Source organism: Pseudomonas sp. GW821-FHT07F05 (assembly GCF_059418765.1).
In genome coordinates, this window is sequence record NZ_JBWKQL010000006.1 from 90,707 (window position 1) to 148,377 (window position 57,671).

Consider the following 57,671-nt stretch of genomic DNA (forward strand, 5'->3'; position numbering starts at 1 on the left):
ATCGTGGGTCGCCTCGGGATTTCAGCCGTTTCGTAGGACTTGTGGGAGTGACCGGGGTGGCGCTCCACCTTGCTCACGGAGAGGCCGGGACAGCCAGCCATTTTCTCTGGGGAATGACAGTCAGCCTTCGCGAGCAAGCTCGCTCCCACAGGATCGTGGGTCGCCTCGGGATTTCAGCCGTTTCGTAGGACTTGTGGGAGTGACCGGGGTGGCGCTCCACCTTGCTCACGAAGAGGCCGGGACAGCCAGCCATTTTCTCTGGTGATTGACAGTCAGCCTTCGCGAGCAAGCTCGCTCCCACAGGATCGTGGGTCGCCTCGGGATTTCTGCCAGTTCGCTGGACTAGCTCACACATGAAAACGCCCCGAACCAGTCGGGGCGTTTTTTTACTTCGCAGTTCAGCTTGCAGCTTGCAGCTTGAGGCTTGCCGCTTACCGCTTACCGCTTGCCGCTGCTTTCAACCTACTTCGGGAAGGCTGGCGGGTTGACCCCGGTCATTTCTTCCATGACGCGGACCACCTGGCAGCTGTAGCCGAATTCGTTGTCGTACCAGACGTACAGCACAACGCGGTTATCCATGGCGATGGTCGCCTCAGCGTCAACGACGCCGGCGTAACGCGAGCCGACGAAGTCGGTGGACACCACTTCCAGGGAGTTCACGAAGTCGATCTGTTTGTGCAGATCGGAATACAGCGCGGTGTGGCGCAGGTATTCGTTCATCTCTTCGCGAGTGGTCGCCGTCCCCAGGTTCAGGTTGAGGATGGCCATCGAGACGTTTGGCGTTGGAACGCGGATCGCGTTACCGGTCAGCTTGCCGGCCAGCTCGGGCAGTGCCTTCGCCGCAGCGGTGGCGGCGCCGGTTTCGGTGATGACCATGTTCAGCGCGGCGCTGCGGCCACGGCGATCGCCCTTGTGGAAGTTGTCGATCAGGTTCTGGTCGTTGGTGTACGAGTGAACGGTTTCAACGTGACCGTTGACGATGCCGAACTTGTCGTTGACCGCCTTGAGCACCGGCACGATGGCGTTGGTGGTGCAGGATGCCGCGGAGATGATCTTGTCATCGGCGGTAATCTGCTGGTGGTTGATGCCGTGCACGATGTTCTTCAGCTTGCCCTTGCCCGGCGCGGTCAGGACCACGCGGTCGATGCCCGGGCACTGCAGGTGCTGGCCCAGACCGTCGGCATCACGCCATACACCGGTGTTGTCGACCAGCAATGCGTCCTTGATACCGTACTGGGTGTAGTCCACCTCGGCCGGGTTCTTGGCGTAGATCACCTGAATCAGGTTGCCGTTGGCGCAGATGGTGTTGTTGGCTTCATCGATGGTGATGGTGCCGTCGAAAGGACCGTGGACCGAATCACGGCGCAGCAGGCTTGCGCGCTTGACCAGATCGTTTTCAGCACCCTTGCGGACCACGATGGCGCGCAGACGCAGGCCGTCGCCGCCACCGGTTTTTTCGATCAGGATGCGTGCCAGCAGACGACCGATGCGACCGAAGCCGTACAGAACGACGTCAGTGCCCTTGCGCTCCCCGGAGTTCTGCTGGCCAATGACTTCGGCCATTTCTTCGCGGATGAATTCTTCAGGAGTGCGGCCATTGGCTTCGGCCTTGTACTTCACCGCCAGCTTGCCCAGGTCCACCGAAGCGGCGCCCAGCTTGAGCTCGCTCATGGCTTTCACGAGGGGGAACGTCTCGTGTACGGACAACTCGCTGGCGTCGGCCTGGCGGTGACGCGCAAAGCGGTGTGCTTTGAGAATCGCGATGACTGAACGGTTGATCAGGCTGCGGCCATAGATCGAACTCACCACATTATTATTGCGGTAGAGCTGACCGATAAGCGGGATCATCGCCTCGGCGAGGGCTTCACGATCGATCCATTCACCAAGACACTGGTCGGGCTTCTGAGTCACGGGAACCTTCCACATGTAGGGGCTGAAAAAAGGGACTACATTATGCACAGGCCTTTGTTTATGAGCAATCCAGACTTTTCACGAGCTGGAGCACTACATAATTCCCGGCGCACAAAACTGACAGCGTCTCTGCGGATTAGTTACACTCCCCGGCTTTGCCGCAACGCCTGGAGCTTTAACTTCCGTGCCCGTTCTGCGCCTTCCGATTCTGCCTGCTGCAGCAGGCAAACAACATTGGGGTAACCTCCCCGGTGCCGCCCTGAGTCTCGCCATCGCCGAGGCTGCCAGCGCCGCGAAACGCTTCACCCTGCTGCTTACCGCAGACAGCCAGAGCGCCGAGCGACTGGAGCAGGAACTGAAGTTTTTTGCCCCTGATCTCCCGGTCCTGCATTTCCCCGATTGGGAAACCCTGCCCTACGATCTGTTCTCGCCCCATCAGGACATCATCTCTCAGCGCATCGCCAGCCTGTACCGGCTGCCGGAGCTGGTGCACGGCGTACTGGTGGTGCCGATCACCACCGCCCTGCACCGTCTGGCGCCGACCAGTTTTCTGCTGGGCAGCAGCCTGGTCCTCGACGTCGGCCAGAAGCTCGACGTCGACGCCATGCGCACCCGCCTTGAAGCCAGCGGCTATCGCTATGTCGACACGGTGTACGAGCACGGCGAATTCACCGTGCGTGGCGCGCTGATCGACCTGTTTCCGATGGGCAGCAAACTGCCTTACCGCATCGACCTGTTCGATGACGAAATCGAAACCCTGCGCACCTTCGAGCCGGAAACCCAGCGCTCCATCGACAAGGTCGATTCGGTGCGTCTGTTGCCGGCGAAAGAATTCCCGCTGCAGAAGGAAGCCGTGACGCGCTTCAAGGCCCGCTTCCGCGAGCGCTTCGACGTCGATTTCCGCCGCAGCCCGATCTTTCAGGACTTGAACAGCGGCATCACGCCGGCCGGTATCGAGTACTACATTCCGTTGTTCTTCGAAGAAACCTCCACGCTGTTCGACTACCTGCCCCAGGACACCCAGGTGTTCTCGATGCCGGGGATCGAAGCGGCGGCCGAGACGTTCTGGAAGGACGTGCGCAACCGTTACGAAGAACGCCGTGTCGATCCTGAACGTCCGTTGCTGCCGCCGGCCGAGCTGTTCCTGCCGGTGGACGACTGCTTCGCGCGCCTGAAGAACTGGCCGCGGGTGGTCGCCAGCCAGGACGACGTCGAAAGCGGCGTTGGCCGCGAGCGTTTTCCGGCGCAGGTGCTGCCTGATCTGGCCATCGAAGCCAAGGCCAGCCAACCGCTGGCAGCGCTGTCGAAATTCCTCGGCGAATTTCCCGGCCGCGTGCTGTTTACCGCCGAATCCGCCGGTCGCCGCGAGGTGCTGCTGGAACTGCTCGAACGCCTGAAGCTGCGCCCGAAAACCCTGGACAGCTGGCAGGAGTTCGTCGACAGCAAAGAGCGTCTGGCAATCACCATCGCGCCACTGGACGAAGGCCTGGTGCTGGAGCAGCCGGCGTTGGCGCTGGTGGCGGAAAGCCCGCTCTTCGGTCAGCGGGTCATGCAGCGTCGCCGCCGCGACAAGCGCGCCGACAGCCACGCCAGCGATGCGGTGATCAAGAACCTGGCCGAGCTGCGTGAAGGCGCCCCGGTGGTGCACATCGATCACGGGGTCGGCCGTTATCTGGGGCTGGCAACGCTGGAAGTCGAAAATCAGGTCGCTGAGTTCGTCATGCTGGCCTACGCCGAGGACGCCAAACTGTATGTGCCGGTGACCAACCTGCACCTGATCGCCCGTTACACCGGCAGCGATGACGAGCTCGCACCCTTGCACCGCCTGGGTTCCGAGACCTGGCAGAAAGCCAAGCGCAAGGCCGCCGAACAGGTCCGCGACGTGGCCGCCGAGCTGCTCGACATCTATGCCCGCCGCGCGGCTCGCGAGGGGTATGCCTTCGCCGATCCGAAGCTGGACTACGACACCTTCAGCGCCGGCTTCCCGTTCGAAGAAACCCCGGACCAGCAGACCACCATCGAAGCCGTGCGCGCCGACATGCTCGCGCCCAAGCCCATGGACCGTCTGGTCTGCGGCGACGTCGGTTTCGGCAAGACCGAAGTGGCCATGCGTGCAGCGTTCATCGCCGTGCATGGCGGCCGGCAAGTGGCGATTCTGGTGCCGACCACCCTCCTCGCCCAGCAGCACTACAACAGTTTCCGCGACCGTTTCGCTGACTGGCCGGTGACGGTTGAAGTGATGAGTCGCTTCAAATCGGCGAAAGAGATCAACGCCGCCGTGGCCGACCTGGCCGAGGGCAAGATCGACATCGTCATCGGCACGCACAAGTTGCTGCAGGACGACGTCAAGATCAAAAACCTGGGGCTGGTGATCATCGACGAAGAGCACCGCTTCGGTGTGCGTCAGAAGGAACAGCTCAAGGCCCTGCGCAGCGAGGTCGACATCCTGACCCTCACCGCGACGCCGATCCCGCGCACCCTGAACATGGCCGTGGCCGGCATGCGCGATCTGTCGATCATTGCCACCCCGCCGGCGCGTCGCCTGTCGGTGCGCACTTTCGTCATGGAGCAGAACAAGCCGACGGTCAAAGAAGCGTTGCTGCGTGAGTTGCTGCGCGGCGGTCAGGTGTACTACCTGCACAACGATGTGAAGACCATCGAAAAATGCGCCGCGGACCTGGCCGAACTGGTGCCGGAAGCACGCATCGGCATCGGCCACGGGCAGATGCACGAACGTGATCTCGAACAGGTGATGAGCGACTTCTACCACAAGCGCTTCAACGTGCTGATCGCCTCGACCATCATCGAGACCGGCATCGACGTGCCGAGCGCCAACACCATCATCATCGAGCACGCCGACAAATTCGGTCTGGCCCAGCTGCACCAGTTGCGCGGCCGGGTCGGGCGCAGTCACCACCAGGCCTACGCCTACCTGCTGACGCCGCCACGCAAGCAGATCACCCCGGATGCGGAGAAGCGTCTGGAAGCGATCGCCAACACCCAGGACCTCGGCGCGGGCTTCGTGCTCGCCACCAACGACCTGGAAATCCGTGGCGCCGGCGAACTGCTGGGCGATGGCCAGAGCGGGCAGATCCAGGCGGTGGGCTTCACCCTGTACATGGAAATGCTCGAACGTGCGGTCAAATCGATCCGCAAGGGCGAGCAGCCCAATCTCGACCAGCCGCTGGGTGGCGGTCCCGAGGTCAATCTGCGGGTGCCGGGGCTGATTCCGGAAGCCTATCTGCCAGACGTGCACACGCGCCTGATTCTGTACAAGCGAATCGCCAACGCCGCCGACGAAGAGGGCCTCAAGGACCTGCAGGTCGAGATGATCGACCGCTTCGGGCTGCTGCCGGAACCGACCAAGAATCTGGTGCGCCTGACCTCGCTCAAGCTGAAGGCCGAGCAACTGGGCATCAAGAAAGTCGACGCCGGTCCCCAGGGCGGACGCATCGAATTCGCGGCGGAGACCCCGGTCGACCCGCTGACGCTGATCAAGCTGATCCAGAGCCAGCCCAAACGCTACAAGTTCGAAGGCGCCACGCTGTTCAAATTCATGGTGCCGATGGAGCGTCCCGAGGAACGCTTCGCCACACTGGAGGCGCTGTTCGAACGCTTGACCCCACCGCCTTCCAAAAAATCGGCTTAAGGATTCACCATGGGTTTGATCCGCTCCTTCACCCTGCTGCTGGTGCTGTTTGCCCCGGCGGCCTTCGCCGATGGCACCTATCAGGTGGAACTGATCCTGTTCCGTCAGAACGGCGAGCCGGCGGCGACCAATCAACCCGCGCCGGAAGACTGGGCCGCCGGGGCGCAACGGCCGGGCGCGGACAGCCAGACGCCCACGGCGCTGGACGGTCTGGTGAACAAGCTCGAATCGAGCGACGGCTATAAAGTGCTGCTGCACACAGCCTGGCAACAGGACCTCAGTGCCACGCCGAGCAAGGTGGCGATCAGTGACGGCCAGGAGCAGTTCGGCCATTTCCCCATCGAGGGCACGGTGAGCCTGGGTCTGGCACGCTTTACCGACATCGACGCGAACTTCTGGGTCAACCAGCTGGACAGCCACGGCGTGCTGGTGACCAGCGAGCGCATGCGTCAGGCCACTCGCGTCAGAAACGGAGAACTTACTTATATGGACAACGGAAGCCTCGCCATGCTGATCAAGGTTTCCCCCGTCCAGCCACCGCGTTGACGCAGGCCTAGACGTGGCGTCCCTACTGGAAAAAGCCCTCGCCCTGCCGTGGGAACCGCTGTTCAAAACCCAGGCGGTCGAGCGGGGTCTGGAGTACGCGCGGCAGCAGCGCGTGATGCTCGAACACTTGAGCGGCGATGTGGTGCGCACGGTGTGCCGGGGTTCAAGCCTGGAGAACTACACCCAGACGCTGTTGTTCAAGGACCCCGAGCGCACGCGCAATTTCATTGTCGGCAAATGCACCTGCCCGGTCAGAAACAACTGCAAGCACTGTGCGGCGGCGCTGTTCTTCTTGCAGGACCCGGCAAACAGCCCCGGCATTCTTGCAGCGGTGGACGGCGAGCCAGCTGCGCGCAGACCGAAAGTCGTCGAGCAAAAACCCAAGTTGCCCGAGCGCCTGGAAAAGAACATCGAGCCCGAGCCTCGGCTGATTCTCGCCAGCTTCGAGTACAGCGCCTACGAACCGCGCAACGGCAAGATGCAGCGGCACATCCAGCACCGCGCGGCCCTGGCGTTTCGCTACCGCGAATCCTATGTGTCTGGCGTGCCCGCCCCCGGCCGTGGCGGCGACATCCTCTGGCATCTGCCGGACGAAATTCTGCGCACGCGCCGCCATCCTGAGCGTGAAGGCGAGTACCGCAAGCAGCTTCAGGAACTGGGCTTTCGCATCGCTACCCGGCAGAGCAAGGCGCTGCCGGACAGCGCCGGCGAGATGTTCGAACTGCCCACCGACAAGGCCTGGCTGAGCTTCATTCTCGATGACCTGCCCCGGCTGCGCGTCGAAGGTTGGCAGATCGAGATGAGCGAAGACTTCGGCTTTGACGTCACGCCGGTGGACGATTGGTACGCAGTGGTCGACGACGAGCCGGAGCGCGACTGGTTCGATCTGGAGCTGGGGATCATCGTCAATGGCGAGCGGCTGAGCCTGCTGCCGATTCTGATCAATCTGCTGCGCACGCACCCGGAATTGATGACCGCCAGCGGCATCGCCAAGCGCCGCGACGACGAGCAGCTGCTGGTTCAGCTCAACCATTTCACCCAGCGCGGCGGCGTACCGATTCAGGTGGCGCTGCCTTATGGTCGGCTGAAACCGGTGCTGGCGACCCTGGGCGATTTCTATTGGCGCGAGGATGGCAACAACGCCATTCGCCTGAACACCGCCGACGCCGCGCGGCTGCGGCAGCTCGATGACCTGCCGCTGGTGTGGCAGGGCGGCGACCGGCTGCGGCAGTTTTCCGAGCGACTGGTGAACATCAAGGACGTGCGCGGTGAGGTGCCGGAGGGCCTGAATGCGACGTTGCGGCCTTATCAGCTGGAGGGCCTCAGCTGGATGCAGGCGCTGCGCGAGCTGGAAGTCGGCGGCGTGCTCGCTGATGACATGGGCCTGGGCAAGACCCTGCAAACCCTGGCGCACCTGCTGCTGGAAAAACAGGCCGGACGTCTCGACCGGCCGGCGCTGGTGGTGATGCCCACCAGCCTGATCCCCAACTGGATGGACGAGGCGAGGCACTTCACGCCGCAACTCAAGGTGCTGGCGCTGTTCGGCACCCAGCGGCATCAGGATTTCAAGCGGCTGCAGGATTACGACCTGATCCTGACCACTTACGCGCTGCTGCCCCGTGACGTCGAAGTGCTCAGCCAGCAACTGCTGCATGTGCTGGTGCTCGATGAAGCGCAATACATCAAGAACCCCACCAGCAAAGCGGCCCAGGCGGCGCGTCAGTTGAATGCTCGGCAGCGTCTGTGTCTGAGCGGTACGCCGCTGGAAAACCACCTGGGCGAGCTGTGGTCGCTGTTCCATTTCCTGATGCCCGGCTGGCTGGGGGATGCCAAGCAGTTCAACAGCAATTACCGCACGCCGATCGAGAAGTTGGGCAACGAGCAGCGTCTGGAGCACCTCAACGCACGGATCAAGCCGTTCCTGCTGCGCCGGACCAAGGAGCAGGTGGCGACCGAGCTGCCGCCGAAAACCGAGATCGTGCATTGGGTCGAGCTCAACGACACCCAACGCGATGTATACGAAACCATGCGCCTGGCGATGGACAAGAAGGTCCGCGACGAGATCACCCGTAAGGGCGTGGGGCGCAGTCAGATCATCATTCTTGAAGCGCTGCTCAAGCTGCGTCAGGTCTGCTGCGACCTGCGGCTGGTCAACAGTGCGCCGGTCAATCCGCGGCAGTCGAGTTCCGGCAAGCTGGACAGTCTGATGGAGATGCTGGAGGAGTTGTTTGCGGAGAATCGCAAGATTCTGTTGTTTTCGCAGTTTACGTCGATGCTGGAGTTGATCGAGGCGGAGTTGAAGCAGCGCGGGATCGCGTATTCGCTGCTGACCGGGAAGACCAGGGATCGGCGGGTGCCGGTACAGGATTTCCAGAGCGGCAAGCATCCGATCTTCTTGATCAGTCTGAAGGCGGGTGGCACGGGGTTGAACCTGACGGCGGCCGATACGGTGATTCACTACGATCCGTGGTGGAACCCTGCGGCGGAGAATCAGGCGACGGATCGGGCGTATCGGATTGGTCAGGATAAGCCGGTGTTCGTGTACAAGATGATTGCGCGGGGGACGGTGGAGGAGAAGATTCAGCATTTGCAGCAGGAGAAGGCGGCGCTGGCAGCCGGTGTGCTGGATGGGCGCAAGGCCGGGGACTGGAAGTTGCAGGATGAGGATATTGCGGCGTTGTTTGCGCCGTTGCCGGTGGTGGCCAAGAAGATCAAGCGCTAAGGCGGGGTGTTTTTAGGATCAAGATCAAGATCAAGACCCTTAAGATCACAAGCGTCTCCCTGGGGGCAGACTGTTTCGCCTTCGGCGAGTTACTTGGAAAAGCACCCCAAGTAACCAAAGGTGCTTGCTCTCGGTTTGGCCCCTCGTTCCTCGGGGTTCCTTCACTCCGGTCTCGCTCCGTGGGCCCGCGCCGAACGGACATCCATGTCCTGACGGCGCTCTCGCCGCATCCATGCGGCTCGGCCCACTGCGCGTCGTCTGCGTTCGGCCTGCACCAAAGTCGCGATTGGCGGCGTCTGGGCTTTTTGCGTATGAAGATCAAAAGCGCGCTTACGCTTAGTAGGACCGGCTTTAGCCGGGAAGCCTTTGATCTTGATCGTTCCCACGCTCTGCGTGGGAATGCATCCCCTGACGCTCCGCGTCACCGGTCTCACCGATGCAACGCGCGCTGTTCTGATCGTGCCCACGCTCCGCGTGGGTATGCATCCCGGGACGCTCCGCGTCCATTCCGGCTGACGCCTGCCCCCCGGGGTATACGCGGAGCTTTTAGTGGGACCGGCTTTAGCCGGGAAGAGGCCAGTTGGGGCGCTAAAAATGTTGCGGATGTACGGGGTCGGGGAAACCGGTGTCACCCAGTTGCCATCAGGTCTTCTTCCGCCCATTTCACGTAGCACACCACAACCGGCATTTCATGTTCGGCGCAGAAGTCGATCCAGCGCAGTTGGTTGTCTTGCAGGCGGTCGCCGGGGCCTTTGACTTCGATCATTCGGTAGCGGCGTTGCGCGGGGTAGAACTGGATGAGGTCGGGCATGCCGGTGCGGTTGGCTTTGATGTCTTGCAGCAGGCGTCGGAACCAGCGTTTGAGGTGTTGCGCGGGCAGGCAGTGCAGCGCTTGATTCAGCAGCTCCGGGGTCAGGGTGCCCCAGAACACGAAGGGCGATTGCAGCCCGAACTTGCTGGCGTAGGTGTCGCGGATCACTGCTTCGTAGCGCTGGTCGTCGAGCTGCGCCAGGCATTCGTCGAACAGGGCCGCGCGGCGCTGGTAGAAGTCCGGGCTGTAGAGGTCACTCGGTGCGCTGTGGAACGGGTGGAAAAACGCGCCGGGCAGCGGCGCAAAGATCGCCCGCCAACAGAGCAGACCGAACAGCGAATTGACCAGCGCGTTCTCCACGTAGTGCACCTCGCTGCCCTCTTCCGCCAGGTGCTGCTGGATCAGCCGTTCGACGCTGTGATCGGGAAGCGGCAGCACGCTCAAATCAAGCCGAGTGACGGTGCGTTTCATCCTCTTTTGCACGCTGCCCTCGCCCAACTTGCGCTTCAGACGCGGCTGTATGCGCAGCAGGTGTTGGGTTTCTTCGTCGTTTTCCGGCGCCGATTGCGCTTCCAGCAGCAGCGTCATCGCGTCGAGGAATTGCTCGCTGCGCTCAAGCACGCGGATCCTCCGCACACGGGCGCCGGGGTAGCTGGACTGCGCGTAAACGCTCAATGCCAGCGGCCAGTCCTGTTCACGCTCGGCCTGCTGACCGATCTTGAACAAGAGCTTGGCGCGACGCATGGCCAGCCAGTGATTGTCGGTCTCGACGGCCAGCGCTTGAGGCGCCAGGTCGGCCAGTGCCATGCCGTCGTCCAGCGCCTGCCGGCAGGTGTGCAGGTGCAGGCAGATGTCGATGTCGGCGCGTTGGTTGATGCCACGGGACTCGACGGAAAATTCGACTTTTTCGTAGCGATAGATGCCCAGGTCCGCCAGCACGAACTCCGACCACTCCTGGTAGAGATTGCCGAAGTACAGCAAGCGAAGCCGGTCGCACAGTGGCATGACCTGCAGCGCGAAGATCACTTCTTCGAACCCGGCAAACCAGTGCTCCAGGCGCTGGGGCGATTCGTAGATCGGCAACAGGCGCTGCAGGAGGTCGGATTTTTTCTCGGCGCTTTTGACGCCGTGGGCCTTGAAGCACTGGCCCAGTTCGTCTTTGCGCAGCAAAGCAAACAGGGCGTGGAGATCGAGATGGGGTTGGCCGTCCACCCAACCGGACTCCAGCAAGGGCGCGGCGGCCAGTCGGACGTCGCCGATCTCGGCGTAATCCAGCTTGCTGGCGCGGAACAGCGTGCCTTTGCGCATGACCATGCGCACCAGCAAGGCCTGCGCAGGTTGCGGCAGCTGGGCAAAATCGTCGATGAAACGCCGCTCGTCTTCATCGAGCAGGTCGTCGTAGCGCTGGGCGATCCAGTTCAGCACCTGGCGGAAGTTTTCCAGGTAGTAAAACGGATTGTCGAGGGGGGAAAGGCTCACGGCGAGGTCACGTAAAGGATGACGGGAGAGCGTCAGGATACTGGTTATCCGTACAGATTCCAGCCCTGCCTGCTGTAGGATGGCGCCGGCCCGATCAACGGCGCGGACCAAAGAGCACTGCTCACCCGTTAGACTCGCTCCACGCATTTTCCAGGAGATCGCCATGCCTTCCACCAGCCAACCCCTTGTCTATCTCGCGGGCTTCGACGTATTTCGCGCCGACGCCATCGAGCACGGCCGCTATCTGAAAGCCCTGTGCGACCAGCACGGTCTTGAGGGTTTGTACCCTTTTGACAACGAAGTGCCGCAGGGGATGACGCCTGAAGAAGCCGCCGCCGTCATTTGCAACGCCAACATTGCGATGATCAAACGCTGCGACGCGGTGCTGGCCAACCTGAACCCCTTTCGCGGCGCCGAACCGGATTCAGGCACGGCCTTCGAAGTGGGCATGGCGGTTGCCCTGGGCAAACCGGTGTGGGCGTATTTCGCAGCGAATGGCGCGTTGCGCGAGCAGATCGCCCATGATGCGGCAGGCTTTGATGGGCAAGGGTTTCAGGTGGAGGATTTTGGGCTGCCGCGCAATTTGATGCTGGCGTGTACCTGGGCCGGCAGTAGCGAAACGGCCGAAGAAGCGATTGAGGCATTGGCTGCGCATCTGGCTGGCTGAACCCAAACCCTGTAGGAGTGAGCTTGCTCGCGATGGCGTCGTATTTACCACTGAATATCCAGCGGATGTACTGGCCTCTTCGCGAGCAAGCTCGCTCCCACAAGGTTTGCATCTGCTGCTAGACCGCGGAGCGGTTCACGACTGGAGATATCCGACAATCGAGCGCCAGCGCCCCGCCTATTCCAGATTCGACGAACTGATGTCCAGCTTGTCAGCGTCGGCAAACTCGTCCAGATCCAGTTCGCTCAAATCCAGCTCGCCCTCCGGATCGCGGTCTTCGTCGGAATCGGCGTCGTTGAGGGGCGACTGGTCGCCGCCGAAATGCTCGCCGTCGTGTGCCCAATAAGCAATTGCGTGGATGTCCGGCTGGTTTGTCTGTAGCTGCATCGTTGACGCTCCGTAGGTGAATGTCGTTAAGCAGGCTAACCCACCCGGCGGGGTAAAAGCACAGGTCACGACCAATTGAGGAAGGATCCGCCGTCATCGCGCAGCATCTGCACCATGGCGTGGGCGGCAGGCGACAGATAGCCTTCGCGGCGCAGCATGACGCAAATGGTGCGCGTCATGGTGGTCTGCTCCAGCGGCACCTCGCGCAGGTCCTGCATGTTCTTGCCGAACTCCAGGGTCTCCCGGGCGATGAAGCTCAGCAGGCTGGTCTGGGCAATCAACCGGGGCAGCAGGGAAATCGAATTGGACTCGATCTGCACTTCCGGCAGCGGCAGGTCGTGGCGGGCGAAGGCGTCGTCGACCCAGATGCGCGACGACACGCCGGAAGGCGGCAGCACCCAGCGGTAACGGCACAGGTCGCGCATCTCGAACGGCGCCTGGAAGATCGGATGGTTGCGGCTGGCGATCACCACGGCTTCGTCGGTCAGGATCGGGTAGAACGAGAATTCCTCCTCGGCACTGCGCTGGGCGCAGATGATCATGTCCAGGTGCCCGGAGCGCAGTTGCTCGCGCAGCATGTCGTCCTGACCGATCACCAGCTTGAGCGTGACCTGCGGCGAGCGTTTGAGCAGCGCGCTGGTCAGTTCCGGCAGCAGGTACTCGGCCATAGTCGCCGCACAGCCCAGCCGGATATCCCCTACCGCGCCACTGGCGAAATCCCGCACCTCGCGCTGGGTCTGGGCAATGCTTTGCTGCAGCACCTTGCCCCGCGCCTGGAGCAGTTCGCCGACCGGCGTGAGCTTGATTCGGCGGCCGTCGCGCTGGAACAGCTTGGTGCCGAAGGATTCCTCCAGCCGCTGAATGCTTTTGGTCAACGCGGGCTGGCTGCGGTTGAGCTTTTCAGCCGCGCGCCCGAGGTGACCGAGTTCGGCGATGGTTTCGAAATAGGTCAGGTCACGCAGGTCCATATATCAACCAAAGTTATCGATTCATGATTATTAGAAAATAGACTTGATCGATTGCGCTGTCGATACTGGGCGTCATTGGAAATGCACTCGGCAGGGAAGCACTCAGGTCACTCCTTATCAGGAAATGCCAATGCTCTGGAGATCCGCGTTGCCACGCCCCGCCTCGTTTGCCCTCGCCCACCAGCACCCGCTGACCCAATGGCTGCTGCTCATCCTCATGGCCGGTAGCGCCGGCCAGCTGTTCAAATACTTCCACGTCCCCGCGGCACTGTTTCTCGGGCCCATGCTGGTGGCGATCGGCTTCGGCGTCGCCGGGGCCAGCGTTCGTCTGAACAAGCAGGTGTTCCGCCTCGGCCAGGGCACGGTTGGCGTGCTGGTCGCCCACTCCATGACCGTCGGCGTGCTGCTCGCGGCGATGCAGTCCTGGCATGTCATGGTGTTCGCCACCTTGCTCACCGTCGCGTTGAGTGCCGTGGTCGGCATCGCCATGGCGCGCTGGGGCGGCATTCAGAGCAGTACCGCAGCGTGGGGCACTTCGCCGGGCGCGGCGTCGGCGATGGTCGCGATGGCCGAGGATGACGGCGCCGACTCTCGAGTGGTCGCCACCATGCAATACGTGCGAGTGGTCTGCGTGGTGATGGTCGGCGCGCTGGTCAGTTGGCTGATTGGTGCCGATGCCGGTGGGTCGGACGTCCACAGCACGGACGCGCTGTTGCACGGGATGAACCTGCTCAATCTGGGCCTGAGCCTGCTGGTGATCGGGGTCGGCGTGCTGCTCGGCAGTCGCTTGCCGGCCGGTGCCTTGCTGGTGCCCTTGCTGCTCGGCGGCGCGCTGCAGTTGAGCGGCCTGCTGCAGATCACCCTGCCTGCCTGGGTGCTGGCGATCGCCTACGGCGCGATCGGCAGTTACATCGGCCTGCGCTTTGATCGTGTGACCATCAGCTACGTCTGGCGGCGGCTGCCCGCGATGATCGCGGGGGCGCTGGTGCTGATCCTGCTGTGCGCCCTGTCGGCCTGGGGCATCGCGGAAATCATGGGCAAGGACTTCCTCTCGGTGTACCTGGCCACCAGCCCGGGCGGTCTTGATGCCATGGCGATCATTGCCATCGACACCCATTCCGACGTCGGCTTCGTGCTGGCGATGCAGACCCTGCGACTCTTTGCTGTGATCGTGACGGGGACCTATATCGCCCGGCAGGTGATTCGTGTGTCGCAACGCTTTGCCTGACGGAGCGAAGCCGGCTGATTGACGAGAAAGGCAGCGTCGCGCACACCGATGGAATCTTCGGCCAGCAGGCGACCTCCAACGCTGCACACTCATTGGAGGCGAACGCCATGGCCACGCTGAAAATCGCCACGTTCAACATCAACGGCATCCGCGCGCGTTTGCCCATTCTGTTGCAGTGGCTGGAAAAGGAAGCGCCCGACATCGTCTGCCTGCAGGAACTGAAAGCGGCCGACACGGCCTTCCCCGCCGACGATATCCGCAATGCCGGCTACGGCGTGATCTGGCAGGGCGAGCCGTCGTGGAACGGCGTGGCGATCCTGTCCCGGGACAGTGAGCCGCTGGAAATTCGTCGGGGTTTGCCGGGCAATGAAAAGGACAAGCACAGCCGCTATCTGGAGGCGGCCGTTCAGGGCGTGATCGTCGGCTGCCTGTACCTGCCCAACGGCAACCCGCGGCCGGGGCCGAAGTTCGACTACAAGCTGGACTGGTTCGAGCACTTCATCACGCACGCCGACTCACTGTTCAAGAGCGAGCATCCGGTGGTGCTGGCCGGGGACTACAACGTCATCCCTACCGACAATGACATCTACAACACCCGCTCATGGCTGAAGGATGCCTTGCTGCAACCGGAAAGCCGCGCGTGCTTTGAGCGGTTGCTGGACCAGGGCTGGACCGACGCCCTGCGCGCGAAATTCCCGGACGAGCGGATTTACACGTTCTGGGATTATTTCCGCAACCACTGGAAAACCAACTCCGGCCTGCGCATTGACCACCTGCTGTTGAGCAAGGATCTGAAGCCCAAGCTGAAAAACGCGGGGGTGGACCGCTGGGTGAGGGACCTGCCCCACGCCAGTGACCATGCACCGACGTGGATTGAGTTGAAGGTGTGAGGTTGATGCGCGGCTCGCCAATCCACTGCCCTTAATCAACATGACCACACTGCCGATGTACCTGCTGAAAACGGGACTGTGGGAGTGAGCTTGCTCACGAAGGCGGCAGTTCAGGCGCTAAAGCTATAGCGGATGTACTGGCCTCTTCGCGAGCAAGGTGGAGCGCCACCCCGGTCGCTCCTACACAGATCGCGCTGGCCTCGAGACCGCGCAGGATCCCCCGGACTAGGCCCGGCTCGCCAACGCGGTTGCCAGACTTTGTTCCAGCGGCAACACCGGCAGCAGCGTCGCCTGATAGGCGTGGTACAGGTCCGGCTTGCCGGCCCAGATATCGGCGCTGGGTTTGTTTTCAGGGTTGAGTTCGTGGCGCCAGCTGCCGTTTTCGTAGTCGATGAACAGCGTCTCGCTGAATTCCCAAAACGTCCGGTACCAGTCTTCGTATTGCTGCTCGTGGGTGCGTTGCAACAACGCCGCGGAGGCGGCCGCGGCTTCGGCGTGGGTCCAGTGCAGGCGATGGCGGACCACCGGGCGGTTTTCCCAGTCGAGGGTGTAGACGATCCCGGGCGCGCCATCGACGTCCCAGCCATAGCGGCAGGCGTTTTCGAATAAACCGCGAGCGTCTTCCAGCAACCAGGCCGGCGTTTCCAGCCCGGCCTTGCGCCGCGCCGCTTCCAGGTGCAGCACCAGCCGTGCCCACTCGAAGGCGTGGCCGGGCGTGGTGCCGTAGGGGCGGAAACCGTCGTCGGGCTTGTCGACGTTGTAGTCGAGGATCGGCTGCCACTGCAGGGTGAAATGCTCGATCACTTGGTGGTTGTTGCCAGCGGCGTGCTGATGAATGACCCGCTCGACGATGCTCAACGCCCGATCCAGCCAGCGCGCATCGCCGGTGACGTCGGCCAGGGCGAGAAACGCCTCGGTGCTGTGCATGTTGCTGTTGGCGCCGCGATAGCTTTCCTCGTTGCTCCAGTCGCGGTCGAAGGATTCACGCATGGCGCCTTCCTCCTCGCTCCAGAAATGCCCGGTGATTACCTGAATCGCTTGTTCCAGCAACGCCTGGGCGCCGGGGCGACGGGCGACGACTGCCGAGCTGGCGGCGAGGGCGACGAAGGCGTGCAGGTAAGCGTTCTTGCCGGTGTCAGTGCTGTGTTCCAGGGGTGTGGCGAACCAGCCGCCGTGTTCGGCGTCACGCAACGGCCCGGCCAGCGCCGCAATGCCGTGATCGACCAGCGCGGCGCAACCGGGAATGCCGTTGATGTGGGCCATGGCGAAACTGTGGGTCATGCGTGCGGTGTTCATGGTTTCGGCCACGGCATCGGCGGGGAGCCGACCGAGATCATCCAGATTGCCGAAGCCCTGGGGCAGCTTCGAGGCCTTGGCAAACGCCAGCAGCCGATTGCCCTCCTGCATCAGCCAGGCCGCGTGGCCCGGGGAGCGCAGCCAACTGCTGAAATCGCGATTCACGTCATCCATTGCCCTTCACCTATCTCGTCGGCAGGTTCGGCCCGCCAGGAATTATTAGTCGGGGCGAATCATGCAAGCCGAGGGCAGCGACAGGCAAGTGAATGAGGTGAAAGGCTGCCGTTCTTGGCCTGTTCCCGGCTAAAGCCGGTCCTACCAGGAAGGCGTCATTTGTCACACCGCAAAACCGAGGGTGCTCAAACCGGCCTCTTCCCGGCTAAAGCCGGTCCCACTCATACCGCATTACCCTGTGGGACCGGCTTTAGCCGGGAAGCCTTTGAGACGTTGAGAAGAACCATCAAACCCGAAAGCGCGTGACCACCTGATTCAACTCCGCCGCCAGCCGGGACAGTTCGTTGCTCGACGCGCTGATCTGGTTGGCGCCGGACGACGATTGCATCGACAGATCGCGGATGTTGACGATGTTGCGGTCCACTTCCCGCGCAACTTGCGCCTGCTCTTCGGCGGCGCTGGCGATGACCAGATTGCGTTCGGAAATCTCGTTGATCGACGTAGTGATGCGGCTCAGCGACTCGCCGGCACCCTGGGCCAGCCCCAGTGTTTCGGTCGCCCGTGAGCGGCTGATCGACATCGACTCCACTGCTTCGGTGGAACCGCTGCGCATGGTCGTGACCATCTTATCGATTTCCAGGGTCGACTGCTGGGTGCGGTGGGCGAGTGCGCGCACTTCATCAGCGACCACGGCGAACCCGCGTCCGGACTCACCGGCCCGTGCGGCTTCGATGGCAGCGTTCAGCGCCAGCAGGTTGGTCTGCTCGGCGATGGAGCGAATCACGTCCAGCACCTTGCCGATGTCCTTGGACTGATCGGCCAGGTTCTGCACCAGGTCCGAGGTGTGCTGTACGTTGCCGGACAGGGTCTGGATCGAATTGACCGTGTCGATGACCCGGCTCTGGCCGTCGCGGGCCGCCGTGTTCGATTCGCTCGACGCCTGGGACGTCGACACCGCGTTGCGCGCGACTTCCTCGACCGCCGAGGTCATCTCGTTCACCGCCGTGGCGGCCTGTTCGATTTCGGCGTTCTGCTGGTGCAGGCCGCGATGACTGTCTTCGGTCACCGAGTTCAGCTCGGTGGCGGCCGACGCCAGCTGGCTCGCCGAATTGCCGATCAGGCTCAGGGTCGAGCGCAAGTTGGTTTGCATCTGCTGCAACGCGCTCTGCAAGCGCGTCACTTCGTCATTGCCCTCGACGCGAATGTCATGGGTCAAATCGCCCTTGGCCACGTATTCGGCGGCATCAACCGCTTCCTGCAGCGGGCGAACGATGCTGCGGGTCAGCCACACCGCGAGCACCACGGTGGCCAGTGCTGCGATCAGCACGAACACCAGCACCACGTTTCGGGAGTTGCCGTATTGCGCTTCGGCGGCAGCGCCTTCGAGCTCGACCTGATGGGAGTAGAAATCACCCAGATCGCCCAATTGCGCGCCGGAGTTGTCGACGGCGGTTTTCATGTCCACCAGCAGCAGTTTGTTCAGCGCCTTGAAGTCACCGCCCTCGGCGAGCACAAAAGACTGGGTCAAACCGCGCTGATAATCGACCAGGGTCGCGCGGAATTTGCCGTACAGCGCCTTCTCTTCCGGGGTGTCGATAAAGGTGTCGAGGCTGGCGAGTTTCTCGTCGAGGATCTTCGCGCGCGCGTCCATCTGACCTTTGTAGACGCTGAGATTTTTCGGATCGGTGTCAAGGGCAACCCGCAGCGAGATCGTGCGAATGCGCAGCATGGCTTCGCGGATGTCGTTGACCAGACGCATGCTCGGCATCCAGTTGCTTTCAACCGCCACCTCGCTCTGTCGGATCGTCGACATCTGGCTCAGGGCGAACCAGCCGAGCAGCGCGACCAACAGGGAAATCAGGGTAAACCCAAGGCCGGCGCGGCGGGCGATGGTCAGGTTGCGTAGGCTCATAAAGGGTGGCTCATTCTTGGAGGGGCGGGACGCAAAGTGGTCATATGACTACCGCTTATCGACATTGCCGCAGGCTTCTTTAGCCAACGGTCCGTGAATAATCCGAACGCCCGTTCGAGAAAACATCGAACCCCGCCCGCTTGAGCGGTCTAGACCCTTAAGCCCGACATCACATTCAAGCGGAGGTGAATATGCATCTGGAAGGCTCCTGCCATTGCGGCGCCGTCGAATTCAGCCTGACAAGCGCCCATCCCTACCCTTATCAACGCTGCTACTGCTCGATCTGCCGCAAGACCCAGGGCGGTGGCGGCTACGCGATCAACCTGGGCGGCGATGCGAAAAGTCTCGACGTCAAAGGCAAGGACAACATCGCCATCTACCACGCGAAGATGCGCGACGATGAGGGTCACCAAACCCGCATCAGCAGCGCTGAACGGCATTTCTGCAAACGGTGCGGCAGCGGGCTGTGGCTGTTCAGCCCCGAGTGGCCGGAGCTGATCCACCCGTTTGCGTCAGCCATCGACACGCCGTTGCCGACCCCGCCGGAGCACACGCACTTGCTGCTGCACTCCAAGGCGCCCTGGGTGGAAGTGGCCGCAGGACCGAATGACCAGCAGTTCGAGGAGTTTCCCGAAGAGTCGATTGCCGACTGGCATGAGCGGCTGAAGTTGACGCAATAGCCAGACGCAGTGAAATGACCTCGGATTTTGGGCGTTCTTCCGGCAGTTGAAGCGAACGGAGCGCCCGCCCAACCGACTACCCGATAATTCCCTGAACCTCTCCCCCGACGGCCGACTCCCAACTAAAAGCCCCCAAGTCCAATAAAAAACCCACAAGGAAGCGCACATGCCTCTGCATCGAGTCGCCCCTCTGACCGATATTCAGCAAGACCGCGGTCTCCAGGTCCAGTTTGGCGAAACCAAGGCGCTGCTGGTTCTGCACGGCGAAGAAGTCCGCGCGTTTCAAGCCTTCTGCCCCCATGCCGGCGCGCCACTGGCCGACGGCGCCATCTGCAACGGTCATCTGATCTGTCCCTGGCACAAGGCCGAATTTTCCATCGACGACGGCCATCTCTGCGAACCGCCTGCGCTGGATGCCCTGACCCAATACCCCGTCCACGTCATCGATGGCCATGTGCATGTCGATGACCAGCCCATCACCGCCGACACGCCGACGCTGGCCGAGGACAGCCGCTGCTTCGTCATCATTGGCGCCGGTGCGGCGGGCACGGCGGCTGCCTGCGCGCTGAGGGAAAAAGGCTTCAACGGTCAATTACGGCTCATCGACAGAGACGCCGCGGCCGGGTACGACCGCACAGCGCTGAGCAAATTTGTCTTGTCCGCCGAAATGGATACCGATGAGATCCCGGCTCTGCGCGACGACGGGTTCTACCTGAGCAATCGCATCGAACGGGTGCACGGCGAAGTGATGAAACTGGACGTCGTCAACAAGCGCGTCACCCTGGCGGACGGGCGCCGCTTTGACTACGACGCGGCGCTGGTCACCACCGGTGGCGAGCCCCGCGCGTTGACTCTAGAGGGCGCGGACCTGCCGCAAGTGCTGACCCTGCGCAGCCGCGACGACGCCAGCCGAATTCTTGCGTCGATCCACCCAGGCAGCCACGCATTGATCGTTGGCGACAGTTTTATCGGGCTGGAAGCGGCGTCGGCGTTGCGCACACAAGGTGTGAACGTGACGATTCTGGCCCGTCATGAAGTGCCGTTTGCCGGTCAGCTGGGTGAGCGCATCGGCAAAGCCCTGCGGGCGCTGCATGAGCAGAACGGCGTGCTGTTCCGCACCCACGTGAACGTCAGTCGGTTCGAGGGTGATGAACGGGATGGGCAGCAGCTGCTGCAGACGGCGGTGCTCAGCAATGGCGAACGACTGCAGGTGGATCTGGCGTTGGTCGGCGTCGGCGTGAGCCCGGTGACGCATTTCATCGACGGCGTTCAACTGGAGGACGACGGTTCACTGGCGGTCGACGACGGCATGCGCGCGGGCAAGGATCTGTGGGCGGCCGGCGACATTGCCACCTTTCCGCTCAACCATCAGCCCCGGCGCATCGAGCACTGGCGCCTGGCCCAACAACAGGCCCGCATTGCGGCGGGCAACATGCTCGGTGAGGACCTGCGATACACCGATGTGCCGTACTTCTGGACCTACCATTTTGAGAAGCGTCTGGATTACCTCGGCCACGCCGAAGACTGGGACGACATCGTCTACATGGGCGAGCCGGAACGCTTCGATTTCCTGGCGCTCATCTGCAAACAGGGCGTTGTCGCGGCGGTGGTCAGCTGTGAGCGGGAACGGCCCATGGCGATGCTCGCCGAACGCATGAAACGACCGCTGTTCAAAGACGAAGCGCTGATGCTGATCAACCAGATCGACCAGATCGACCATTGAGCACGTGCTTCAAATCAACCATCAACCTCGTACACCGGAGGGCGCCATGCCTGATAAAGAGTCCAATCGCGAAGACCTCGACCACAAGCCTGAAAACGCAGGCAAGGTCGGCGAGGAACACAAACAAGCCAATCAGAGCGGTGAACAACAGCGACCACCGGAAACGGAGCATCCGGCAGATTCCACTGACGCCAAACCCTGAAACAGCCGGCTTAGCCGCGACTGGTGACCTGCCGGCGATCGTCCCGCCGTTTCGAGCAGCGGTCGGTCGCAGGCTCGGCAGCCTTGTCCACTTTCAGCCACCACGCCTCGCCTCGGCTGGGGTACTGAACGTAAAACGGCTGGCCCATTTCCGGCGTGGTGATGGAAATGCTGCGGTCCCACGCCAGCGCGAGAATCCGGTCGAACGGCTCGTGCCAGGCGTGCATCGCCAGGTCGAAGGTGCCGTTGTGGATCGGCAGCAGCCACTTGCCGCGCAGGTCGATGTGCGCCTGCAGCGTCTCTTCAGGCTGCATGTGCACGTCCGGCCAGTCTTCGTTGTACGCGCCGGTCTCCATCAGGGTCAGGTCGAACGGGCCGTACTGCTCGCCGATCAGCTTGAAACCGGCGTGATAGCCGGTGTCACCGCTGAAAAAGATGCGCTGCTCGCCATCAAGCATCACCCACGATGCCCACAGGGTCTGATTGCCGTCACGCAGCGTACGGCCCGAGAAGTGCTGCGCCGGGGTCGCCACAAAGCGAATGCCATGAATCTCCGTCGACTGCCACCAGTTCAACTGTTGGACCTTGGCGGCCGGTACGCCCCACTCGATCAGCGTGTCCCCTACCCCCAGCGGCGTAATGAAATGCTCTGACTTGTCCTTGAGCACCTGAATGGTCATGTGATCGAGGTGGTCGTAGTGGTTGTGGGAGAGGATCACGGCCTTGAGCGGCGGCAGGTCTTCGAGGCGGATCGGCGGCTGATGGAACCGCTGCGGACCGGCCCATTGCACCGGCGAAGCACGCTCGGCGAATACGGGGTCGGTCAGGAAGTATTCACCGCGCAGTTTCAGCAGCACCGTGGAGTGGCCCAGCCGGTAGACCGTGTTATCGGGCGCCGCGAACAGTTGCTGGCGCGACAGCGGCTGAACCGGGATCTCCCCGGCCGGGCGGGTGTGGTGGGGTTTATTGAACAGCGCATTCCAGAATATGCGCAGGGTTTTGCCCACGCTCGAGCGCGCCATCGGCTTGTGATTGAAATAGCGACCTTCACGCCGAGTCAGGACGGGCAGCGCAGGATTTGAATCAAGGTTTTTTTCGATCGAGGCCATGAGGGTGCTGACTCCATGAAACGGGTGAAGGTGGCGTTGCGGGAGCTGCAAGCTGCAAGAGCATGCCATACGCCGTAAGCTTGCGACTTGAAGCTTACAGCTTGATGCTCTTGGCTGCTTCTACACTACACAGTGTAGTTTCAAGCTTGCACGATGGGCAAAGAGAAGTAAACTGCCCGGTGTAATTTTCTTGTCGGGCGGTTGAGTCGTCCGCGCCACCTCACAGAAGCGAATCCATGACTGCCCCACTGCGACTGACCGACCGTAAACGCGAAGCCATTGTTCAGGCGGCGATAGCCGAGTTCCGCGATAACGGTTTCGAGGTCACGAGCATGGACCGGATTGCCGCCCGGGCCGAGGTCTCCAAGCGCACGGTCTACAACCACTTCCCCAGCAAGGAAGAACTGTTCTCCGAAATGCTCCATCGCCTGTGGTCCTCCGCCGCGACGCAGACCGATGCAGTGTACAAACCCGGCGTGCCCCTGCGCGATCAACTGCGCGAATTACTCGACGCGAAGATGAAAACCCTCGGTGACAGCAACTTCATCGACCTGGCCCGTGTGGCCATCGGCGCGACCATTCACTCTCCCGATCGTGCGCAGATCTGGGTTAGCCGACTCAATCAACGGGAAGAAACCTTCACCGTCTGGGTGCGCGGCGCCCAGCAGGACGGCCGCCTCAAGGCCGTCGAGCCGGTGTTCGCCGCGTCGCAGATCCATGCATTGCTCAAGGCCTTCGCCTTCTGGCCGCAAGTCACCCTCAACGAGCCCCTGCTCGCGCCGGACAAGCAGCGCGAAGTGGTCGAGTCGGCGCTGGACCTGTTCCTCTGCTGGTATGAAATCCCGCTCAATAAATCTCCGATCTAATCCCGCCGTTAATCCATGGCCGCCGTGACGCGCTCGACAATCTGCCGACGCGCCAGCAAACCCTGCATGGCGCGATCGGTGGCGACGGCAAGGATGTTCGCCGGTGCGGTGTCCGGTCGGCCGGAATCGTAGGGCGGTGCCGGCGCGTACTCCAATTGCAGCTGAATGGTCCGGGCGGTATCGGCATCGAACACTTCACTGATCAGCGTCAGCGCAGAATCGATGCCCGCCGTTACGCCGCCACCGGTCATCAGGTTGCCGTCGCGCACCACGCGCTCGTGCACCGGAATCGCACCGAACTGCTCCAGCAATGAATGGGACGCCCAGTGGGTGGTCGCGCGGCGGCCTTTCAACAGCCCTGCTGCGCCGAGCACCAGCGCGCCGGTGCAGACGGAAGTCACGTACTGCGCCGTGGCCGCCTGATGCTGGATGAAGGCCAGGGTTTCGGGGTCTTCCATCAATGCATCAACCCCTACCCCGCCCGGCACGCAGATCACGTCCAGGTCTATGCAGTCGGCGAAGGTCGCGGTCGGCACCAGGGTCAGGCCGGTGCTGGACTGCAGCGGCTCAAGGTTTTTCCAGACCAGATGCACGACCACGCCGGGCATGGTGGCGAAAACATCGTAGGGACCGGTGAGGTCCAGTTGCTGGACTTTGGGGAATACCAGCAGGCCGATATGCAGGGTCATGGTGTGTTTCCTTGTACTGAAAGTGATTCATCTGACGGTATGAAGTGACGCGGCCGATGGGGCTCGGCCAGCGACTGGACGAAACCACTGTAGCGAGCTAGCCTCTGGCGGATACGCCATAAAGCCGACAATTCACGCCAATCTTCACAGTGAGAGCGCCATGCCCCATCAGCCCAGGCCGGTTCACGTTCTGGCCTTTCCCAACGTTCAGTTACTCGACGTCACCGGACCGCTGCAGGTGTTTGCCTCGGCCAACGTCATGGCCCAGGAAGCCGGCCTGAACAAAATCCCATACCGGCCCGAGGTCATCGCTCGCGAACCCGGCAGCGTGGTCTCCTCCGCCGGGCTCGGGCTGCTTACCCACCCGCTGCCGTCCACGGCTTCGGATACCCTGATCATCGCCGGGGGCGGCGGCGTGCATACGGCGCTGCTGGATCCGGTTCTGGTGGACTGGGTGCGAACGCAATCCGCCAGTGCCCGGCGAGTGGCGTCGGTGTGTACCGGCGCATTTTTACTGGCGGCGGCGGGCGTGCTGGACGGCCATCGGGTGGTCACCCACTGGGACAGTTGCGACGAACTGGCGCGGCGTTTTCCGCAACTGCGCGTCGACCCGGACCCGATCTTCATCAACGAGAACACACTGTGGACGTCCGCCGGGGTGACCGCGGGTATTGATCTGGCCCTGGCGATGGTCGAGGCGGATCTGGGCCGGGACATCGCCCTGGCCGTGGCGCGGGATCTGGTGGTGTTTCTCAAGCGCCCGGGTGGGCAGTCGCAGTTCAGCACGGCGCTGTCGATGCAGCACCAGACCCGTGATCAAGGCAGCCGGTTTGGCGACCTTCACGCCTGGATTCTCGACAATCTGGCCAGTGACCTGTCGGTTGCCACACTGGCGGCGCAGGTGGGCATGAGCGAGCGCAGTTTCGTCCGCCACTACCGCGCCCACACCGGGAACACGCCGGCGCGGGCCATCGAGCAATTGCGCGTCGAAGCGGCGCGGCGCCTGCTGGGGGACAGCGCGCTGCCAATCAAGCGCATCGCCGACCGCTGCGGTTTTGGTACGGAAGAAACGTTGCGGCGCAGCTTCATGCGTGCGGTATCGGTGACACCCCAGGCGTATCGGGAGCGGTTCACTGCGGCATGAAGCGGCCGCGAAGGCTGACTGTCCTTCCCCAGAGAAAGTGCCTGGCTGTCCTGGCCTCTTCGCGAGCAAGCTCGCTCCCACGAGTCTCGGCATGGTTCGAAATCCCAAGTCACCCACGATCCTGTGGGAGCGAGCTTGCTCGCGAAGGCTGACTGTCCTTCCCCAGAGAAAGTGCCTGGCTGTCCTGGCCCCTTCGCGAGCAAGCTCACTCCCACAAGTCTCGGCATGGTTCGAAATCTCAAGTCACCCACGATCCTGTAGGAGTGAGCTTGCTCGCGAAGAGGGCCGTTCAGCCAATGAATTTTCTTCGCTGGATAAACCGCATTCGCGAGCAAAGTGGAACGCCACCCCGGTCACTCCCACAAGTCCAACCAACCGGCCGAAATCCTGAGCCAATCCCCGCTCCCACAAATGGATGGGGCGCAAGGCAAAACATCTGAGCGAAATTAATTTTCATGAATTGATCTTTTTATCCTGCTTCGTGTAATTTACTTTCCATCACGAAATCAGAGATAACAATAATGACTGCCTGTGATCGTCCCGCCCCTGCTCTTCTTTCGCCGTTCATGGCGCTTGCAACACCCACTGCCGAGATCGTTTTCACCGCCTGGCTGCGCACCGGTTAACGCCATTGCGCGGGTGAGTCCTGCTCTGTTGTGGCTCGACAGACTCAGCCCCGCCGCCGCCCAAGCCCTGACCTCCTCATTCTCAGCAAGGAATCCGTTGCATGCCTCCGTCAACCGGCCTGTCTCTGTTGGTCTATGCCGCCGTCGCGATCATCGCCCTGATCGTGCTCATCGCGCGCTTTCGCCTCAATCCGTTCATCGTCATCACCCTGGTGTCCGTCGGCCTCGCGCTGGTCGCCGGCATGCCGGCCAATGCCGTCGTCGCGTCCTATGAGGGCGGCGTCGGCAAGACGCTGGGGCACATCGCGCTGGTCGTGGCGCTGGGCACCATGCTCGGCAAAATGATGGCCGAGTCCGGCGGTGCCGAGCAGGTGGCGCGCACCTTGATCGACCGCTTCGGCGAGCGCAACGCGCACTGGGCGATGGTCTGCATCGCGTTTCTGGTGGGACTGCCGCTGTTCTTCGAAGTGGGTTTCGTGCTGCTGGTGCCGATCGCGTTCACTGTCGCACGTCGGGTCGGCGTGTCGATTCTGATGGTCGGCCTGCCGATGGTCGCCGGCCTCTCGGTGGTCCACGCTTTGGTGCCGCCGCACCCTGCCGCGATGCTGGCGGTGCAGGCCTATCAGGCGTCGGTGGGCCAGACCCTGTTTTACGCCATCCTCATCGGCATCCCTACCGCGATCATTGCCGGCCCGATCTACGCGCGCTTCATCGTGCCGCACATTCACTTGCCCGATGAAAACCCGCTCGCCAAACAATTTCTCGACCGTGAACCCCGCGCCCAGCTGCCGAGCTTCGGCATCACCATGGCGACCATTCTGTTGCCGGTGGTGCTCATGCTGCTGGGTGGCTGGGCCAACCTGATTTCCACGCCGGGCAGCGGTTTCAACAGCTTTCTGCTGTTCATCGGCAACTCGGTGATCGCGCTGCTGCTGGCCACGTTGCTAAGCTTCTGGACGTTGGGCATTGCCCAAGGGTTCTCCCGGGATTCGATCCTGAAATTCACCCAGGAATGCCTGGCGCCAACGGCCAGTATTACGCTGCTGGTGGGCGCGGGTGGCGGTCTGAACCGGATTCTCGTCGACAGCGGCGTGACCAACGAGATCGTCGGCCTGGCGCAGGACTGGCATCTGTCGCCGCTGCTGATGGGCTGGCTGTTCGCCGCGTTGATGCGCGTCGCCACCGGGTCGGCCACCGTGGCAATGACCACTGCTTCCGGCATCGTGGCACCCGTAGCGCTGGGCCTGGGCTATCCCCATCCAGAGCTGCTGGTGCTTGCGACCGGCGCCGGCTCGGTGATTTTTTCCCACGTCAACGACGGCGGGTTCTGGCTGATCAAGGAGTATTTCAACATGACCGTGGCACAGACCTTCAAAACCTGGACGGTGCTGGAGACGCTGATTTCGGTGATCGCTTTCGTCCTGACCCTCGGGCTGGCGCAGGTGATCTGAGTGGACATTCTTTACCAGATCCGCGCCCGTCAGGAGTCGTTCAGCGCCGGCGAAGGCCGCATCGCCAGACTGGTGCTCAGCGACGTGGCGTTTGCCGCCAGCGCCAGCCTTGACGACCTCGCCGCCCGCGCCGAGGTCAGCAGCGCCACGCTGTCGCGCTTCGCCCGCACGGTGGGCTGCAAGGACCTGCGCGACCTGCGCCTGCAACTGGCCCAGGCCAGCGCCGTGGGCAACCGCTTCCTCACCCCGGAGCAGGCGCCGGAGCAGTCGGCGTTTTTCACTCAGATCGTCGGCGACATCGAGTCCACCCTGCGCCAGCACCTGGCTGGATTTGACGAGTCGCGCTTTCAGGCGGCGGTGGCCCTGCTGGCGCCGGCCCGGATGATTCACAGCTTCGGCATGGGCGGCGCGTCCAGCCTGTGCAGCGAAGAACTGCAGACCCGGCTGGTGCGCCTCGGCTACCCGATTGCCGCCAGCCGCGACCCGGTGATGATGCGCCTGATCGCCGCGACCCTGGGTCCCGAGCACAGCGTGATCGTCTGCTCGCTGAGCGGGCGCACCCCTGAACTGCTCGACGCAGTGGATCTCGCTCGCAGCTATGGCGCGAAAATTCTCGCCATTACCCTGCCCGACTCCCCGCTGGCGGAGCGGGCGGATGTCCTGCTGCCGCTGCAGATCGCCGAAACCAATTTCATCTACAAACCCACGGCCGCGCGCTACGGCATGCTGCTGACCATCGACGTGCTGGCCACCGAACTGGCGCTGACCGCGCCCGACGCCAACCGCGAAAGGCTGCGACGGATCAAGCTCGCGCTGGATGACTACCGCGGCGGCGACGACGGCCTGCCCCTTGGAGACTGACCCCATGCTTTACGACCTGATCATTCGCGACGCGCTGGTGATCGACGGTAGCGATACGCCCGGCTACCGCGCCGACGTGGCCCTCCGGGACGGCCGCATCCAGCGCATCGGCGACCTCCACGACGTCTCCGCCCGCGAGGAGATCAACGCCGCCGGCCGCGTGCTGGCGCCGGGTTTCATCGACGTGCACACCCACGACGACACCGTGGTGATTCGTCAGCCAGCGATGCTGCCAAAGATTACCCAGGGCGTGACCACGGTGATTGTCGGCAACTGCGGCATCAGCGCCTCGCCCGTTTCCCTGGCGGGCGATCCGCCGGATCCGATGAACCTGCTGGGCCCCGCCGCTGCATTCGTTTATCCGCGCTTTGTCGATTACCGCAGCGCGGTGGACGCGGCGCGTCCGGCGGTCAATGTGGCGGCGCTGATCGGCCACACCGCGCTGCGCAGCAATCACATGGACGATCTTTTTCGAACGGCGCGCGCTGATGAAATCAGCGCCATGCGCGGGCAATTGCGCGACAGCCTGGCGGACGGCGCGCTGGGCCTGTCCACCGGTCTGGCCTATGCCTCGGCTTTCTCGGCCGAAACCGACGAAGTGAAACAGCTGGCCGAGGAGCTGACGGCGTTCGGCGCGGTGTACACGACGCACCTGCGCAGCGAGTTCGAGCCGGTGCTGGAGGCCATGGACGAGGCGTTCGAGATCGGCCGTCACGCCAAATCGCCGGTGGTGATTTCCCACATGAAATGCGCGGGCGCGGGCAATTGGGGCCGCAGCCCGCAGCTGCTGGCGTCCCTGGAAAACGCGGCGCTGAGCCACCCGGTGGGCTGCGATTGCTATCCCTATGCGGCCAGTTCTTCAACGCTGGATTTGAAACAGGTCACCGATGCATTTCCGATCACCATCACCTGGTCAACGCCGCACCCGGAACAGGGCGGCCGCGAGTTGAAAGACATTGCCGCCGACTGGGGCCTTTCACTGGTGGACGCCGCGCGAAAACTGCAGCCGGCCGGCGCCGTGTATTACGGGATGGATGAGAATGACGTGCAGCGGATCATGAAGCACCCGCTGTCGATGATCGGTTCCGACGGGCTGCCGGAAGACCCGTTTCCGCACCCGCGCCTGTGGGGTGCGTTCCCCCGGGTGCTGGGGCATTTCAGTCGGGATCTGGGGCTGTTTCCGCTGCACACCGCCGTCCACAAGATGACCGGACTGACCGCCACACGCTTCGGGCTGCATGATCGTGGCTTCGTGCGCGAAGGGTATTGCGCGGACCTGGTGTTGTTCAACCCGGGCACCGTGCGCGATGTGGCGGATTTCAAAGAGCCCAAACGCGCTGCCGAGGGGATTGATGCGGTGTGGGTCAACGGGCATTTGATTTACGCGGAAGGCAAACCGCAGGGTGAGCGGCAAGGGAGGTTCTTGCCGCGCAGTGGGTCGTTGGTGGGTGGGTTTGGTTGATTTCTGTAGGACTGGCTTTAGCCGGGAAGACGTCAGGCGGCACACCGCAAATCTGAGCTGCACACACTGGCCTATTCCCGGCTGAAGCCGGTCCCACTAAGACATGGGATGCGGCTTTAGCCCACCACCACCCCACGGCATTCGCCAAACCCGATGCTCACTTCGCCTTCCTTGCGGCAGCGCGCTTTGAGGATCACCTCATCGCCGGCCTCCAGAAAGGTTCGCGTCTCGCCGTTGGGCAATTCAACGGCGCGCTTACCGCCCTCGGTCATTTCCAGCAGGCTGCCGAGTTGGCCGGGCTGCGGGCCTGACAAGGTGCCGGTGCCGAACAGATCCCCCGCCTGCAGCTTGCAGCCGTTGACGCTGTGGTGGGCCACCATCTGCGCGACGGTCCAGTACATGTTCAGCGTGTTGCTCAGAGACAGACGCTGGGGCGCGACGCCTTGCTCTCTCATCTGCGCGGTGAGCAGCAGCACTTCCAGCTCGATGTCCAGCGCGCCGCCGGCCTGATCCTGCTCGTCGAACAGATAAGGCATCGGCTGCGGGTCACCCTCGGGGCGCGCCGGTTGAGCCGCGCGAAACGGCGCAAGGGCTTCGGCCGTGACCACCCACGGCGAAATGCTCGTGGCAAAACTCTTCGACAGAAACGGCCCCAGTGGCTGGTACTCCCAGGCTTGCAGGTCGCGAGCCGACCAGTCGTTGAGCAGACAGAAACCGGCGATGTGCTCGCCCGCCTTGCTGATGGCGACAGGCTCGCCCGCCTCGTTGCCCTGCCCGATCCATACGCCCACTTCCAGTTCGTAATCCAGGCGCTTGCTCGGCCCGAAATCCGGTGTCTCGGCACCCGGTTTCAAGGTCTGCCCGCTGGGGCGCTTGACCGGCATCCCGGACACACCCAGGGTCGACGCGCGCCCGTGATAAGCGATGGGCACGTATTTGTAGTTCGGCAGCAGCGGGTTGTCCGGGCGGAACAGCTTGCCGACGTTCATCGCGTGATGAATGCCGACGTAGAAATCGGTGTAGTCGCCCACCTGCGCCGGCATGTGCATCTGGCAGTCAGCCATTGGCACCAGCAGACGGTCGCCCATGGCCTGCAAGCGTTCACGCTGCAGGGTTCTTTCGTCGAGCAGGTGCAGCAATTCATGGCGCAGCGCCTGCCGCGACGAACCGCCCAGGGCGAAAAAGTCGTTCAGTTGCCCGCGGCTGGCGGCCTCCACGGCCACGCGCGCAGCGCCGTTGAACAGGCTGGCCTCAAGGGCCGTTTGCAGGTCGAGAATGAAATCGCCGATGGCAACGCCGCCGCGCTTGCCGAAACCGGGGCGGCTGAACACGCCCAGGGGCAGGTTTTGCAGGGGGAAATCGGGATGGTCGTTGGCGCTGGCAACCCAACTGCGCGGGTGGTGTGAAGTGCTCATCGTTGGCTGTCCGTGTCGAAAGGCTTGAACGTTCTGGCGATGCCATCCCAGCAGGCATCGTAGTCGCTTTGCAACTGTGGGCATTCCAGCGCGTGGTAGCTGGGGCGCAGGACTTTGCCGGTCTCGAACATGAAGGCCATGGTCTGCTCGATCTTGTGCGGCGTGAGTTCAGCGGAGATGGCTTTCTCGGCGCTGGCGTTGTCCGGGCCATGGGCGCTCATGCAATTGTGCAGCGACGCGCCGCCGGGCATGAAACCTGCGGCCTTGGCGTCGTAGGCGCCGTCGATCAGGCCCATGAATTCGTTCATCAGGTTGCGGTGGAACCACGGCGGCCGGAAGGTGTTTTCCGCCACCATCCAGCGCGGCGGGAAGATCACAAAATCGACGTTCGCCTGACCGTTGACAGCACTCGGAGACGTCAGCACGGTGAAGATCGACGGATCGGGGTGGTCGTAACTCACCGTGCCCATGGTGTTGAACAGGCGCAGGTCGTATTTATATGGGACGTTGTTGCCGTGCCACGCAACGACGTCGAAGGGGGAATGACCGAGCGTGGTCGCCCACAGTTCACCGAGGAATTTCTGCACCAGCACAGTGGGCTGCGCGCTGTCTTCAAAGTGTGCGTGGGGCACCTGAAAATCCCGCGGATTGGCCAGGCCGTTGCTGCCAATGGGCCCGAGGTCAGGCAGGCGCAAGGCGCAGCCGTGGTTCTCGCAGATGTAGCCCCGCGCTGTGCCGTCGAGCAGCTCGACGCTGAATTTCAAACCACGGGGGAGCACGGCGATTTCCTGCGGCTCAAGGTCGAGCAGGCCCAGTTCGGTGGTGATGCGCAGCCGGCCCTGCTGGGGGACGATCAGCCACTCGCCGTCGGCGTTGAAGAACGCGCGCCGCATGGAGCGGTTGGCGGTGTAGACGTAAATGCTCACGCCCTCGGCCTGTTCGGCAGACGAGGTGCTAGCCAGCGCGTGCAGGCCATCGATGAAGTCGGTCGGCTCGGCGGGAATGTCGAAGGCATTCCAGCGCAGGCGATTGGGTGTCACAGGGCCTTGCTGTTGACCCGTGATCTGGCGCTCAAGGCGCTGAAAGCGGGGGTGCGCGGCGGACGGTTGAATGCGGTAGAGCCAGGTTCGTCGGGCTTCAGCGCGGGGGACGGTGAATGCGGTCCCGGAAAATTGCTCGGCGTACAGGCCCAGCGGGTGACGTTGCGGCGAGTTCTGCCCGTGGGGCAAACCGCCCGGCATCGCCTCGCTGCTGAATTGATTGCCGAAGCCGCGCTGGTAGCGCAAGGGCTCGGACCGGGGTGTTGTCGACATGACGACCTCTTATTGTTTTTATCGTAAGCGTGTTACGCATAACGTAATTTGAGTTTGAGGAAGGGTCAAGCTATAAAGCAGCCTTTCCAGACCGGGGGCCTCCCTTCCATGACCGACGATTCCACCCCCGCCACTGCGCCGCGCCAGCAGAAAGTCCAGTCGGCTGAAGTCGGCGTCGGCATCCTCAAGGCGTTGGCCGAACTGGCGCCCGCCACGTCACTGTCGAAACTCGCCGAATACGTCGGCATGCCCGCGAGCAAGGTGCATCGCTACCTGCAAGCGCTGGTGGACAGCGGATTTGCCGAGCAGGACCCGGCCAGCAATCATTACCGCCTGGGGCGCTCGGCGTTGCAGGTCGGGCTGGCGGCGCTGAGCCAGCTGGATGTGCTGAAGACGTCCGCGCCGGCATTGATCGCGCTGCGTGACGAACTCAACGAAACCTGCTTTCTGGCGGTGTGGGGCAATAAAGGCCCGACAGTCGTGTATGTCGAACAGTCGCTGGGGGCGGTCACCTTGGTCACACAGATCGGCTCGGTGCTGCCGCTGCTCAGTTCGTCCACCGGGCTGGTGTTCGAGACCTTTCTGTCGCCGACCGAAACCTCGGCGCTGAGAGAGGCGGAATCTGCCACGTTGAACGCGGCGCAGTTGAAGGAGATCAACCGGCACGTCCGCGAAATTCGCAGCACGGGGGTGCATCAGATTCATGGCTTGTTGATGGCTGGCGTCAACGCGGTGTCGTCGCCGGTGTTTGCCATGGGCAACAAGCTGGTGGGTGTGGTGACAGTGGTGGGTTCAGCGTCGGTGTTTACCGATCAGCGCCAGGCCCTCGCCGCGCAAAAACTGCTGCAGAAGGCCCAGGCGATCAGCGCGCGGATGGGTGGGGAAATGCCGCAGGATCAGTAGCACCGCTCGCATCGAGTAGGACCGGCTTTAGCCGGGAAGGCGTCGGCAGCCACACCACACAACTGATGGTGTTCAGACTGCCCTCTTCCCGGCTGAAGCCGGTCCCACTAACAGCGCGCGTGCACCTACTTCAATCCACCGCCAACACCCCGCGTCGCACTTGATCCCGCTCGATCGATTCAAACAGCGCCTTGAAGTTGCCCTCGCCGAATCCATCGTCGCCCTTGCGCTGGATGAATTCGAAGAACACCGGCCCCATCAGGGTTTCCGAGAAGATCTGCAGCAGCAGGCGCTTGTTTCCGCCGTCGGAGTTGCCGTCCAGCAGAATCCCCCGCGCCTTCAGCTCGTGCTCCGGTTCGCCATGGTTAGGCAGCCGGCCTTCGAGTATTTCGTAATAGGTGTCCGGCGGCGGGGTCATGAAGCGCATGCCCAGCGCCTTGAGCCGGTCCCAGGTGTCGATGAGGTTTTCGGTGAAGAACGCGACGTGCTGAATGCCTTCGCCGTTGAACTTCATCAAAAATTCTTCGATCTGCCCGGCGCCCTTGGACGATTCCTCGTTCAGCGGAATGCGGATCATGCCGTCCGGTGCAGTCATCGCCTTCGAGGTCAGGCCGGTGTACTCGCCCTTGATGTCGAAATAGCGCAGCTCGCGGAAGTTGAACAGCTTCTCGTAGAAGTTCGCCCAATACGCCATCCGCCCGCGATAGACGTTGTGGGTCAGGTGATCGATGAATTGCAGGCCGGCGCCCTTGGGGTGGCGGTCGACGCCTTCGAGGTACACGAAGTCGATGTCGTAGATCGAGGTGCCTTCACCGAAACGGTCGATCAGGTACAACGGCGCGCCGCCAATCCCCTTGATGGCCGGCAGGCGCAGTTCCATGGGCCCGGTGCCGATCTCGACAGGCTGGGCGCCCAGTTCCAGCGCGCGCTTGTAGGCCCGTTGCGAATCCTTGACCCGGAAGGCCATGCCGCACACCGAAGGACCGTGCTCCGCAGCGAAGTAGGACGCTTCACTGTTGGGCTCGTTGTTGAGGATGATGTTGATTGCGCCCTGGCGGTACAGCGATACGTTCTTCGAGCGGTGTTGGGCGACTTTGGTGAAGCCCATGATCTGGAACACCGGCTCCAGCACGTTCGGGGTGGGCGAGGCGAATTCGATGAATTCAAAGCCCATCAGGCCCATCGGGTTTTCGTAGAGATCAGTCACGGTCTTGCTCCTGCTAAATAGTGAGAGGCACAGCGGCTCGGATCACGATTCAGCGGGTGGCGCGCAGGAAATCCCCCGCACGCTGCGGGCGAGGAAGTCGCCGAAGATCAGTTGCAGACCGAAGCTTTTCATGTGGGAAAGATTACTCCGGCTTGTCCGATTGCGCATCGGGATGGGCGGACTGAAACGCCGGATGCTGCAACGCCAGCCCTTCGACCCGGCAAATACGCGGGTACGGGCTCATGTCGACGTTGAAGCGCCGCGCCGCATACACCTGAGGCAGCAGGTACACATCGGCCAGGCCAACCGCGCCAAAACAAAATCCGGTATCGCCAATCAGGGCTTCCACGGCGGCGAAACCTTGGTTGATCCAGTGGCCGATCCACGCCGTCACATCGCCTTCGTCATGGCCCATGCCGCGCAGACGATTGAGCACCGCGACGTTGTGCAGCGGGTGAATGTCGCAACCGATCAGGGCGGCAATCTGCCGATGGCGCGCGCGGTCGAGCAGCGCGCCGGGGAGCAATGCAGGTTCCGGGGAGAATTCTTCGAGGTATTCGATGATCGCCATGGACTGGATGATCACTTCACCGTCGTCCAGCTTCAGGGCGGGAACGCGGCCCTGGGGGTTGATCGCCAGGTAGTCGGGCTGGTGATGTTCGCCGCCGTCGCGGATCAGGTTGACCGGAATGGCGTTGAATGCGAGTCCTTTCAGCGCCAGGGCAATGCGCACCCGGTAGCTGGAGGTCGATCGGTAGTAGGTGAAAAGATCCACGGGAATGGCCTGTTATTGTTGTTTTGGTTTTTCACTACGGCGTAAGCGGCTTACGCAATGCGTAAACTGCGGCAATGGGTGAGGTCTGTCAAGCGAAGGTCCTATCAAGCGGAGCTGCAGGCAAAGCTCCGGTGACTCAAGCCCAACCCTCCAGCCGCAACGTGGCGCGCACCAGCCGTTGCTCTTCGCTCTCGATCTCCCGCAGGTTGTCGCAGATGTTCTGGATGTGCGCCACAGCGGCCTTGCGCGCCTGCTCGGGCAATCGCCCGGTCACCGCGTTATAGAGACGGGCGTGATGGCGGTCGATCTGCCGTTTCTGCGCGTCGCGGTGATAGAGGTTGTTGACCGAGGCGAATACCGTGTTCAGCAGCAGATCTGTCAACGAACGCAAGGTCTGCACCAGCACCGGGTTGTGGGACGCCTCGCAGATGGCCAGGTGAAACGCATGGTCGAGCCGCGCGTGTTCGGACGCAGGCAAGGGGTGGTCATGGCCGGCAACCAAAGCGTCGTAGGCCCGGGTGATCAGAACAAAATCCGCGTCGGTGCCGCGCAGCGCCGCCAGCCGCGCGGACTCCCCTTCCAGCAGGCTGCGCACTTCAAACAGGTCGTACAGCGTGCGGGGCTGGGAAGCGAACAGGTGCATCAGCGGTGAATTGGCGGTCAGCCCCAGCCCCCCCATTTGCGCGACGAACGAGCCCTTGCCCTGACGGGTTTCGATGATGCCCCTGGCGCGCAGCAGCTGCAGCCCTTCGCGCAGCGCAGTGCGCGACACCCCCAGCTTTTCGGTCAACCGCCGTTCGGAAGGCAACAGCTGACCGACCTTGAGCACACCGTCGACGATCAGCCGCTCGATGCGCTCGCTGACGACATCGGCGACCTGCTGCGGGCGTTTGGTGTGGGACTGGGCCTGAGTGATTTCCATGGGTCGGACCTGCTTCGTTGCGTTGGATGAGTGGGCGTTTATTGCTTGCCCTCACTGGTATGACCATGGAGGGCGGTAAAAACCACAAGAATGGACGTGAGATCTATCTCACTGATAAAAAAGTCTTTTTGCCGTTTATTTGATTCAGCCGTATCACGAAACTGGTTCGACCACTGCTCCACCCGGTAGACACTAAGCCCGGCTGAGCCAATGATGCAAGCCAGCCTTTCACGTTCCGTCACGGAACGGGCCTCCAATAAAAACAAGACAGGGTTGCGAACCCATCATGAATATCCTGTACGACGAACGCGTCGACGGCGTGCTGCCGGTCATCGACAAACAACAGCTGCTCCAAGCGCTGCAATCCCGCCTGCCTGATCTGGACATCCTCCACCGCGAGGAAGAACTGCGCCCGTATGAATGCGACGGCCTCTCCGCCTACCGTACGACGCCGATGCTGGTGGTGCTGCCCCAGCGCATCGAGCAGGTGCAGACGCTGCTGAAGGTCTGCCATGAGCGCGGCGTGCCGGTGGTGGCGCGGGGTGCCGGGACCGGACTGTCCGGCGGCGCCCTGCCCCTGGAAAAAGGCGTGCTGCTGGTGATGGCGCGCTTCAACAAAATCCTCCACATCGACCCCGCCGGGCGTTACGCCCGCGTGCAACCCGGTGTGCGCAACCTGGCCATTTCCCAGGCCGCAGCGCCTTACGACCTTTATTACGCGCCAGACCCCTCCTCGCAAATTGCCTGTTCCATCGGCGGCAACGTCGCGGAGAACGCTGGCGGCGTGCATTGCCTGAAATACGGCCTGACCGTGCACAACCTGCTCAAGGTCGACATCCTCACGGTCGAGGGCGAGCACATGGTGTTGGGCTCCGACGCACTGGACTCGCCAGGCTTCGATCTGTTGGCGCTGTTTACCGGCTCCGAAGGCATGCTCGGCGTGATCACTGAAGTGACGGTCAAACTATTGCCCAAACCGCAGGTGGCGAGGGTGTTGCTGGCCGCCTTTGACTCGGTGGAAAAAGCCGGTCGCGCGGTCGGCGACATCATCGCCGAAGGCATCATCCCCGGCGGCCTGGAAATGATGGACAACCTCGCCATTCGCGCCGCTGAAGACTTCATTCACGCCGGCTACCCGGTGGACGCCGAAGCCATTCTGCTGTGCGAACTCGATGGCGTGGAAGCCGACGTGCACGCCGATTGCGACCGGGTTCGCGCGGTGCTGGAAAACGCCGGCGCGACCGAGATACGCCAGGCGAAGGACGAGGCCGAACGCGTGCGTTTCTGGGCCGGGCGCAAGAACGCCTTCCCGGCAGTCGGTCGGCTGTCGCCGGATTACTACTGCATGGACGGCACCATCCCGCGTCGGGAATTGCCGGGCGTGCTGAGGGGTATTTCCGCGCTGTCGGAAGAATACGGCCTGCGCGTCGCCAACGTTTTCCACGCCGGCGACGGCAACATGCACCCGCTGATCCTCTTCGATGCCAACCAACCCGGTGAGCTCGATCGCGCCGAAGCGCTGGGCGGAAAGATTCTGGAGCTGTGCGTGAAAGTGGGCGGCAGCATCACCGGCGAGCACGGCGTGGGCCGCGAGAAGATCAATCAGATGTGTGCGCAATTCAACAGTGACGAGCTGACGTTGTTTCACGCCGTAAAAGCCGCGTTCGACCCGGCCGGCACCCTCAACCCCGGCAAGAACATCCCGACCCTGCACCGCTGCGCCGAGTTCGGTGCCATGCACGTGCACATGGGCAAGCTGCCCTTCCCTGAACTGGAGCGTTTCTGATGGATGCCCAACGTCAGCCAGCCTTCGTGGCCCAGGACCGCGATGCCAGCGATGCGCTGCTGGAACAGGTCAATCAGGCGATTCAGTCCGCCCTGCCGCTGCGGATTCAAGGCGCCAACAGCAAGGCATTCCTTGGTCGCGAGGTGGCGGGTGAAGTGCTGGATACGCGCAGCCACAAGGGCATCGTCACTTACGACCCGACCGAACTGGTGATCACCGCCCGCGCCGGCACGCCGTTGTCGGTGCTGAACGCCGCGCTGGAAGAAGCCGGTCAGATGCTGCCCTGCGAGCCGCCCAGCTACAGCGACAGCAGCGCAGGCGATGGCACCGTGGGCGGGATGGTCGCGGCAGGCTTGTCCGGGCCCCGCCGGCCATGGTCAGGCTCGGTGCGTGACTTCGTGCTGGGCACGCGGGTGATCACCGGCCTGGGCAAGCACTTGCGCTTCGGCGGCGAGGTGATGAAAAACGTTGCCGGCTACGACCTGTCGCGCCTGATGGCCGGGAGTTTTGGTTGCCTGGGCCTGATCACCGAAGTCTCGTTGAAAGTCCTGCCCAAGCCGCGACTGTGCACCAGCATCGCCCTGGAAATGGACAGCGCCACCGCCCTCGCCCGCCTGGCGCAATGGGGTCAGGAGCCGCTGCCGATCAGCGCCGCCAGCCACGACGGCCGCGTGCTGCGTTTGCGTCTTGAAGGCGGCCAAGGTTCGGTCGCGGCGGCTCATGACCGCCTGGGCGGCGAATCCATCGACCCGGCTTACTGGCGCGAATTGAACGAACACCGTCTGGATTTCTTCACCGATGGCCGTCCGTTGTGGCGCCTGTCATTGCCTGTCAGCACCGCTGAGCTGGACCTGCCGGGGGAGCAATTGATCGACTGGGCCGGTGCGCAACGCTGGCTCAAATCCGACGCCAGCGGCAGCGAGATTCGTCGCATCGTCAGCGCCGCAGGCGGCCACGCCACCTGCTACAGCCACGGCCTCGACGACAGCCCGTTTCAGCCGTTGGCCACGCCATTGCTGCGCTACCACCGCCAGCTCAAGGCACAACTCGATCCGCACGGAATTTTCAATCCGGGCCGAATGTACGCGGAGATCTGAACCATGCAGACGACCCTGAGCGAACACGCTAGAAGCCTGCCCCGTGGCGAAGAAGCGGAAAGCATTCTGCGCAGCTGCGTGCACTGCGGTTTCTGCAACGCCACCTGCCCGACCTATCAGTTGCTCGGCGACGAGCTGGATGGCCCGCGCGGGCGCATTTATTTAATCAAGCAGGTGCTGGAAGGCAAGGAAGTCACCGAGAAAACCCAGCTGCACCTGGACCGCTGCCTGTCCTGCCGCAATTGTGAGACCACCTGCCCTTCCGGGGTCGATTACCACAACCTGCTGGACATTGGCCGGGAGGTGGTCGACGCCGCCGTGCCGCGCCCACTGGGCCAACAGTTGCTGCGCGACAGCCTGCGCGCCGTGGTCCCCAATGCCGGTCTGTTCAAGTCGCTGACCCAGTTGGGCAACTCCTTCAGGCCACTGCTGCCGGTTGCGCTGAGGACCAAGCTGCCGGGCAACATTCGTCCCGCCAAGGCTCGGCCGACCCGGCAGCACGCGCGGCAAATGTTGATTCTCGAAGGCTGCGTGCAACCCGGTTTGTCGCCCAACACCAATGCGGCCACGGCGCGAGTGCTGGATCGACTGGGCATCAGCGTCACGTCCATCGCCCAGGCCGGTTGCTGCGGCGCCGTGGATTACCACTTGAATGCGCAGGAACAAGGCCTGCAGCGGGCGCGGCGGAATATCGATGCGTGGTGGCCCAGCATTCAAGCCGGTGCCGAAGCCATCGTCCAGACGGCCAGCGGCTGCGGCGCCTTCGTTAAAGACTACGGCCACCTGCTGCGCAACGACCCGGCTTACGCCCAAAAAGCAGCCGCCATCAGCGAACGCACCAGGGACCTGGTCGAAGTGCTGCGCGCCGAACCCCTGGAGCAGCTCGGCGGTTGCACGCGCCAGACCCTGGCCTTCCATTGCCCGTGTACGCTGCAGCACGCGCAGAAACTTGGCGGCGCCGTTGAGTCGGTGTTGACCCGACTGGGCTTCAATCTCACACCGGTGCCCGACAGTCACTTATGCTGCGGCTCGGCCGGCACCTATTCGATCACCCAGCCGGTGCTGGCGAAACAGCTGCGGGACAACAAGATGAACGCGCTGGAAAGCGGCAACCCGGACGTGATCGCGACGGCCAACATTGGCTGTCAGACCCATCTGGCCAGCGCCAACCGCACGCCGGTCAAACACTGGATCGAACTCATCGAGGACGCCCTGCCTCCAAGTTGATTGCAGGCGCACTGGCTCCGTATCAGACCGACACGCATGACACCCTTTGCCCTTCAGGAGAACTGCATGAAAACCAAATCCGTACTGACCCAGACCGAAGTCACCCAGATCCTCGCCGCGGCCCGCACCGAGGCGCAGAACAACGGCTGGGCAGTGTCCATCGCCGTCACCGATGACGGCGGTCACCTGCTGGGCTTCGAGCGCCTCGACGGCTGCGCGCCCATCGGTGGCTACATCGCCATCGAAAAAGCCCGCACCTCGGCGCTGGGTCGTCGCGAATCCAAGGGTTATGAGGAAATGGTAAACGGCGGGCGCACCGCATTCGTGACCGCCCCGCTGCTGACTTCGCTGGAAGGTGGCGTGCCGGTGATCATCGACGGCCAGACCATCGGCGCGGTGGGCGTGTCCGGGGTGAAAGCCGATCAGGATGCGCAAGTGGCCAAGGCCGGGGTTGCGGCGGTAAGCGCGCAGTAACGTCCGCAGCGATCGCCTGCAGCAATGCTGCAAACCCAATTCATGATGGAGACCCCAGATGACCGAGTTCGTCAATTGCCACAACCTCAAGGTGGCGGCCAACCTCAAGCGTTTCGTCGACGAGGAGGTGATCCCCGGGACAGGCCTGACCCCGGAACTGTTCTGGGCCGATTTCGATTCGCTGGTCCACGACCTCGCCCCGGTCAACCGCGAGCTGCTGAAAGAGCGTGACCGCATACAGGCTCAGTTGGACAAGTGGCACAAGTCCAATCCCGGCCCGGTCACCGACATGCCGGCGTACATCGCGTTTCTCGACAGCATCGGCTATCTCAAGCAGGTGCCGGCGCAGGTTCAGGTGTCCACCCACAAAGTGGACATCGAAGTCAGCGAACAGGCCGGTCCGCAACTGGTGGTGCCCGCTGCCAACGCCCGTTACGCCCTGAACGCCGCCAATGCGCGCTGGGGTTCGCTGTACGACGCGCTCTACGGCACCGATGCCATTTCCTCGGCCAACGGCGCCGAAATCAAGGCCGGGTACAACCCGCTGCGTGGCGAGAAAGTCATCGCCTTCGCCCGCGCCCTGCTCGATGAAGCCGCGCCCCTGGCGTCGGGTTCCCACGTCGGCGCCAAGGCCTACGCGGTGGACAGCGGCGAATTGCTGGTCACCCTGGCGGACGGCAGCCAGTCGCGCCTTGCCCAGCCCGAGAAATACGTCGGCTATCAAGGCGAGCCGCGCCAGCCGAATGCAATCCTGCTGAAGAACAACGGCCTGCACATCGACATTCAGATCGACCCCGCCAGCCCGATTGGTGGCACTGATCCGGCCGGGATCAAGGACTTGCTGCTGGAAGCGGCGCTGTCGACCATCATCGACTGCGAAGACTCGGTCGCCGCCGTGGATGCCGACGACAAGCTGGTGATCTACCGCAACTGGCTGGGGTTGATGAAGGGCGACCTGACCGAAGCCCTGGTCAAGAACGGCAAGACCATCACCCGTCGCCTTAACGCCGACCGCCAGTACACCGCCGCCGACGGCAACGCGATCACCCTGCACGGGCGCTCGCTGTTGTTCATCCGCAACGTGGGTCACCTGATGACCAACCCGGCGATTCTCTACGACGGCAACAAGGAAATCCCCGAAGGCATTCTCGACGGCGTCATCACCAGCCTGATCGCCCTGCACGACCTGCATAACCGCACCAACTCCCGCGCCGGCAGCGTGTACATCGTCAAACCGAAGATGCACGGCCCGGACGAAGTGGCGTTCGCCGACACGCTGTTCAGCCGCATCGAAGATGCGCTGAAGATCCCGCGCAACACCCTGAAGATGGGGATCATGGACGAGGAGCGGCGCACCAGCGTCAACCTCAAGGCGTGCATCGAAGCGGCATCGTCGCGGGTGGCGTTCATCAACACCGGCTTTCTCGACCGCACCGGCGACGAAATGCACAGCTCGATGGAAGCCGGGCCGATGCTGCGCAAGGGCGACATGAAAGCCACGCCGTGGATCAAGGCGTATGAGCGCAACAACGTGCTGGTCGGCCTAGCGTGCGGGCTACGCGGTCGTGCGCAGATCGGCAAGGGTATGTGGGCGATGCCGGACTTGATGGCCGACATGCTGGAGCAGAAGATCGCGCACCCGAAAGCCGGCGCGACCACGGCGTGGGTGCCCTCGCCGACGGCGGCCACCTTGCACGCGCTGCACTACCACAAGGTGGATGTGAAGGCGGTGCAGCAGGAACTGGAACAGGTTGATCTGGACAGCATCAGCGAAGACATTCTGCTGGACCTGCTGAGCATTCCCGTCGTCGAAAAGGCGGAATGGAACGAGGATCAGATTCGCGAAGAAGTGGAGAACAACGCCCAGGGGCTGCTGGGTTATGTGGTGCGCTGGGTGGAGCAAGGCGTTGGCTGCTCCAAGGTGCCGGACATCCACAACGTCGGCCTGATGGAAGACCGCGCGACGTTGCGCATTTCCAGTCAGCACATCGCCAACTGGCTGCGCCACGGCGTGATCTCCGAAGACTATGTGAAAGACGCTTTGAAACGTATGGCGAAGGTGGTCGACCGGCAAAACGCCGGGGATTCGGCTTACACGCCGATGGCCGGCAATTTCGAGAAGTCAGTGGCCTTTCAGGCCGCCAGCGCACTGGTGTTCAAAGGTCGTGAGCAGCCGAGCGGCTACACCGAACCGTTGCTGCACGAGTTCCGGTTGGCGTTCAAGAAGGAGCATTGATCGAGCGGAAGCGCTGGGGATTGAAGTGGGGGTGACTTGCTCACGAATGGGGTGGGTCAGCAGCACTCAGGCTGGCTGACAGATTGCCTTCGCGAGCAAGCTCGCTCCCACAGGTTCAGCGTCTGACGCAAGCTTTGCGGTGGATGGAGGAATTGTGGGAGTGGGCTTGCTCACGATGTAGGGGCCAGTCGAGCCCATGCATCTCTAGCGGCTGGAATTCAGCATTCGCGAGCAAGCTCACCCCTACAGAATGGTGGGCTGGCATGAGATCTCGACCCGTGCAGAAAACCTGTGGGAGTGAGCTTGCTCACGAAAGGGCCAGTGCAGCCCATGCATCTCTAGCGGCTGGAAGTCAGCATTCGCGAGCAAGCTCACTCCTACAGAATGGTGGGCTGGCATGAGATCTCGACCCGTGCAGAAAACCTGTGGGAGTGAGCTTGCTCACGAAGGGGCCAGTCGAGCCCATGCATCTCTAGTGGCTGGAATTCAGCATTCGCGAGCAAGCTCATTCCTACAGGATCAGCGTCTGACTTTGGTTCGGGGTGGATGAAGGACTTGTGGAAATGAGCGTGCCCACGAAAGCACCTATGTGCTTTCCCGCACCACCAGTTCAAACCCGAGATCCACCTGGGCCTCATGAACCGTGCCGTCCAGCAAGCCGAGCAATAGTTGCGCGGCGCGCTGGCCGACCTGTTCGCGCGGGGTGCGGATGGAGGTCAGGCGCGGGACCATGTGCGCCGAGCCCGGCAGGTCGTTGAAGCCGATCAGCGACACCTGTTGCGGAATGCGGATGCCCTGCCGCAGGGCTTCCAGCGATGCGCCCTGGGCCAGGTCGTCGTTGCAGAAAAACACCCCGTCGACGTCCGGATGCGCTTCCAGCAATCGGGCGAACAGCTCGCTGCCCAGGCCAATGGACGACGGCAGCGGCGATGCCATCTGCAGCCCTTCGTCATACAGCCCTTCCTGCTCCAGCACGCCGCGAAAACCGACGCCCCGTTGAATCACCCGTGGATCGAGCTGCGCCGACACGTACGCCAGTCGCCGTCGTCCACGACTCAACAGATGCCGCGCCGCCTCGGCACCCGCCTGTTGCTGGGAAAACCCCACGCAGGGTTCGGCCCGGGTCGGGTCCAGTTCCATCATGTGCACGCAGGGCACGCCGCTGGACGCCAGCAATTGCTGCGCCGCCACGCTGCGGTCAAAGCCGGTCAGCAGAATGCCGCGCGGTCGGTGAGACAGATGGCTGCGCAGCAGGTTCTCTTCTTCTATAGGCGAGTAGTGGTAATTACCGATCACCACTTCCAGCCCGCGCAAACGCAAAACCGTCTGAATGGCTTCGAGGGTTTCGATGAACAGCTGGTTGGACAGCGACGGCACCAGCACCACCACTGACTGACTCTGCGAAGACGCCAGCGCCCGTGCGGCAGGATTGGCGACATAGCCTAGACTCAGCGCAGCAGCGCGAACCTTTTCTACCAGTTCAGGCGCCACGGTGGCCACGCCACGCAACGCTCGGGACGCGGTAATCGGCGAGACGGCGGCCAGTTTGGCGACTTCGTTGAGAGTGGGACGACCGGTGGAGCGGGAACCAATACGTGTCATGCGTTGCCAACTGATTGGAAGGAAGCTGCGGGGGTTGCGATTGTGTGGGATGGGCTCTAAGGTAGCGCTATCTCACGGAGGCCCGCAACTTTTCGATCGTCTAAACGACTGGATTGATGCATCTCATGGATCAGCGAGATACCCATAACAATGACTACACCTGGAAACAGTCTCGCCGGACTTGCACACCATTCGGCGAAGACAGCGCTGTCTCCGGGACGAGGTTTTTATGACTACTGCTCCACATGCTATTTCCGCCATCGTGGTAATGGGTGTTTCCGGCTGCGGCAAGAGTGCCGTCGGCGAGGCCATCGCTAAAAACAGCGGCGGTCGCCTGATCGAGGGTGATGCGTTCCATCCTCAAGCCAACATCGACAAGATGAGCGCGGGCCATCCCCTCGACGACAACGACCGCGCCGGCTGGCTGACCCGCCTCGGCGAAGAAGTTGCCGCCGCGGTAAAGAACGGCGAAAAGCCCGTTCTCACCTGCTCCTCCCTCAAGCTCATCTACCGCGAACGTCTGCGTGCAGCCGTCCCGGAGCTGGGCTTCGTGTTTCTGGAGCTGACCAAAGAACTCGCCACCGAACGCTGCTCCCATCGCCCGGGGCACTTCATGCCGGCCAGTCTGGTCGACAGCCAGTTTGCGACCCTCGAGCCTCCGTACAACGAAGACCGCACACTGGTGGTAGACGCGACCAAATCGATCGAGACCATCGGTAAGGAAGCGGCCACCTGGTGGAGCGAGTCTGGCTCCGAATCTCACACCCCATCTGTCACCGCGCGCACCGGCTCTTGATCCTCGATCAGGCGTGAGCGGCAAAGGTAGCGCTGTCTCTGATGACGCTGCCCTCGCTTCACAGGGCAGAGAGCAACAGCGTCAAGCAGTAGCTCCAAAAAAACAAAATACAACGGAGAGACACCCCCATGTTCGGCATGACTCAAGACACGTATCTGCTGGTCGATGCGTTGGTGACCATCATTGGCCTTGTGCTTCTGATCACCAAGTTCAAAGTCCACCCCTTTATTGCATTGACCATCGCTGCAGGCTTTCTCGGGCTGACCTCCGGGATGCCGGTCGACAAAGTGATGAAATCGTTCCAGGACGGTTTCGGCGGCGTGCTCGGTTTCGTCGGCATCATCCTTGGCCTGGGCACCATGCTCGGCAAGCTGATGGCCGATTCCGGCGGTGCTGATCAGATCGCCCAGACGCTGATCCGTCGCTTCGGCAAGGACCGCGTGCACTGGGCCATGATGTTTTCGGCGTTTCTGGTGGGTATCCCGCTGTTCTTCGAAATCGGCTTCGTGCTGTTGATCCCGCTGGTGTTCATCGTTGCCCGTCGCAGCGGTGTGTCCATCGTCAAAATCGGTATCCCGTTGCTGGCAGGTCTGTCGGCCGTCCACGGCCTGGTGCCACCGCACCCGGGTCCGCTGCTGGCCATCGGCATCTTCAACGCAGACATCGGCAAGACCATTTTCTACGGTCTGATCGTGGCGTTCCCGACCGCAATCATCGCAGGTCCCATCTACGGCAAGTGGATTGCCAAGCGCATTCCGGGCAACCCGTCGAAAGAGCTGATGGACCAGATTGCCAAAGAATCGACCAACGAAAACCTGCCGAGCTTCGCCATCACCCTGGTGACGATCCTGCTGCCGGTGTTCCTGATGCTGCTGAAGACGTTCGCCGACGTCGCGCTGCCAGCCGGTCACATCTTCCGCATCTGGATGGACTTCATCGGTCACCCGATCGCTGCCCTGTTGTTCGCCCTGCTGCTGGCGTTCTACACCTTCGGTTCGGCCCGTGGTTTCAGCCGCGACCACATCATCAAGCTGCTCGACCAGAGCCTGGCGCCCGTGGCCGCGATCGTGCTGATCGTCGGTGCCGGCGGTGGCTTCAAGCAGATGCTGGTGGACAGCGGCGTGGGTAACCTGATCGGCCACATGGCCGTGCAGGCGCAGATCTCGCCGATTCTGCTGGCGTGGCTGGTGGCTGCGGTGATCCGGATTGCTACCGGTTCTGCGACCGTCGCCACCATCACCGGTGCCGGGATTGTGGCCCCTGTGGTCGGCATGATCCCGGGCGTGAACCGTGAGCTGCTGGTTCTGGCAACCGGTGCCGGTTCCCTGATCCTGTCCCACGTGAACGACGCAGGCTTCTGGCTGGTCAAGCAGTACTTCAACATGACCGTGGCCGAAACCCTGAAAACCTGGACCGTGATGGAAACCATCCTGTCGGTGGTAGGCATCATCCTGATCATGCTGTTGTCGCTGGTCGTCTGATGCTTTGATCGCGGCAAATTGACGCTGCGGTTTCTCCGCTGTTCCCATGCCCACCCTCGCGGTGGGCATGTCGTTTCTGCCCCCCTCAAACCATTCACCGCCACGCTCCGGATGCTGAGGCTAGCAGTCTGCAGGGCAGGTGAACCGGGCCTGATACAAAACCGTTCACACATGCCGTCATCAATTCGATTAAAGTTACCGCGTTTTGCCGGTACTCATTTGGGAAGTCTCCTACACTCCTTTCAGAGAACTCGTACTCAGCAATCTAATGAAAATTTCATCGCTGCCCGGCATGAGTTCTTTGCAATAAAGCTCAAAGGAGTGTGGAATAGGCGCCGCCCGGAATTCGACTATCAGCCCGATAGCCGATTCGCGCGGGAATTTCCCGCCAGCATCAGGCAAGATTCACCTGCCGTTCGACCCAGGAGCCACGCTAACTGTGACGAGACGATGAACCTGGGGAATTAAAATCGTACCAATGGCGTCATACTGATGACCGCATTTGGATGCATTCGGCAATTACCATCACCCAAAGGCTCACGCCAGCCTCCCGGTAGAGGCGCTTCATGAGGCCATCAAGGAAAAGATTATGTTGATACTCACCCGCAAAGTCGGCGAAAGCATAAACATTGGTGACGACATCACCGTCACCATTCTGGGCGTTCAGGGCCTCCAGGTTCGTCTTGGCATCAACGCTCCGAAAGATGTTTCCGTGCACCGCGAAGAAATCTACAAGCGCATCAAGGCCGAGACTGCACCTGACCAGGATCCGCAATAAACCCTCCGGTTTATGCTTATTCGATAACTGTCAGCGGCCACCCGGTGCTGACAGATCGGCGACGGCGACTGACCAGACGCCGTTTTTTTTCGTCTGAACTTTGGATCCATGGAAATCGCCCCACGGACAACTAAGCCCGAGCGAAGACACTGATTCAGCGTATTTGACGATGCACTTCCGGATGTCGAGGCAAGTTGTCAGACATCGGGTATCGCCAACTAAAAACGGCCGACCTCCATAAGAGATCGGCCGTTTTAGTAACTGACCCGTTTAACCCGATCAGTTCGGGGTGTTCAGGTGACTGGCGATGGTGTCTTTTGCCTGCAACCGTTTTTCCTTGAGTTTCTTCAACTCCTCGTCGGGGATATCGCCCGCCTCTTCGGCGCTGACAATCTGGATGTCCAGCTCATCATAGTGCTCGACCAGGGCATTGAGCTTCGCGTCGCTGCCCTTGCGCTTGGCAAGCTCTTCTTTGGTGATGCTCAGGTCCGCGTACAAATCGTGCTTAACCGGCATGGGATGCCTCTCCTCTGATGGCTGATGTAGGAATGTTGAGGGTAGCCCACCGGAAAGGTTCGACGTTTTTGCCGACGTGAATAACGCGTTTTGACATGCACGATCCTGTGCAACGGGCTAGGGTGTCGATCGAGCCCTCTTCATGCCATTACAAGGATCGACAATGACCTCACCCTTTTCCCGCTCCCTTCTCGCCAGCGCGCTGGCCTTCGGTATCGCTTTTTCAGCGGCAGCGCCTGCTTTCGCCGAGCCCGACAAGCAGGTTCAGGCAGATGCCGAGCAATACAAGGACGAAGCGCTGAAGCTGCTGGAGCAGCTGGTCAATATCGATACGGGCTCCGGCTACGAGCCGGGACTGACCCAGGTGCGGGACATCGTCGTCGCCCAGCTCAAGGCGCTGGGCGCAACCATCGAGATGATCCCCAATACCGCGCCGGACAAAAGCCAGCATGTGGTCGCGACGCTCAAAGGCACCGGCAAGGCGAAGATCTTGCTGATGGCGCACATGGACACCGTATTCAAGGAAGGCTCCGCCGCGGCCCGGCCTTTCCACATCAAGGACGGTCGCGCGTACGGGCCGGGGGTGATGGACGACAAGGGCGGCATCGTGGCCGGGCTCTACGCGCTGAAGATTCTGAAGAAACTCGACTTCAAGGACTACGCGCAGATTACCTTCCTGCTGGACGCCAGCGAAGAAACCGGCTCGGCTGCCGCCACCGCGCTGATTCAGAACGTCGCCAAACAGCACGATGTGACCCTGAACCTGGAGCCGGGACGTCCCGCCGATGGTTTGGTGGTCTGGCGCAAAGGCAGCGCCACCGCCGTGGTCGAGGTCAAGGGCAAGGCGTCCCACGCCGGCGTCGCGCCGGAGCTGGGGCGTAACGCGGCCATGGAGGTGGCGCATCAGATTCTGCAACTGGGCAAACTGGGCGATGCCGAGAAGAAGACCACGATCAACTTCACCGTGCTCAACGCGGGCGATCGTACCAACGTGATCCCCGATCAGGCCACCGCCAAGGCCGATGTGCGCGCCGCCGTGCCGGAGGAATTCGACCGCATCGAGAAGGACCTGGCCCGCGTCTCGGCGGACAAACTGATCCCGGACACCCAAGTAACGACCCGTCTGGAGCGCGGTTTGCCGCCCATGCCGCAGACGCCGGAAACCGACAAGCTGGTCGATATCGCCCAGGGCATCTACGGCGAGATCGGCCGCAAGCTGAGCATCGAGGGCAGTGGCGGCGCGGCCGATGCGAGCCTCTCGGCCGGGGTCGGTGTGCCAACGCTGGATGGCTTCGGCATCGTCGGCGGCAACATTCACACGCCCGAGGAATATGCCGAAGTCGACAGCGTATCGCCGCGCATTTACCTGCTTACGCGGATGATCATGGAGCTGGCGACGCACACCCCGGCCAAATGACTGACACCTGCTCCCTGCGCTGTCACGCGAGGCGCCGCGCCTCATACGCGCGCAGGTGCAGAGACACGTAATCGAGTGCCGACAGTGAACCTTCAGGTGACCTGTCGGCGCCTGGCCGCCGGGCAATCAGCTCACCGAACACATGCTCCACTTCAATCGGCGCGCCGCGCTCGATGTCCCTGAGCATTGAGGCGGTCATCTTCGAGCCGGGGGTGGTCAGCATGTTCTCGAAGCGCTGGCGGACTTCACTGCGCAGCGGGTGCCCGGCGTGCTCTGCCACTTGGGCGCACTCATCCAGCAACTTCAGAATCAGCCCTTCCCCGCCACTGGCGACCACGTCGCCGATGCTCGCGCGCATCGATCCGGTAATGCCGGCCCCGGTCGCGATGAAGCACCATTTTTCCCACATCTCCTGAGTAATCTGCTCACTCAGAATCGCGTCGAACCCTGCATTGCCCAGCGCCTCGGCGACCTGCTGAATGCGCGGCGTCAGCCCACCGTCCCGTTCGCCAAACGAGAGCTGGTTAGTCTCGTTCAAGTGAAGGATGGCGCCCGAGGCATCGCGGTCCAGCGAGATCAGGCATTGGCCGCCGAGCACGTTTGCGGGGGAGAACCGCTCGGCAAGGCGATCCAGATGCGCCATGCCATTGAGCAGCGGCAGGATCAACGTCTCTGGCCCGACCGCTGGCGCGAAGGATTCCATGGCGGCGTCAAGGTCGTAGGCCTTGCAGCTGAGGACGATCAGGTCGAATGGCGTGTCGAGCATCGCCGCCATGACCTGCGGCGGCGCGGGGTATTCGATGTTACCCAGCGGGCTGCGCACGATCAGCCCGTCACGCTCCAGTTCCTGCGCCCGTCCTTCGCGCACCAGAAACGTCACGTCTCGCCCTGCGTCCAGCAATCGGCCGCCGAAATAGCCGCCGATCGCGCCCGCGCCCACCATCAAAATACGCATTGGTCAGTTCCTGTTCGATGCAACGTCGAGGGTCAGGCAAGCAGAATAGATCAGCGGCCGGACTCAGGCGAACTGCTTATATGGCGGCCAACATCTAGTTTGCGCGACGGCATCACGGGCAAAAAAATCCCGGGCTGCCTAACCAAAGGAGCGCCGGGATTCGGGTGTTGCAAGGAGCATCAGGACTGCGCGTTGACCAGCACCGGCCAAAGGAATGGCAGGCGTTCTTCGCTGCGACTGGACACCAGCCGTGGCGCAGCAGGGATGGGCTGCACGGCCGGGGTCTGCAAGCGGGTCAGGACCGAGTCGATCACCACGCCGCTGGCGTCGTGATGGAACTGCCAGACGCCGTAGATGCGGCCGTCAAACGACGCTTCGCTCCCCAGTCGCGGATCAACCCCCAGCCCTGCCCCCAGACCGAACAGGTGCAGGCCATGCAGGCGCTGACCGCTGGCATCCAGCGGACAGCCTGAAGGGTCGGAATCCAGTCCGCCCTTGACCTCCATCAGCGTGATGGCCTCGCCCCCGGCATGACTCAATGCCGGCAGCACCGGCTGATAACCGGTGCACTGCACGACAATGTCGGCTTCCGCCAGCGCCTGACGGGCGCGCTCGAACTGATCGGCCGGGCCCTGATGGGTCTGCAGCAACTGCACGCGGACGCCGGTTTTGCCGATCTGGCCTTTGGACAGGGCTTCACGGCCCACGTCCAGCGCCCGGTAGCGCAAACCGCCCGAGCGGTTGACCCGACCCGAAACCGGGCAGACATCCCTGGCCGCATCGAAGGCATAGCCGGCGTCCAGCGCGGCCTGAGCGGTTTCATAAAACAGGCGGATCGGCGAACGGTGGACCAGCGTCACTTCCTCCAGGCCGGCGAATTCCAGCGCGTCGGCCAGGTTTTCCAGCACCGAGAACGCGCTGTGGGAGCCACCCACGACGCACACCCGGCCCTTGGACGCCAGCGTGGTCGCGAAGAGGTGGCGCAGTTGCACGGCGTTCATTCTCAGCAGTGCGTCGGCGCTCTCGATCCGCGCGGAAGGTGGTACCGCGAGGCCTTGATCCGCCAGGCTGTCGAGCAGGTGCTGCGGGTCCTGCCAGCCACCCAGATTGAGGACGACTGCGCGGCTGCGAATACGCCGACTGCGGCCTTCGGACTCGACCCACACTTGATACTCGTCACCCTCACGCACGATCTCGGTGATCGTCGTGCTGCTCCATAGCTTCACGCCGTAGCGCTCGACGATAAAGTCGAGCACCAGCTTCGAGGCTTCCGCCAGCAGTTCAGCGACGTCCGCCAACTGCGGCGCGCTTTGCGCCTGACGACGGATGCGCCAGTAGGCGGGCGAATGCTCGAGGGGCTCGAATACATCACGCAAAGCCGGGTCGCGCAGACAATCAAGGAACACATCGCCCACTGAGTTGGCGGTGATCCGGTAATCGCCCAAACGACCCGTGCCCGGCGTGGGACTGGCGTCGACAATGATTAAACCTTCCTTGGCCAGTTCTGGCATGGCGCCACTTTTCAAGGCGTTGAAAAGCAGCCCCATCCCCGCAGGTCCGGCACCTCCTACTACGCAACCGCAAACGGTTTCCAGATGATCTCCTTGCATAACTGTCACTCCACGCTGGGTCGTTACCGTATCGCCACGTGCGTTAAAAACCGCCCCACTTACGTGGGCGTTCAACCGCTACCGCTGAAGCGACGTCTGGACTTTCAAGTTGAAAAATAAATGAGCAATGACTGAACTACTGCACTTCTGGCAGACACAACTACCGCAGTGATTTGCATCACGTCGGTGGTGATAAAGGGTCGGATGACCGACGCGAGGTCGATCGATTGGCGCAGGCTCTGGGACGCCGCTTTCGGGGCAGCAGCTCGTTTCATGAGCCGGCCGGTCGCCACCTGTTGAGGCTTCCCTTCGTCAGGTTTCTTAGAAGGACGCTACCGCCAGCTCATCGCGCGTCTAAAGGGAATAATCCTGAAACGAGAAGTATCGGGCGCTTGCACTAAGCGCGGGGTTATCTAAGTTGAAAACGTAACGTGATGTTTGCAGGGATTAGATGAAGTGTCAATTTTTTGAGAAAACGCTGCATCAGCCTAACTGGAGACATAACTCATTGTTTTTAAAGGAATTAGCAAATATGACGCCATTATTACGTCGCCTCATCAGAGCCCCATGTATTTATAAAATAAGAAGGCTTGGCAATTTAGCTGCAAAACTCAGGTCGCCGATGGATAAGTGCTCTTATTCGCAATAAGGCATGGGGTAAGCGTCATCCTTAGTTGCAGTTGCCAATCACCGGGGACGTCTTGCAGCGTTTATTGACGTCAGAAGTTTTTCAGCTTCATATACATTTACTTCCCCTTGAAGAGCAGAGTCACTCTCTGGCGTATCCGATGAATGGAGAACTATCGTGAGCGCCGATGAGAACTATTCCGCCCTGGCATGTCTCCATTGTCATGCTGAGCACTTTCCCACGGACAGAGAGGTGACCCTGATGAATGCTGATAAAACCCGTCGGTCCAGCATTGCCGAAATTGATTATTCGCGAGATACGCTGTTTGGCCCTATTCCCATGCAGGCCACCTGCCGAGTGCGACTGGCCACCATTGAGCATGACGGTCACAGCCTGCGCGAGCTGACGATCATCGGCGACGTGCCGGATTATTTGCACAAGTCAGCGATCATTCGCGTTGCGATGGATGGACGCATGGAAGCAGGGCCTGTGCGAGAACACTATGCGGTTCAAGACAACGGCGAAGAGCAGTTCAAACTGCTCTTCGAAAACGAGCACCGTCGCCGGATGCATTGAGAAAGGTAGGATTACTGCTGGCCGATGTGCACGTGAATGGCCTGAGCGATGCCCAGCGGTTTGCTGGATCGAGTCTCTGAAGCACCCAGCGGTGCAGGCGTCAGTGGTGGTGAGCTGAAGAGCAGCGCCGCTGCGGAGGCAGACGCCTCTTCTGACGTAGCGGACGTGCCGCTCTCCGGCTGACCTGCCGGCGCGATTGCGGCGCCGTAGCGCAGGCCTTCTACTTGGGGTTTGACTTCCAGCACCGGCTCGGCGGGAAGAAGCTGTTGTCGCTCCAGGGATGTCATAGGCGGCCGGAAACTGGCATTTCGCGTCTCCAGATGCTCCAGCATCGTGACGATCGTCGCCGCGCCCACCACAACAATCCCCAGCAGGCAGCCGACGCCGATCATGACCTTGCGACGGCGGCGCAGAGGCGCCACTCGTTCCTGCTCTCGTATCACCTCGATCCCGGGTTGCGCGTGCGCCATGCAAATCCTCAATATCCCGCCTGGCCGCTTTGGGCCGATACAGACCAACATAAGGCCGAATGCCGATTATTGCTAGAGCCCCGCGCTCACCCCGCCAATGCATGGGGGTAATGCCTGGCCCTTTCGAGCTCGGCCTGGAGATCTCGAATCAGTACGCACAAGGCGTGGCTGTTATCGAGGGAATCCAGGGCAATATTGGAAGCGAACAATTCGACGTGCTCGGTGACGGGGTCGATGACTTCAACCGTCATCACATCCTCCAGCACCGTGCAGTTGCAGCGCAGAGGCAGAAACGCACTTTCTATGATGCTGCGCAGTTCAAGATTAGAGAGCGTACAGGCAATCATCTTCAATCCTCCACAGGCAGGACTGGGTGATGCGTTCAGCCACTCGCCTGACTATAAGTAACCACTTCCAGGACGCTGGAAATGTTTCCCGTGCCTGCCTGCCATTCGGCAAACAGGAATATCCAAGTTATACGCCGCGCCCCAAAGTGAAGCAAACAACCGCGATTGCCCGCACTCAATTGCGCCAGACACAGGTTGGCTGAGCAAAATCGATTCATCGGAATAGAACCTTCCCCGTTAATCGTTTAACCAGCGGGGTCAGCGGATCAATCGACACGATCAGGCGGCGAGCATGCGCTCAGCCATTCGTCGGGCGTCCTTGGGCAGCCCGACGAGTGACGTTATTTGCTGATGGGATCAGCTGCGTGGCAACTTGAGATGAATGAGGGCAACGCGAGCGCCCTTTTTGTCCTGACGCTCTTCAATGGCGAAGGGTTTGAATCCCAGCTTGGGGTAGAAGAGCAATCCGGGAACGTTATGGTTGAAGCAGGAAGCGGTCAGTTCCGCCGCTTCATGTTTGCCGAACGCCAGTTCCATCATGCAGCCAATCATGTAGCGGCCAACGCCTTTGGAGCGAAAGCGCGGGTCGATGATGACGTTGCCCATGGAGCACCGGCCTCTGAAATCGTAGCGGGAGAAATTGGCGAATCCTACCACTTGGCCGTCCAGCTCGATGACGGTGTTGTCCGAGCGCTGCGCGATGGATTCATTGAGCTGCTCCGGTGTCAGCGGGAATACCGCCTTCGGAAACATATAGAAGAGCTCGTCAATGCTCTGGGGCATGTCGCAAATGAAAGGAACGTCTTTTTCTTCCAGGGGGCGATGGACAAACATGCTGGGTTACCTCTCGAAGAAACAGGGGCTGTGGGCGGACTATAGCTGTCAACCTGCGGGGCTGACGTTATAAGACACCATCCAGGCATAAATGTGCCGGGATGTTGCGCATTGACGGAATCCGTCGCAGAAGATTGTCGCAAACCTCTGACAGCCATGGAAATCCCGTCACCGGGCAGAACGCATCCGCACTTTTGGGACGTTCATGCATTTTGCACGGCCTCTTTAGATAGCTGAATTTACAGGTCATTGATTTTTAAGAGTTTTTATTTGAATCCGCAGCTGGCACAGGCAGTGCACCGTAATGGGGAGAAGCACAACATCATTCGCACGGAGCAGCACAATGAACGTCTCACCTGATTCTTATCCTGCCGCTGTAGAAGAGTCCTCCTCGGTCTCGGGCGTGTCCTGGGGAGCCATCTTCGCTGGCGCCGCCGGTGCCGCCGCGTTGTCCCTTATCCTGGTTCTGCTGGGTTCGGGTCTTGGTTTCTCGGCGATGTCGCCCTGGGCCAACGAAGGCGCGAGCGCCAAGACCATCGGCATCTCGACGGTCGTCTGGCTGGCGCTGACGCAGATCGTGGCATCCGGTCTTGGCGGTTACCTCGCCGGTCGTCTGCGCGTCAAATGGGCCAACATGCACGGTGACGAAGTCTACTTCCGTGACACCGCACACGGCTTCCTGTCGTGGGCTGTCGCTACGCTGGTGGCCGCCGTGTTGATCGTCGGTTCGGTCAGCGGCATCGTCGGCAGCGGCGTTAAAGCCGGCGCTACCGCGGTTGCCGGTGTTGCAGGTACTGCCGCCACTGCGGCCGGTTCTGCAGCGGGCAATACCAGCAGTGACCAATACGGTTATTACATCGATTCGCTGTTCCGCGATGATCGTCCTGCTGCTGTCAGCGATGATGCTGCCCACGGCGTGGTGGTGCGTATCTTCACCAAGACCATGGCCAACGATGGTCAGCTGGCTCCGGAAGACCGTACCTACCTGGCACAGCTGGTCGCTCAGCGTACCAACCTGAGTCAGGCCGATGCCCAGGCGCGTGTTGATCAGGTTTACGGTCAGGCCAAGCAAGCTGTTGCCGATGCCAAGCTGAAAGCTCAACAGGCTGCCGATGCTGCGGCGAAAGCCGCTGCAACGGGTGCGCTGTGGACATTTGTTTCGCTGCTGTGCGGTGCGTTCGTGGCCAGCCTTGCCGCTATCTGGGGTGGTCGTCGTCGTGATGCGGTGACGTATGTCGAAACCCGTGCTTATTCCACTACTTCCAGCATTCGCTGATTAAGGAGAGTCATCATGCGTTCACTACTTCTGTGGTTCCTCGGCATTCCAATCCCGATCATCATTTTGATTGCACTGTTTGTGCATTGATTGAGTGATTGATCAAAGATCCGCGCTGTTCCCCCCGAGGCAGCGCGGATTTTTTTCGTCTGCCACAAAGCAGGAGATCAAGAGCGTCTGCCTAAGGGCAGACATTTCGCCTTCGGCGACTTACTTTTGAAAAGCACCAAAAGTAAGCAAAAGTGCCTGCTCCTGGTTGGGCCCTTCCTTCGTCAGGGTACCTTCACTCCGGTCTCGCTCCGTGGGCCCGCGCCGAACGGGCATCCATGCCCTGACGGCGCTCTCGCCGCATCCATGCGGCTCGACCCACTCCACGAGACCTGCGTTCAGCCTGCACCCAAGTCGCGATTAGTGTTGTTTGGACTTCCTGCATACGAAGATCAAAAGCGCGTTTAAGCAGATCAAGGGCTTCCCGGCTGAAGCCGGTCCTACAAGAGCAAATCGCGCTGACTGCAAAGGTTGCCTTTAGTGGGACCGGCTTTAGCCGGGAAGAGGCCAGTCCAGGCGCCAACAATTTGCTGAGCGCCCCCTGCCTGTGGGAGCAAGCTAGCTCGCGAATGCTGCATTTCAAACACCCATTATTCGGCGGATGTACCAATGCCTTCGCGAGCAAGCTCGCTCCCACAAGTCCTCAGCGTCTGGACTGCCCGGGCTCTCCTCTTAATCTGATTTGGATCTGCTTTTGATCTTGATCTTCATACGCAAGAGGCTCAAACACCGCCAATCGCGACTTTGGTGCAGGCCGAACGCAGACGACGCGGAGTGGGCCGAGCGGCATGGATGCCGCGAGAGCGCCGCTAGGACATGGATGTCCGTTCGGCGCGGGCCCACGGAGCGTCGTCGGAGTGGGGGAACCCTGAGGAACGAAGGGCCCAACCAAGAGCAGGCACCCTTGGTTACTTGGGGTGCTTTTCCAAGTAACTCGCCGAAGGCGAAACGTCTGCCCTTAGGCAGACCGCCGTAGATCTTGATCTTGATCTTGATCTTGATGTGGCTCTAAGAACGACCCCCATCTCTCATGGCATCCCCAACCAGTTCGGCAGTGCCAGCGAAATGTACGGCACGTACGTCACCAGCAACAGGAACACCAGCAGGATCGACAGCCATGGCAACGCCGCACGAATGGTCTCGCCCAACGTCAGGCCCGTCACCGCAGACGTCACGAACAGATTGAGCCCCACCGGCGGGTGGACCAGTCCGATCTCCATGTTGACCACCATGACGATGCCCAGGTGAATCGGATCAATGCCGAGCTTCATCGCGATCGGGAAGAAGATCGGCGCCAGGATCAGGATGATTGCCGACGGCTCCATGAAGCTGCCCGCGACCAGCAACACAATGTTCACCATGATCAGGAAGCCGATCGGAGTCAGGCCTTCGGAGATGACCCACGCGGTAATCTGCTGTGGGATTTGCTCTGTGGTCAGAACGTGGGCAAACAGCATGGCGTTGGCGATGATGAACATCAGCATGATCGACAGCCGGCCCGACTCCAGCAGCACCTTCGGGCAGTCCTTG

Annotated in this window: 47 protein-coding genes and 1 pseudogene (1 of these 48 cut by a window edge); 26 read left to right on the forward strand and 22 right to left on the reverse strand. The window is 61.9% G+C overall.

Features of this window, described 5'->3' with window-relative positions:
* Positions 1-462: 462 nt before the first annotated feature.
* A complete protein-coding gene (locus AC07RO_RS14790) occupies positions 463-1,926 on the reverse strand; it encodes a glyceraldehyde-3-phosphate dehydrogenase (protein WP_122538023.1) in 1,464 nt (487 codons plus the stop codon).
* 169 nt (positions 1,927-2,095) lie between these two features.
* Here AC07RO_RS14790 and mfd point away from each other — a divergent pair, with 169 nt between their 5' ends.
* The 3 genes from mfd to AC07RO_RS14805 are packed head-to-tail and all read left to right on the forward strand — an operon-like array spanning position 2,096 to position 8,828.
* On the forward strand, positions 2,096-5,560 hold the full coding sequence (gene mfd, locus AC07RO_RS14795) for a transcription-repair coupling factor (RefSeq protein WP_495086374.1): 3,465 nt from the start codon (positions 2,096-2,098) through the stop codon (positions 5,558-5,560).
* Between the two features lie 9 nt (positions 5,561-5,569).
* The gene (locus AC07RO_RS14800) at positions 5,570-6,106 is read left to right on the forward strand and encodes a peptidoglycan binding protein CsiV (RefSeq protein WP_346629659.1); all 537 of its coding nucleotides are present in this window, start codon (positions 5,570-5,572) and stop codon (positions 6,104-6,106) included.
* 13 nt (positions 6,107-6,119) lie between these two features.
* The gene (locus AC07RO_RS14805; protein WP_346629658.1) at positions 6,120-8,828 is read left to right on the forward strand and encodes a DEAD/DEAH box helicase; all 2,709 of its coding nucleotides are present in this window, start codon (positions 6,120-6,122) and stop codon (positions 8,826-8,828) included.
* A gap of 628 nt (positions 8,829-9,456) precedes the next feature.
* Here AC07RO_RS14805 and AC07RO_RS14810 read toward each other — a convergent pair.
* Positions 9,457-11,118 carry a VRR-NUC domain-containing protein gene (locus tag AC07RO_RS14810; RefSeq protein WP_346629657.1) on the reverse strand — a complete coding sequence of 554 codons (1,662 nt, stop codon included), beginning with the start codon at positions 11,116-11,118 and terminating at the stop codon, positions 9,457-9,459.
* A gap of 163 nt (positions 11,119-11,281) precedes the next feature.
* On the opposite strand from AC07RO_RS14810, the gene AC07RO_RS14815 reads away from it, so the two are divergent.
* Positions 11,282-11,785 (forward strand): nucleoside 2-deoxyribosyltransferase, encoded by a 504-nt coding sequence (locus AC07RO_RS14815; protein WP_346629656.1) that lies wholly within the window; start codon positions 11,282-11,284, stop codon positions 11,783-11,785.
* Between the two features lie 177 nt (positions 11,786-11,962).
* On the opposite strand, the gene AC07RO_RS14820 is transcribed toward AC07RO_RS14815, so the two are convergent.
* Together AC07RO_RS14820 and AC07RO_RS14825 are read right to left on the reverse strand one after the other, a co-directional pair.
* Positions 11,963-12,172, reverse strand: a complete 210-nt coding sequence (locus tag AC07RO_RS14820; RefSeq protein WP_192174307.1) for a hypothetical protein — start codon at positions 12,170-12,172, stop codon at positions 11,963-11,965.
* Between the two features lie 65 nt (positions 12,173-12,237).
* Positions 12,238-13,140 (reverse strand): LysR family transcriptional regulator, encoded by a 903-nt coding sequence (locus AC07RO_RS14825; protein ID WP_282373606.1) that lies wholly within the window; start codon positions 13,138-13,140, stop codon positions 12,238-12,240.
* Positions 13,141-13,270: 130 nt separating this feature from the next.
* Here AC07RO_RS14825 and AC07RO_RS14830 point away from each other — a divergent pair, with 130 nt between their 5' ends.
* Both AC07RO_RS14830 and AC07RO_RS14835 read left to right on the forward strand, forming a co-directional pair.
* On the forward strand, positions 13,271-14,368 hold the full coding sequence (locus tag AC07RO_RS14830; protein WP_495086375.1) for an AbrB family transcriptional regulator: 1,098 nt from the start codon (positions 13,271-13,273) through the stop codon (positions 14,366-14,368).
* A 107-nt stretch (positions 14,369-14,475) separates the two neighbouring features.
* Positions 14,476-15,258 (forward strand): exodeoxyribonuclease III, encoded by a 783-nt coding sequence (locus tag AC07RO_RS14835; RefSeq protein WP_495086376.1) that lies wholly within the window; start codon positions 14,476-14,478, stop codon positions 15,256-15,258.
* Positions 15,259-15,483: 225 nt separating this feature from the next.
* Here AC07RO_RS14835 and AC07RO_RS14840 read toward each other — a convergent pair whose 3' ends face one another.
* The 3 genes and pseudogenes from AC07RO_RS14840 to AC07RO_RS14850 form a co-directional block, all read right to left on the reverse strand.
* Positions 15,484-16,728 (reverse strand): D-mannose isomerase, encoded by a 1,245-nt coding sequence (locus AC07RO_RS14840; protein WP_192174310.1) that lies wholly within the window; start codon positions 16,726-16,728, stop codon positions 15,484-15,486.
* Positions 16,729-17,014: 286 nt separating this feature from the next.
* Positions 17,015-17,878 carry a methyl-accepting chemotaxis protein gene (locus AC07RO_RS14845; RefSeq protein WP_423574802.1) on the reverse strand — a complete coding sequence of 288 codons (864 nt, stop codon included), beginning with the start codon at positions 17,876-17,878 and terminating at the stop codon, positions 17,015-17,017.
* Positions 17,873-18,640: pseudogene (locus AC07RO_RS14850) on the reverse strand (MCP four helix bundle domain-containing protein); the annotation flags it as partial. The pseudogene AC07RO_RS14850 and the gene AC07RO_RS14845, both read right to left, overlap by 6 nt.
* Before the next feature lie 191 nt (positions 18,641-18,831).
* On the opposite strand from AC07RO_RS14850, the gene AC07RO_RS14855 reads away from it, so the two are divergent.
* From AC07RO_RS14855 to AC07RO_RS14865, 3 genes are all read left to right on the forward strand, one after another.
* Positions 18,832-19,320 carry a GFA family protein gene (locus AC07RO_RS14855; RefSeq protein WP_495086377.1) on the forward strand — a complete coding sequence of 163 codons (489 nt, stop codon included), beginning with the start codon at positions 18,832-18,834 and terminating at the stop codon, positions 19,318-19,320.
* A 166-nt stretch (positions 19,321-19,486) separates the two neighbouring features.
* Positions 19,487-21,043, forward strand: coding sequence for an FAD-dependent oxidoreductase (locus AC07RO_RS14860; protein WP_495086378.1), 1,557 nt, complete (start codon positions 19,487-19,489; stop codon positions 21,041-21,043).
* Between the two features lie 46 nt (positions 21,044-21,089).
* Positions 21,090-21,245, forward strand: coding sequence for a hypothetical protein (locus AC07RO_RS14865; protein WP_192174314.1), 156 nt, complete (start codon positions 21,090-21,092; stop codon positions 21,243-21,245).
* 10 nt (positions 21,246-21,255) lie between these two features.
* Here AC07RO_RS14865 and AC07RO_RS14870 read toward each other — a convergent pair whose 3' ends face one another.
* Positions 21,256-22,353, reverse strand: a complete 1,098-nt coding sequence (locus AC07RO_RS14870; protein ID WP_495086379.1) for an MBL fold metallo-hydrolase — start codon at positions 22,351-22,353, stop codon at positions 21,256-21,258.
* Positions 22,354-22,589: 236 nt separating this feature from the next.
* Here AC07RO_RS14870 and AC07RO_RS14875 point away from each other — a divergent pair, with 236 nt between their 5' ends.
* Complete coding sequence (locus AC07RO_RS14875) at positions 22,590-23,219, forward strand: TetR/AcrR family transcriptional regulator (RefSeq protein ID WP_192174316.1); 630 nt, start codon at positions 22,590-22,592, stop codon at positions 23,217-23,219.
* An 8-nt stretch (positions 23,220-23,227) separates the two neighbouring features.
* Here the strand turns inward: AC07RO_RS14875 and AC07RO_RS14880 are convergent, their stop codons facing one another.
* Positions 23,228-23,908, reverse strand: coding sequence for a DJ-1/PfpI family protein (locus AC07RO_RS14880; RefSeq protein ID WP_495086380.1), 681 nt, complete (start codon positions 23,906-23,908; stop codon positions 23,228-23,230).
* A gap of 160 nt (positions 23,909-24,068) precedes the next feature.
* Between AC07RO_RS14880 and AC07RO_RS14885 the strand changes: the two genes are divergently transcribed.
* The 4 genes from AC07RO_RS14885 to AC07RO_RS14900 all read left to right on the forward strand — a co-directional run bounded on the left by AC07RO_RS14885 (position 24,069) and on the right by AC07RO_RS14900 (position 29,452).
* Positions 24,069-25,052 (forward strand): GlxA family transcriptional regulator, encoded by a 984-nt coding sequence (locus AC07RO_RS14885; protein ID WP_346626456.1) that lies wholly within the window; start codon positions 24,069-24,071, stop codon positions 25,050-25,052.
* A 727-nt stretch (positions 25,053-25,779) separates the two neighbouring features.
* Positions 25,780-27,129 carry a GntT/GntP/DsdX family permease gene (locus tag AC07RO_RS14890; protein ID WP_108120002.1) on the forward strand — a complete coding sequence of 450 codons (1,350 nt, stop codon included), beginning with the start codon at positions 25,780-25,782 and terminating at the stop codon, positions 27,127-27,129.
* On the forward strand, positions 27,130-27,990 hold the full coding sequence (locus AC07RO_RS14895) for an SIS domain-containing protein (protein ID WP_192174320.1): 861 nt from the start codon (positions 27,130-27,132) through the stop codon (positions 27,988-27,990).
* Between the two features lie 4 nt (positions 27,991-27,994).
* Entirely contained in the window at positions 27,995-29,452 is a 1,458-nt protein-coding gene (locus tag AC07RO_RS14900; protein WP_495086381.1) for an N-acyl-D-amino-acid deacylase family protein, read from the forward strand.
* 116 nt (positions 29,453-29,568) lie between these two features.
* Here the strand turns inward: AC07RO_RS14900 and fahA are convergent, their stop codons facing one another.
* Both fahA and hmgA read right to left on the reverse strand, forming a co-directional pair.
* Positions 29,569-30,867, reverse strand: coding sequence for a fumarylacetoacetase (gene fahA / locus AC07RO_RS14905; protein ID WP_495086382.1), 1,299 nt, complete (start codon positions 30,865-30,867; stop codon positions 29,569-29,571).
* Positions 30,864-32,180: a homogentisate 1,2-dioxygenase gene (hmgA, locus tag AC07RO_RS14910; protein WP_495086383.1), complete on the reverse strand. Its 1,317-nt coding sequence runs from the start codon at positions 32,178-32,180 to the stop codon at positions 30,864-30,866. The genes fahA and hmgA overlap by 4 nt, the downstream gene beginning before the upstream one ends.
* Positions 32,181-32,288: 108 nt before the next feature.
* Between hmgA and AC07RO_RS14915 the strand changes: the two genes are divergently transcribed.
* Positions 32,289-33,083, forward strand: coding sequence for an IclR family transcriptional regulator (locus AC07RO_RS14915; RefSeq protein WP_495086384.1), 795 nt, complete (start codon positions 32,289-32,291; stop codon positions 33,081-33,083).
* 130 nt (positions 33,084-33,213) lie between these two features.
* Here the strand turns inward: AC07RO_RS14915 and hppD are convergent, their stop codons facing one another.
* The 3 genes from hppD to glcC form a co-directional block, all read right to left on the reverse strand.
* Positions 33,214-34,290 (reverse strand): 4-hydroxyphenylpyruvate dioxygenase, encoded by a 1,077-nt coding sequence (hppD, locus tag AC07RO_RS14920; RefSeq protein WP_495086385.1) that lies wholly within the window; start codon positions 34,288-34,290, stop codon positions 33,214-33,216.
* A gap of 142 nt (positions 34,291-34,432) precedes the next feature.
* Positions 34,433-35,065 carry a maleylacetoacetate isomerase gene (maiA, locus tag AC07RO_RS14925; protein WP_495086386.1) on the reverse strand — a complete coding sequence of 211 codons (633 nt, stop codon included), beginning with the start codon at positions 35,063-35,065 and terminating at the stop codon, positions 34,433-34,435.
* 136 nt (positions 35,066-35,201) lie between these two features.
* The gene (gene glcC / locus AC07RO_RS14930) at positions 35,202-35,987 is read right to left on the reverse strand and encodes a transcriptional regulator GlcC (RefSeq protein ID WP_282370892.1); all 786 of its coding nucleotides are present in this window, start codon (positions 35,985-35,987) and stop codon (positions 35,202-35,204) included.
* Between the two features lie 286 nt (positions 35,988-36,273).
* On the opposite strand from glcC, the gene glcD reads away from it, so the two are divergent.
* From glcD to AC07RO_RS14955, 5 genes are all read left to right on the forward strand, one after another.
* Positions 36,274-37,773, forward strand: a complete 1,500-nt coding sequence (gene glcD, locus AC07RO_RS14935; protein ID WP_495086387.1) for a glycolate oxidase subunit GlcD — start codon at positions 36,274-36,276, stop codon at positions 37,771-37,773.
* The gene (gene glcE, locus AC07RO_RS14940; protein ID WP_495086388.1) at positions 37,773-38,870 is read left to right on the forward strand and encodes a glycolate oxidase subunit GlcE; all 1,098 of its coding nucleotides are present in this window, start codon (positions 37,773-37,775) and stop codon (positions 38,868-38,870) included. The genes glcD and glcE overlap by 1 nt, the downstream gene beginning before the upstream one ends.
* 3 nt (positions 38,871-38,873) lie before the next feature.
* On the forward strand, positions 38,874-40,097 hold the full coding sequence (gene glcF, locus AC07RO_RS14945; protein WP_495086389.1) for a glycolate oxidase subunit GlcF: 1,224 nt from the start codon (positions 38,874-38,876) through the stop codon (positions 40,095-40,097).
* 66 nt (positions 40,098-40,163) lie between these two features.
* Positions 40,164-40,571 carry a heme-binding protein gene (locus AC07RO_RS14950; RefSeq protein WP_122625337.1) on the forward strand — a complete coding sequence of 136 codons (408 nt, stop codon included), beginning with the start codon at positions 40,164-40,166 and terminating at the stop codon, positions 40,569-40,571.
* Positions 40,572-40,629: 58 nt separating this feature from the next.
* Positions 40,630-42,807, forward strand: coding sequence for a malate synthase G (locus AC07RO_RS14955; protein WP_495086390.1), 2,178 nt, complete (start codon positions 40,630-40,632; stop codon positions 42,805-42,807).
* A 585-nt stretch (positions 42,808-43,392) separates the two neighbouring features.
* Here AC07RO_RS14955 and gntR read toward each other — a convergent pair.
* The gene (gntR, locus tag AC07RO_RS14960) at positions 43,393-44,409 is read right to left on the reverse strand and encodes an HTH-type transcriptional regulator GntR (protein ID WP_495086391.1); all 1,017 of its coding nucleotides are present in this window, start codon (positions 44,407-44,409) and stop codon (positions 43,393-43,395) included.
* A 268-nt stretch (positions 44,410-44,677) separates the two neighbouring features.
* Here gntR and AC07RO_RS14965 point away from each other — a divergent pair, with 268 nt between their 5' ends.
* The 3 genes from AC07RO_RS14965 (at position 44,678) to csrA (ending at position 47,464) form a co-directional block, all read left to right on the forward strand.
* On the forward strand, positions 44,678-45,205 hold the full coding sequence (locus AC07RO_RS14965) for a gluconokinase (RefSeq protein ID WP_192174361.1): 528 nt from the start codon (positions 44,678-44,680) through the stop codon (positions 45,203-45,205).
* 128 nt (positions 45,206-45,333) lie between these two features.
* Entirely contained in the window at positions 45,334-46,686 is a 1,353-nt protein-coding gene (locus AC07RO_RS14970; RefSeq protein ID WP_192174335.1) for a GntP family permease, read from the forward strand.
* A gap of 589 nt (positions 46,687-47,275) precedes the next feature.
* Positions 47,276-47,464 (forward strand): carbon storage regulator CsrA, encoded by a 189-nt coding sequence (gene csrA, locus AC07RO_RS14975; protein ID WP_037012727.1) that lies wholly within the window; start codon positions 47,276-47,278, stop codon positions 47,462-47,464.
* A gap of 279 nt (positions 47,465-47,743) precedes the next feature.
* Here csrA and AC07RO_RS14980 read toward each other — a convergent pair whose 3' ends face one another.
* Positions 47,744-47,980 (reverse strand): DUF465 domain-containing protein, encoded by a 237-nt coding sequence (locus tag AC07RO_RS14980; RefSeq protein WP_282370873.1) that lies wholly within the window; start codon positions 47,978-47,980, stop codon positions 47,744-47,746.
* Positions 47,981-48,143: 163 nt separating this feature from the next.
* On the opposite strand from AC07RO_RS14980, the gene AC07RO_RS14985 reads away from it, so the two are divergent.
* Positions 48,144-49,397 carry a M20/M25/M40 family metallo-hydrolase gene (locus AC07RO_RS14985; RefSeq protein WP_495086392.1) on the forward strand — a complete coding sequence of 418 codons (1,254 nt, stop codon included), beginning with the start codon at positions 48,144-48,146 and terminating at the stop codon, positions 49,395-49,397.
* 22 nt (positions 49,398-49,419) lie between these two features.
* On the opposite strand, the gene AC07RO_RS14990 is transcribed toward AC07RO_RS14985, so the two are convergent.
* Positions 49,420-50,352 carry a ketopantoate reductase family protein gene (locus AC07RO_RS14990; RefSeq protein ID WP_495086393.1) on the reverse strand — a complete coding sequence of 311 codons (933 nt, stop codon included), beginning with the start codon at positions 50,350-50,352 and terminating at the stop codon, positions 49,420-49,422.
* Between the two features lie 179 nt (positions 50,353-50,531).
* On the reverse strand, positions 50,532-51,899 hold the full coding sequence (locus tag AC07RO_RS14995) for a pyridine nucleotide-disulfide oxidoreductase (RefSeq protein ID WP_463583544.1): 1,368 nt from the start codon (positions 51,897-51,899) through the stop codon (positions 50,532-50,534).
* Positions 51,900-52,767: 868 nt separating this feature from the next.
* On the opposite strand from AC07RO_RS14995, the gene AC07RO_RS15000 reads away from it, so the two are divergent.
* On the forward strand, positions 52,768-53,166 hold the full coding sequence (locus tag AC07RO_RS15000; protein WP_495086394.1) for a hypothetical protein: 399 nt from the start codon (positions 52,768-52,770) through the stop codon (positions 53,164-53,166).
* Between the two features lie 11 nt (positions 53,167-53,177).
* Here the strand turns inward: AC07RO_RS15000 and AC07RO_RS15005 are convergent, their stop codons facing one another.
* The 3 genes from AC07RO_RS15005 to AC07RO_RS15015 form a co-directional block, all read right to left on the reverse strand.
* The gene (locus tag AC07RO_RS15005) at positions 53,178-53,636 is read right to left on the reverse strand and encodes a hypothetical protein (RefSeq protein WP_495086395.1); all 459 of its coding nucleotides are present in this window, start codon (positions 53,634-53,636) and stop codon (positions 53,178-53,180) included.
* 86 nt (positions 53,637-53,722) lie between these two features.
* Positions 53,723-53,983: a DUF1652 domain-containing protein gene (locus tag AC07RO_RS15010; RefSeq protein ID WP_282370862.1), complete on the reverse strand. Its 261-nt coding sequence runs from the start codon at positions 53,981-53,983 to the stop codon at positions 53,723-53,725.
* A gap of 357 nt (positions 53,984-54,340) precedes the next feature.
* Positions 54,341-54,817, reverse strand: coding sequence for a GNAT family N-acetyltransferase (locus AC07RO_RS15015; protein WP_192174343.1), 477 nt, complete (start codon positions 54,815-54,817; stop codon positions 54,341-54,343).
* 343 nt (positions 54,818-55,160) lie between these two features.
* On the opposite strand from AC07RO_RS15015, the gene AC07RO_RS15020 reads away from it, so the two are divergent.
* On the forward strand, positions 55,161-56,093 hold the full coding sequence (locus tag AC07RO_RS15020; protein ID WP_495086396.1) for a hypothetical protein: 933 nt from the start codon (positions 55,161-55,163) through the stop codon (positions 56,091-56,093).
* A 1,076-nt stretch (positions 56,094-57,169) separates the two neighbouring features.
* Here AC07RO_RS15020 and dctM read toward each other — a convergent pair.
* On the reverse strand, positions 57,170-57,671 hold the final stretch of the coding sequence (gene dctM, locus AC07RO_RS15025; protein ID WP_065989499.1) for a C4-dicarboxylate TRAP transporter large permease protein DctM. It continues 782 nt past the right edge of the window; the window shows 502 of its 1,284 coding nt (coding positions 783-1,284); its start codon lies off the right edge, out of view; its stop codon occupies positions 57,170-57,172.

What these genes read in the sequence shown, in the direction of transcription:
- AC07RO_RS14955 (WP_495086390.1), top strand. Translation starts at nt 40,630, where the DNA reads ATGACCGAGTTCGTCAATTGCCACAACCTCAAGGTGGCGGCCAACCTC.
- AC07RO_RS14900 (WP_495086381.1), top strand. Translation starts at nt 27,995, where the DNA reads ATGCTTTACGACCTGATCATTCGCGACGCGCTGGTGATCGACGGTAGC.
- AC07RO_RS14790 (WP_122538023.1), bottom strand. Translation starts at nt 1,926, where the DNA reads ATGTGGAAGGTTCCCGTGACTCAGAAGCCCGACCAGTGTCTTGGTGAA.
- glcD (WP_495086387.1), top strand. Translation starts at nt 36,274, where the DNA reads ATGAATATCCTGTACGACGAACGCGTCGACGGCGTGCTGCCGGTCATC.
- hmgA (WP_495086383.1), bottom strand. Translation starts at nt 32,180, where the DNA reads ATGTCGACAACACCCCGGTCCGAGCCCTTGCGCTACCAGCGCGGCTTC.
- AC07RO_RS14950 (WP_122625337.1), top strand. Translation starts at nt 40,164, where the DNA reads ATGAAAACCAAATCCGTACTGACCCAGACCGAAGTCACCCAGATCCTC.
- AC07RO_RS15005 (WP_495086395.1), bottom strand. Translation starts at nt 53,636, where the DNA reads ATGGCGCACGCGCAACCCGGGATCGAGGTGATACGAGAGCAGGAACGA.
- AC07RO_RS14980 (WP_282370873.1), bottom strand. Translation starts at nt 47,980, where the DNA reads ATGCCGGTTAAGCACGATTTGTACGCGGACCTGAGCATCACCAAAGAA.
- AC07RO_RS14865 (WP_192174314.1), top strand. Translation starts at nt 21,090, where the DNA reads ATGCCTGATAAAGAGTCCAATCGCGAAGACCTCGACCACAAGCCTGAA.
- gntR (WP_495086391.1), bottom strand. Translation starts at nt 44,409, where the DNA reads ATGACACGTATTGGTTCCCGCTCCACCGGTCGTCCCACTCTCAACGAA.
- AC07RO_RS14855 (WP_495086377.1), top strand. Translation starts at nt 18,832, where the DNA reads ATGCATCTGGAAGGCTCCTGCCATTGCGGCGCCGTCGAATTCAGCCTG.
- AC07RO_RS14880 (WP_495086380.1), bottom strand. Translation starts at nt 23,908, where the DNA reads ATGACCCTGCATATCGGCCTGCTGGTATTCCCCAAAGTCCAGCAACTG.
- glcE (WP_495086388.1), top strand. Translation starts at nt 37,773, where the DNA reads ATGGATGCCCAACGTCAGCCAGCCTTCGTGGCCCAGGACCGCGATGCC.
- AC07RO_RS14820 (WP_192174307.1), bottom strand. Translation starts at nt 12,172, where the DNA reads ATGCAGCTACAGACAAACCAGCCGGACATCCACGCAATTGCTTATTGG.
- AC07RO_RS14825 (WP_282373606.1), bottom strand. Translation starts at nt 13,140, where the DNA reads ATGGACCTGCGTGACCTGACCTATTTCGAAACCATCGCCGAACTCGGT.
- AC07RO_RS14860 (WP_495086378.1), top strand. Translation starts at nt 19,487, where the DNA reads ATGCCTCTGCATCGAGTCGCCCCTCTGACCGATATTCAGCAAGACCGC.
- AC07RO_RS15015 (WP_192174343.1), bottom strand. Translation starts at nt 54,817, where the DNA reads ATGTTTGTCCATCGCCCCCTGGAAGAAAAAGACGTTCCTTTCATTTGC.
- AC07RO_RS14995 (WP_463583544.1), bottom strand. Translation starts at nt 51,899, where the DNA reads ATGGGGCTGCTTTTCAACGCCTTGAAAAGTGGCGCCATGCCAGAACTG.
- fahA (WP_495086382.1), bottom strand. Translation starts at nt 30,867, where the DNA reads ATGAGCACTTCACACCACCCGCGCAGTTGGGTTGCCAGCGCCAACGAC.
- AC07RO_RS14915 (WP_495086384.1), top strand. Translation starts at nt 32,289, where the DNA reads ATGACCGACGATTCCACCCCCGCCACTGCGCCGCGCCAGCAGAAAGTC.
- glcF (WP_495086389.1), top strand. Translation starts at nt 38,874, where the DNA reads ATGCAGACGACCCTGAGCGAACACGCTAGAAGCCTGCCCCGTGGCGAA.
- glcC (WP_282370892.1), bottom strand. Translation starts at nt 35,987, where the DNA reads ATGGAAATCACTCAGGCCCAGTCCCACACCAAACGCCCGCAGCAGGTC.
- AC07RO_RS15010 (WP_282370862.1), bottom strand. Translation starts at nt 53,983, where the DNA reads ATGATTGCCTGTACGCTCTCTAATCTTGAACTGCGCAGCATCATAGAA.
- AC07RO_RS14800 (WP_346629659.1), top strand. Translation starts at nt 5,570, where the DNA reads ATGGGTTTGATCCGCTCCTTCACCCTGCTGCTGGTGCTGTTTGCCCCG.
- AC07RO_RS14840 (WP_192174310.1), bottom strand. Translation starts at nt 16,728, where the DNA reads ATGGATGACGTGAATCGCGATTTCAGCAGTTGGCTGCGCTCCCCGGGC.
- AC07RO_RS14965 (WP_192174361.1), top strand. Translation starts at nt 44,678, where the DNA reads ATGGGTGTTTCCGGCTGCGGCAAGAGTGCCGTCGGCGAGGCCATCGCT.
- AC07RO_RS14845 (WP_423574802.1), bottom strand. Translation starts at nt 17,878, where the DNA reads ATGCAAACCAACTTGCGCTCGACCCTGAGCCTGATCGGCAATTCGGCG.
- AC07RO_RS15020 (WP_495086396.1), top strand. Translation starts at nt 55,161, where the DNA reads ATGAACGTCTCACCTGATTCTTATCCTGCCGCTGTAGAAGAGTCCTCC.
- AC07RO_RS14885 (WP_346626456.1), top strand. Translation starts at nt 24,069, where the DNA reads ATGCCCCATCAGCCCAGGCCGGTTCACGTTCTGGCCTTTCCCAACGTT.
- AC07RO_RS14815 (WP_346629656.1), top strand. Translation starts at nt 11,282, where the DNA reads ATGCCTTCCACCAGCCAACCCCTTGTCTATCTCGCGGGCTTCGACGTA.
- AC07RO_RS14990 (WP_495086393.1), bottom strand. Translation starts at nt 50,352, where the DNA reads ATGCGTATTTTGATGGTGGGCGCGGGCGCGATCGGCGGCTATTTCGGC.
- AC07RO_RS14870 (WP_495086379.1), bottom strand. Translation starts at nt 22,353, where the DNA reads ATGGCCTCGATCGAAAAAAACCTTGATTCAAATCCTGCGCTGCCCGTC.
- AC07RO_RS14875 (WP_192174316.1), top strand. Translation starts at nt 22,590, where the DNA reads ATGACTGCCCCACTGCGACTGACCGACCGTAAACGCGAAGCCATTGTT.
- AC07RO_RS14830 (WP_495086375.1), top strand. Translation starts at nt 13,271, where the DNA reads ATGCTCTGGAGATCCGCGTTGCCACGCCCCGCCTCGTTTGCCCTCGCC.
- AC07RO_RS14985 (WP_495086392.1), top strand. Translation starts at nt 48,144, where the DNA reads ATGACCTCACCCTTTTCCCGCTCCCTTCTCGCCAGCGCGCTGGCCTTC.
- AC07RO_RS14970 (WP_192174335.1), top strand. Translation starts at nt 45,334, where the DNA reads ATGTTCGGCATGACTCAAGACACGTATCTGCTGGTCGATGCGTTGGTG.
- csrA (WP_037012727.1), top strand. Translation starts at nt 47,276, where the DNA reads ATGTTGATACTCACCCGCAAAGTCGGCGAAAGCATAAACATTGGTGAC.
- AC07RO_RS14835 (WP_495086376.1), top strand. Translation starts at nt 14,476, where the DNA reads ATGGCCACGCTGAAAATCGCCACGTTCAACATCAACGGCATCCGCGCG.
- AC07RO_RS14890 (WP_108120002.1), top strand. Translation starts at nt 25,780, where the DNA reads ATGCCTCCGTCAACCGGCCTGTCTCTGTTGGTCTATGCCGCCGTCGCG.